50 protein-coding genes (2 of these 50 running past the window's edge) are annotated in these 57,671 nt (G+C 43.4%); 9 read left to right on the forward strand and 41 right to left on the reverse strand.

Annotated features, from left to right (window positions below):
* From OH463_RS18785 to OH463_RS18885, 21 genes are all read right to left on the reverse strand, one after another.
* On the reverse strand, positions 1-83 hold the 5' portion of the coding sequence (locus OH463_RS18785) for a GAF domain-containing protein (RefSeq protein ID WP_005452302.1). 385 nt of this gene lie to the left of the window's left edge; only the first 83 of its 468 coding nucleotides appear in the window; it begins with the start codon at positions 81-83; the stop codon falls past the left edge of the window.
* A 24-nt stretch (positions 84-107) separates the two neighbouring features.
* Positions 108-1,871 (reverse strand): lysophospholipid acyltransferase family protein, encoded by a 1,764-nt coding sequence (locus OH463_RS18790; RefSeq protein WP_053050789.1) that lies wholly within the window; start codon positions 1,869-1,871, stop codon positions 108-110.
* A 1-nt stretch (position 1,872) separates the two neighbouring features.
* Positions 1,873-2,325, reverse strand: a complete 453-nt coding sequence (locus OH463_RS18795; RefSeq protein WP_005452305.1) for a hypothetical protein — start codon at positions 2,323-2,325, stop codon at positions 1,873-1,875.
* Positions 2,326-2,354: 29 nt separating this feature from the next.
* Positions 2,355-2,795 carry a YHS domain-containing (seleno)protein gene (locus OH463_RS18800; RefSeq protein WP_049537757.1) on the reverse strand — a complete coding sequence of 147 codons (441 nt, stop codon included), beginning with the start codon at positions 2,793-2,795 and terminating at the stop codon, positions 2,355-2,357.
* Between the two features lie 263 nt (positions 2,796-3,058).
* Positions 3,059-4,189 carry a D-alanine--D-alanine ligase gene (locus OH463_RS18805; RefSeq protein WP_269992063.1) on the reverse strand — a complete coding sequence of 377 codons (1,131 nt, stop codon included), beginning with the start codon at positions 4,187-4,189 and terminating at the stop codon, positions 3,059-3,061.
* Positions 4,167-4,772 (reverse strand): DedA family protein, encoded by a 606-nt coding sequence (locus tag OH463_RS18810; RefSeq protein ID WP_009697125.1) that lies wholly within the window; start codon positions 4,770-4,772, stop codon positions 4,167-4,169. The genes OH463_RS18805 and OH463_RS18810 overlap by 23 nt, the downstream gene beginning before the upstream one ends.
* Positions 4,773-5,045: 273 nt before the next feature.
* Positions 5,046-6,440, reverse strand: coding sequence for a hypothetical protein (locus OH463_RS18815; protein ID WP_269992118.1), 1,395 nt, complete (start codon positions 6,438-6,440; stop codon positions 5,046-5,048).
* A 118-nt stretch (positions 6,441-6,558) separates the two neighbouring features.
* On the reverse strand, positions 6,559-7,239 hold the full coding sequence (locus OH463_RS18820) for an OmpA family protein (RefSeq protein WP_005452313.1): 681 nt from the start codon (positions 7,237-7,239) through the stop codon (positions 6,559-6,561).
* Between the two features lie 8 nt (positions 7,240-7,247).
* Positions 7,248-8,795 (reverse strand): TadE/TadG family type IV pilus assembly protein, encoded by a 1,548-nt coding sequence (locus OH463_RS18825; RefSeq protein ID WP_020480879.1) that lies wholly within the window; start codon positions 8,793-8,795, stop codon positions 7,248-7,250.
* Positions 8,796-8,799: 4 nt separating this feature from the next.
* Positions 8,800-9,360: a tight adherence pilus pseudopilin TadF gene (gene tadF / locus OH463_RS18830; protein ID WP_269992070.1), complete on the reverse strand. Its 561-nt coding sequence runs from the start codon at positions 9,358-9,360 to the stop codon at positions 8,800-8,802.
* Entirely contained in the window at positions 9,347-9,829 is a 483-nt protein-coding gene (locus tag OH463_RS18835; protein WP_009697305.1) for a TadE/TadG family type IV pilus assembly protein, read from the reverse strand. Before OH463_RS18835 ends, tadF begins: the two co-directional genes overlap by 14 nt.
* Before the next feature lie 2 nt (positions 9,830-9,831).
* Positions 9,832-10,554, reverse strand: coding sequence for a tetratricopeptide repeat protein (locus tag OH463_RS18840; protein ID WP_050907104.1), 723 nt, complete (start codon positions 10,552-10,554; stop codon positions 9,832-9,834).
* Positions 10,555-10,565: 11 nt separating this feature from the next.
* Positions 10,566-11,408, reverse strand: a complete 843-nt coding sequence (locus tag OH463_RS18845; protein ID WP_005452324.1) for a type II secretion system F family protein — start codon at positions 11,406-11,408, stop codon at positions 10,566-10,568.
* On the reverse strand, positions 11,405-12,307 hold the full coding sequence (locus OH463_RS18850; RefSeq protein ID WP_005452326.1) for a type II secretion system F family protein: 903 nt from the start codon (positions 12,305-12,307) through the stop codon (positions 11,405-11,407). The genes OH463_RS18845 and OH463_RS18850 overlap by 4 nt, the downstream gene beginning before the upstream one ends.
* A gap of 1 nt (position 12,308) precedes the next feature.
* A complete protein-coding gene (locus tag OH463_RS18855) occupies positions 12,309-13,580 on the reverse strand; it encodes a CpaF family protein (RefSeq protein ID WP_005452328.1) in 1,272 nt (423 codons plus the stop codon).
* Positions 13,577-14,818, reverse strand: a complete 1,242-nt coding sequence (locus OH463_RS18860) for an AAA family ATPase (RefSeq protein WP_009697303.1) — start codon at positions 14,816-14,818, stop codon at positions 13,577-13,579. The genes OH463_RS18855 and OH463_RS18860 overlap by 4 nt, the downstream gene beginning before the upstream one ends.
* A 2-nt stretch (positions 14,819-14,820) precedes the next feature.
* Positions 14,821-15,297 (reverse strand): hypothetical protein, encoded by a 477-nt coding sequence (locus tag OH463_RS18865; protein ID WP_017190738.1) that lies wholly within the window; start codon positions 15,295-15,297, stop codon positions 14,821-14,823.
* Positions 15,294-16,664: a type II and III secretion system protein family protein gene (locus OH463_RS18870; protein ID WP_005452333.1), complete on the reverse strand. Its 1,371-nt coding sequence runs from the start codon at positions 16,662-16,664 to the stop codon at positions 15,294-15,296. Before OH463_RS18870 ends, OH463_RS18865 begins: the two co-directional genes overlap by 4 nt.
* Positions 16,664-17,488 (reverse strand): Flp pilus assembly protein CpaB, encoded by an 825-nt coding sequence (gene cpaB / locus OH463_RS18875; RefSeq protein ID WP_009697301.1) that lies wholly within the window; start codon positions 17,486-17,488, stop codon positions 16,664-16,666. Before cpaB ends, OH463_RS18870 begins: the two co-directional genes overlap by 1 nt.
* A 21-nt stretch (positions 17,489-17,509) precedes the next feature.
* A complete protein-coding gene (locus OH463_RS18880) occupies positions 17,510-17,947 on the reverse strand; it encodes an A24 family peptidase (protein ID WP_005452337.1) in 438 nt (145 codons plus the stop codon).
* Between the two features lie 151 nt (positions 17,948-18,098).
* Positions 18,099-18,305, reverse strand: a complete 207-nt coding sequence (locus OH463_RS18885; protein ID WP_005452340.1) for a Flp family type IVb pilin — start codon at positions 18,303-18,305, stop codon at positions 18,099-18,101.
* 478 nt (positions 18,306-18,783) lie between these two features.
* Between OH463_RS18885 and OH463_RS18890 the strand changes: the two genes are divergently transcribed.
* Positions 18,784-19,674, forward strand: a complete 891-nt coding sequence (locus OH463_RS18890; protein WP_269992079.1) for a LysR family transcriptional regulator — start codon at positions 18,784-18,786, stop codon at positions 19,672-19,674.
* Positions 19,675-19,864: 190 nt separating this feature from the next.
* Here OH463_RS18890 and OH463_RS18895 read toward each other — a convergent pair whose 3' ends face one another.
* From OH463_RS18895 to OH463_RS18950, 12 genes are all read right to left on the reverse strand, one after another.
* Positions 19,865-20,914, reverse strand: coding sequence for an alpha/beta hydrolase (locus tag OH463_RS18895; protein ID WP_005452346.1), 1,050 nt, complete (start codon positions 20,912-20,914; stop codon positions 19,865-19,867).
* A gap of 334 nt (positions 20,915-21,248) precedes the next feature.
* On the reverse strand, positions 21,249-21,827 hold the full coding sequence (locus OH463_RS18900; RefSeq protein ID WP_306305196.1) for a hypothetical protein: 579 nt from the start codon (positions 21,825-21,827) through the stop codon (positions 21,249-21,251).
* 643 nt (positions 21,828-22,470) lie between these two features.
* A complete protein-coding gene (locus OH463_RS18905) occupies positions 22,471-23,010 on the reverse strand; it encodes a HEPN domain-containing protein (protein WP_269992082.1) in 540 nt (179 codons plus the stop codon).
* A 157-nt stretch (positions 23,011-23,167) separates the two neighbouring features.
* On the reverse strand, positions 23,168-24,715 hold the full coding sequence (locus OH463_RS18910; protein ID WP_269992084.1) for a VWA domain-containing protein: 1,548 nt from the start codon (positions 24,713-24,715) through the stop codon (positions 23,168-23,170).
* The gene (locus OH463_RS18915; protein WP_269992086.1) at positions 24,708-26,219 is read right to left on the reverse strand and encodes an AAA family ATPase; all 1,512 of its coding nucleotides are present in this window, start codon (positions 26,217-26,219) and stop codon (positions 24,708-24,710) included. Before OH463_RS18915 ends, OH463_RS18910 begins: the two co-directional genes overlap by 8 nt.
* A 47-nt stretch (positions 26,220-26,266) precedes the next feature.
* A complete protein-coding gene (locus OH463_RS18920; RefSeq protein ID WP_269992088.1) occupies positions 26,267-29,545 on the reverse strand; it encodes a DEAD/DEAH box helicase in 3,279 nt (1,092 codons plus the stop codon).
* A 200-nt stretch (positions 29,546-29,745) separates the two neighbouring features.
* A complete protein-coding gene (locus OH463_RS18925) occupies positions 29,746-30,636 on the reverse strand; it encodes a hypothetical protein (RefSeq protein WP_269992090.1) in 891 nt (296 codons plus the stop codon).
* Complete coding sequence (locus OH463_RS18930) at positions 30,636-32,102, reverse strand: AAA family ATPase (RefSeq protein WP_269992092.1); 1,467 nt, start codon at positions 32,100-32,102, stop codon at positions 30,636-30,638. The genes OH463_RS18925 and OH463_RS18930 overlap by 1 nt, the downstream gene beginning before the upstream one ends.
* A 51-nt stretch (positions 32,103-32,153) precedes the next feature.
* Positions 32,154-33,248 (reverse strand): restriction endonuclease subunit S, encoded by a 1,095-nt coding sequence (locus OH463_RS18935; RefSeq protein WP_269992094.1) that lies wholly within the window; start codon positions 33,246-33,248, stop codon positions 32,154-32,156.
* On the reverse strand, positions 33,245-34,822 hold the full coding sequence (locus OH463_RS18940) for a type I restriction-modification system subunit M (protein WP_269992095.1): 1,578 nt from the start codon (positions 34,820-34,822) through the stop codon (positions 33,245-33,247). Before OH463_RS18940 ends, OH463_RS18935 begins: the two co-directional genes overlap by 4 nt.
* A gap of 132 nt (positions 34,823-34,954) precedes the next feature.
* Complete coding sequence (locus OH463_RS18945; RefSeq protein ID WP_269992097.1) at positions 34,955-38,404, reverse strand: DEAD/DEAH box helicase family protein; 3,450 nt, start codon at positions 38,402-38,404, stop codon at positions 34,955-34,957.
* 62 nt (positions 38,405-38,466) lie between these two features.
* The gene (locus OH463_RS18950) at positions 38,467-39,951 is read right to left on the reverse strand and encodes a sigma-54 interaction domain-containing protein (protein ID WP_269992099.1); all 1,485 of its coding nucleotides are present in this window, start codon (positions 39,949-39,951) and stop codon (positions 38,467-38,469) included.
* 189 nt (positions 39,952-40,140) lie between these two features.
* Between OH463_RS18950 and OH463_RS18955 the strand changes: the two genes are divergently transcribed.
* Positions 40,141-40,326 (forward strand): TniQ family protein, encoded by a 186-nt coding sequence (locus tag OH463_RS18955; RefSeq protein WP_241670043.1) that lies wholly within the window; start codon positions 40,141-40,143, stop codon positions 40,324-40,326.
* Positions 40,327-40,365: 39 nt separating this feature from the next.
* Complete coding sequence (locus tag OH463_RS18960) at positions 40,366-41,028, forward strand: TniQ family protein (protein WP_269992121.1); 663 nt, start codon at positions 40,366-40,368, stop codon at positions 41,026-41,028.
* A 118-nt stretch (positions 41,029-41,146) separates the two neighbouring features.
* Here the strand turns inward: OH463_RS18960 and OH463_RS18965 are convergent, their stop codons facing one another.
* The 5 genes from OH463_RS18965 to OH463_RS18985 all read right to left on the reverse strand — a co-directional run bounded on the left by OH463_RS18965 (position 41,147) and on the right by OH463_RS18985 (position 46,994).
* The gene (locus tag OH463_RS18965) at positions 41,147-42,190 is read right to left on the reverse strand and encodes a GMP reductase (RefSeq protein ID WP_005452348.1); all 1,044 of its coding nucleotides are present in this window, start codon (positions 42,188-42,190) and stop codon (positions 41,147-41,149) included.
* Between the two features lie 463 nt (positions 42,191-42,653).
* Positions 42,654-44,189, reverse strand: a complete 1,536-nt coding sequence (locus OH463_RS18970; RefSeq protein ID WP_269992102.1) for an NAD(P)H-hydrate dehydratase — start codon at positions 44,187-44,189, stop codon at positions 42,654-42,656.
* 90 nt (positions 44,190-44,279) lie between these two features.
* On the reverse strand, positions 44,280-44,720 hold the full coding sequence (locus OH463_RS18975) for a PAS domain-containing protein (protein WP_005452351.1): 441 nt from the start codon (positions 44,718-44,720) through the stop codon (positions 44,280-44,282).
* Positions 44,720-45,724: a response regulator gene (locus tag OH463_RS18980; RefSeq protein ID WP_009697299.1), complete on the reverse strand. Its 1,005-nt coding sequence runs from the start codon at positions 45,722-45,724 to the stop codon at positions 44,720-44,722. The genes OH463_RS18975 and OH463_RS18980 overlap by 1 nt, the downstream gene beginning before the upstream one ends.
* Positions 45,725-46,085: 361 nt before the next feature.
* The gene (locus tag OH463_RS18985; protein WP_269992103.1) at positions 46,086-46,994 is read right to left on the reverse strand and encodes an aldo/keto reductase; all 909 of its coding nucleotides are present in this window, start codon (positions 46,992-46,994) and stop codon (positions 46,086-46,088) included.
* Between the two features lie 96 nt (positions 46,995-47,090).
* On the opposite strand from OH463_RS18985, the gene OH463_RS18990 reads away from it, so the two are divergent.
* Positions 47,091-47,510: a helix-turn-helix domain-containing protein gene (locus OH463_RS18990; RefSeq protein ID WP_269992104.1), complete on the forward strand. Its 420-nt coding sequence runs from the start codon at positions 47,091-47,093 to the stop codon at positions 47,508-47,510.
* A gap of 11 nt (positions 47,511-47,521) precedes the next feature.
* Here OH463_RS18990 and OH463_RS18995 read toward each other — a convergent pair whose 3' ends face one another.
* Complete coding sequence (locus tag OH463_RS18995) at positions 47,522-48,082, reverse strand: hypothetical protein (RefSeq protein WP_005452356.1); 561 nt, start codon at positions 48,080-48,082, stop codon at positions 47,522-47,524.
* Positions 48,083-48,739: 657 nt separating this feature from the next.
* Between OH463_RS18995 and clcA the strand changes: the two genes are divergently transcribed.
* Both clcA and OH463_RS19005 read left to right on the forward strand, forming a co-directional pair.
* Positions 48,740-50,146, forward strand: coding sequence for a H(+)/Cl(-) exchange transporter ClcA (gene clcA / locus OH463_RS19000; protein WP_009697296.1), 1,407 nt, complete (start codon positions 48,740-48,742; stop codon positions 50,144-50,146).
* Positions 50,147-50,396: 250 nt separating this feature from the next.
* A complete protein-coding gene (locus OH463_RS19005) occupies positions 50,397-51,344 on the forward strand; it encodes a TDT family transporter (RefSeq protein WP_009697295.1) in 948 nt (315 codons plus the stop codon).
* 49 nt (positions 51,345-51,393) lie between these two features.
* On the opposite strand, the gene OH463_RS19010 is transcribed toward OH463_RS19005, so the two are convergent.
* The gene (locus OH463_RS19010) at positions 51,394-52,635 is read right to left on the reverse strand and encodes an NRAMP family divalent metal transporter (RefSeq protein ID WP_269992106.1); all 1,242 of its coding nucleotides are present in this window, start codon (positions 52,633-52,635) and stop codon (positions 51,394-51,396) included.
* A 274-nt stretch (positions 52,636-52,909) separates the two neighbouring features.
* Positions 52,910-53,563, reverse strand: a complete 654-nt coding sequence (folE, locus tag OH463_RS19015) for a GTP cyclohydrolase I FolE (protein WP_005452362.1) — start codon at positions 53,561-53,563, stop codon at positions 52,910-52,912.
* A gap of 566 nt (positions 53,564-54,129) precedes the next feature.
* Here folE and moeA point away from each other — a divergent pair.
* The 3 genes from moeA to OH463_RS19030 all read left to right on the forward strand — a co-directional run.
* Entirely contained in the window at positions 54,130-55,365 is a 1,236-nt protein-coding gene (moeA, locus tag OH463_RS19020; RefSeq protein ID WP_005452364.1) for a molybdopterin molybdotransferase MoeA, read from the forward strand.
* A gap of 9 nt (positions 55,366-55,374) precedes the next feature.
* On the forward strand, positions 55,375-56,124 hold the full coding sequence (gene moeB / locus OH463_RS19025) for a molybdopterin-synthase adenylyltransferase MoeB (protein WP_188014627.1): 750 nt from the start codon (positions 55,375-55,377) through the stop codon (positions 56,122-56,124).
* Positions 56,125-56,297: 173 nt separating this feature from the next.
* On the forward strand, positions 56,298-57,671 hold the 5' portion of the coding sequence (locus tag OH463_RS19030) for an LruC domain-containing protein (protein ID WP_047513783.1). The gene runs 732 nt beyond the window's last position; only the first 1,374 of its 2,106 coding nucleotides appear in the window; the start codon lies at positions 56,298-56,300; its stop codon lies off the right edge, out of view.

Genomic DNA, 57,671 nt, shown 5'->3' on the forward strand with positions numbered 1-57,671 from the left:
GAATGCAGTTGAAACTGATGGGCGATATTTTCGAGTTGAGCTGTCAGCTCATCACGATAATTGGCTAATTTGATAAAAGGCATCGTATTTCTTACTCCTATAGATAGCTATTCACTTAAATCCGTTTTCTTATGGGCTAACTGATACTTCACGGCATTGTCGTAACCCATGTATTTACCAAGCTTTTTCTCCGGCACCGAAGTCAGATCCACGACAATCAAACCATCTAGCGTAAAGTTAAACGCAGGGTCGACATTAAAGCAGACTAACTTGCCATTCATGCTCAGGTACTGTTTGAGAAGCACCGGAATTCCCATACCACGTTCAAGACGACTGAGCACTTTGGATAACAAAGGCAACTGAGAGAGTGAGCTCAACATATCCGGTCGCCAAAATTCTTGATCGTTTCTCTCTAAAGGCGTTGTTGGCGAAACCAATTTGGCTTTGTCATTATCGTAATAATGAACCGACATAACGGAGGCGATGAGCTGCCTTGCCACTGGGCTATAATCGTTGCTGATGCTTACGGGACCAAAGAGATGGGTGTACTTTGGGTTGCGCTGAACAAAAGACGCAATGCCCTTCCACAATAAAAGTAATGAATGCATGTTGCGTTGGTATTGCTTCGCAACCACCGAGCGCCCCAGCTCAATCGAGCAACCTAGAGTTTTGATAAACGCCTCATCATATTTGAACAAACTGGTTGAATAGAGGGCATGAATTCCGCCTTGTTCAATCAGCTCATCAACCAGACCTAAACGATAAGCACCCACAAGTTCTCGGTTGGTTTTATGCCAAACAAAGAGCTGATGGTAGTTGGGATCAAAGAGGTCGACATCACAGCTCAAGCCGCTGCCTTCTCCAACATCTCTAAAGCTTTCTTCTCGTACACGCCCAATCTCACGCATCATTTGCGGCATTTTTGGTGTAGGCGCACAGTACACTTCAAAATCAGCCTGCTCTAATAATTTAAACTCAGACAGATCCAGAAGTTCATTTTCTAAAGTCTCTGTAAGAATAGGCGCAATTATTGGTTCTGCATGAAGAGTTTGTTGAGTGAGCTCCTTGCGACTGTCCATACTTCCCATTAAATAGGTGTTCAAACGGAAGTACTGGGTAATATCTTCATCATTTTCAAACCCTTGTATCTCGCGATAAGGGATTGGATTGCCGATTGAAACAGAAATGATCTCACCCGACTTATTGAGAAGTTCTCGTCCCAGCAGTGCCGTTCTAAGAAGCGGATGAATTCTCCCAGCTTGATAAAATAATTTGCTGTTCATACCACTTATAAACAAAGGCACAGTCGTCGCTTGAGCATGCTTAACAAATTTTGCTACTGAGTGACTCCATGTTTTATCAGTGATTTTATTTTCACTGGCTTGCCAAGAAGAGACTTCTCCAGCAGGGAAGATAATCAACACCCCACCTTCTTTAAGATGTTGGTTCGCCGCTTTAATTGCTCGTCGATTGGTTTGCTTTGCCTTTTCACCACCAAACACATCAACACCAATAAACAATTCATCCAGCTCAGGAATTCGCTTTAACAGTTCGTTAGCAAGCACTTTGACATCCTTGCGCACTTGGGAAATCAAGGAAGCTAAAATGATCCCTTCAATTCCACCAAACGGATGGTTAGCAACAACCAAAACCGAGCCATCACTGGGAATATTCTCTAAGCTGCCATGTTGAACTCGATATTGAGTACCAATTCGAGCAAGCGCTTCATGCATAAATGAATGACTATCTTCAGGCAACGGTTCTTGCTTGTACAAGGAATCTAACTTGGAAAGCCCAGTAGCCCACTCGACAACAGACTCACCTATTCCAAATGGCGTTTTTCTTGATAACCGGAAAGGACTTTCAACCATATTAGGCTCCTTTCATTAGCAAGGTGTTTGTAAAAGAGCCCTGAGCTCTAATATCGCGAATGGTTAAGAAAATAGCGGATAGCCAAACAAGGCAAGCCATACCAAATAGCAATCCACCATCATTACCTATCACTTCGCCCGTAGCGCTAAATTCAGGCATGACAACACCTAGCGGCGTAAACAAGTGGAATAAAATGGCTCCTGTCATAATCCCAACGGCCATTGTTGAACCAACACCATGGAAACGAGTAAACAGTAAAATGGCTGCAATTAACTCAGCAATCCCAATTAAATACCCGCCATAAACACCAAACCAATGAATCCCTGACCATTCTCCTAACGTGCCAAAAATATGATCGGTTTCATATGAACCAGTAAACTTAAAAAATAATGATTGAATAAAAACGAAAGCAATAAAAATCGAAGGTATATGTTTCTTTGGAATAAATGTCATGAGATGAACCTTATTATTTCTGAGTCTTATTACTGCTGAATCAATGTTGGCCAGTTTTTATCGGCTGCAGCAATATGTCCTGCGCGGTCATCATCCCACCACTGCTTCACTTCTGCGTCGTAATTTAGATACAGCTTGCCATCAACAATTGCCCATTGTTTAGGATCCGCAGGGGCAAAATCATTTTTAGCGGATACCGCCCATGCACAATAGCCACCATACTGTGGCGCATAAGCTTCTGGATTTTCTATAAATTTATTTAAATTATCTTGAGAAGAAAAATACCAGTCTGCCCCTTTGTATTCAGTTTTCCAGTTACTGTTTCCTTTCACAGGCTGACCTTCTTTAAAATAGGAGACCGTGTCATAACCGCTTAATGCCTTATTACTAAAAAATCCGGTATAAATTTCATCTTCCGCAAAAGAAGAGAAGCTGATTAATACCATCAGTAATGCGAATAATTTTCTCATCATTAAATTCCTTATTCGGAAATACATTCTATCGAGGTATTGCCCTCACTAAGAAGGCATATTCACTGCGTGATTTATTTGGTGCTAATAAAAAGACAGGACAAATGAGATAAAAATTACAAAGAATTGAAAATTAAATAAGAAAAGTACTGAATAACTGTTTTACGGCGTGAAGTTGAATAACAGATGTCCCCATTCATCACCCGTTGTTGGGGTATCCATACCCAAATAACCTCAAGATACTTGGGTATAGATCAATGCTTTTAGTCTGTCATCGGGTACAGCTGCGTCAGGACTTTCTCTTCTCGCCATGCTTGAATGAGAGCACCCAGTGTCGGCGTTTGATGCCCTCGCAGCCTCTGCTTTGATCCGATTTGATAAAGTAATCGGTACTGCTTTAGCAATGTGGCGAAGATATGAGTTAGTGGTGTATCGCTATCCCAGATATGTGCCGCTTCACTGCTCGCACCATTAATCTCTAAGATATCAAAATGTTCACCATTCATTAGAGCATGAATATCTTTAAACTTGATATCCAATCGCCCGTAGTGGAATCCATTAAAATCCCCTAGCACTTGATCGAGCTTCTTTTCCAGCTCTTGCGTAATGAATCGGTTACCATCGCGAAAAATGGCACCACGTGAATGGCTTCCTGCAAAGGCTAGTTGAAATTCTTCACCTTTCGCGACGATCACTTCTAATTGCTCACTGTGCCTTGGTAAATAAAGGTGCTGTAACTTACCAGCCCTTGGACACTTCTCGATAAGCTGCTTAAGTGTAGACTGCCCATCACCAATCACTCGAGGGGAATATTTTAATGTCAGTGAGATGATTTTCCCTCGGGTTTCGCCTGGCTGCCTGACGTAAAATACCCCAGCTTCAGCGCTGTAGTCTGATTTCTTCTGTAACAGGAAACGTCCATCAACGGGAAACGTTTTAATGTAGCTTCTTAGCTGTTCATCTGAACGCAATAACTTCACGCCAGCACCACGGCAACCAAGATCAGGTTTCGCCACCAATGGATACTCTAAACTCGATCGTTTTAGCTGCTGTATTGCGTCTTCTAAAGCAGTTTCAAGCTGTTCATGCGTCTTAGTTAATGTGATAAAAGGCAATATCCACTGCTTAGTTTTGTCTCCCGAAGAAGCGAAAATGTCATGCTTGGACTCCCCCACCATACCGCTTAACTTGATTGAAGGGTTTGCGATCAAAGGTAATGCCCAATCTCGGTGGATAGCGCTGAGGACCGCGCTTTGAATCACCACGGGTGTATAAAAAAACCAAGCTGGTAAAAACTCAAACGGAGAGACTACTCGCTTTGGTTCTTGAAGAATGGGCATACCTGCATTAACCATTCCGTTTGGGATCATTTCAACGTGGGCGAGTTGCACCATATGTGTTCCTTAACAATGTTTTTGAAATCAGTTTGTTGAGCAGCAACATCACGACCAATCCAATCGGAATCAACAAACTGTTTATTTGATGTTGTTGAAGCCATTGCATGCTGCCTAGTTGGAAGAAAGAGCCAAAAATCAACGCAGTCCATAAACTCGTCGCGCTTAACACGGCGATGAGAAACTTCATTTTGGGCACATCCAAAAATCCGCTAAGCGTAAATCCTACGGTTCTTAATCCGGGAATAAACCGAACGATGAATAACGTAATGAAAGCTTTACGATGAAGTGTGCGTCGCACGCGCCTAGCACGTTGATATCGAAGCAAGCGATAGCGGAAAAAACGTACCTTTTGTGCCAATTTCCCCAGCCAATAAAGCCCTATGTCCCCTGTGGCGATACCTGTAAAAATCGCCAATAACGCAAGAGGTGTTGGCATCACTTGCTCTACCGCTAAAGTAGCGGCAGTAACGATAGCCAAATCTTCAAGTAAGTATGACAACAATACGACTCCGAGAAATAGCATCGACAGAGGCACATTGCCTTGGTATAGCCAAGCTTCTAACGTTGCCACTTCACTCATATTCTCTGTCCCATTGCTATTCACTCGTCATTCAAGGCCTCTACGAGATGATTTTTCGATCCATATTGATGAACAGAAATAACTAGAGGCTATGGTTAAAGACAGGATCATCAGTAACAAAATTTCACTGCAATACAGAGAAAGTCGATAACGCCCAACGTTGTTGCGTCAGTCGAATTCAGGAAGTTTCCAGTAATAGGAACAAAAAGAGCCGCGAAATGCGGCTCTTAAATGTGCTTGTTTACTAATAAGATTTAAAGGGGGAACGATGTCTTAGTTCATGTTCACCATACAAATGAACTTATTTGTATCAAATGCTTGATCCAATTCTTCATGCTTCTCCGATGAATACACTTTGCCATCTTTCGTCCAGTAATCTCCCGGAGATAGATAGGTATAGAGGCGCAAGTATTCATAAGCGGCTTTGTTTGGCAAACGAGACGATAGACGCTCACAATATTTCTGTGCGTCAGCCTGACTTAAGAAGATGTCATGAGACTTTTTGTTACCTCTGAATCTTGGCAATAGATAAGTAAAGGCTTCATCTTTGTACAGTACCTTATTGGTGTAACGCTGAAGATCGGGCTCTTCTGCAGACTCCAGCTCAGCGACGACTTTAGGTGGTAACAAACTCTCAGAGAATCTTACTGTATCTTTAGGTTGAGCCTTTTCACTGTTCGCATCAGTCTTGTCTTCTACCGCTAAACGTGTAGGAACCGCCTTCGGAGCACTGGCTTTGCTCGCAAACGGGAAGAAGTAGTCGCCACCATTTTTAAGATTTAGCTTAAGCGACTGAGTTTTATGATTGTTCACGGCTCGCACACTATAGATACCCACATAGTTGCCCGTTACATCCACTCGCTCGCCAGAGCCGACTTCCTGGTCATTGATGTAAAAAACCGTTTGTGGTGAGTTTGAACGGAACACAAAGCGCACGTTATCAAGATCAAGTGCTTGTCTCAGTTCAACCTCTGTATTCGCACTGTAATTGTGCTTGTAACTTGCGTCCGCAGTGAAAGAAAGGTCGCCGTTTAATTTTTGGTTTGCATCCACGACTTTAAAGCTCGTGAGTTTGATTCGAGATAAACCACCTTTGCTTAATACAAAAGCGTTCTTGATAGAAGGGAGATTTCGGTTTACGCACGTTGATAAACTTTCCGCAACGTTACACTGCAATTGACCAGAATAAGTATCGTTTATCACACGTTTTGATTCATTCAAATGACGCTCTTTTATCTTTTCGTACAGAGCAAGGAGTGCGTCGTTCTTCACTCGCTCGATTTGACTTGCCTCTTGTTGGTCTTGTGACAATTGCTGCTTAGTTTCGACCAACAACTTCCCCGCGGTTTCAATTTCCTTTTTCATTGAATTCACTTTGGCAGACATATTGCGCAAAGTCAGAATTAAGGATTCGTCATATACACCATCAACCAACTTGTCTTTCAAGCGATTAGAGTCAGATTTGATCATCTCGACATTAGTCGCCAATTTGATCTTGGTGGACTCTATTTCAGCATTCAATTTATTGTAGTGCGAGATGTTTTCATCAATTCTCAGCGCACTGTACTGCTGGTCGTAAGCAGTATTAATGCTGTTTAATGTATCTTGCTCGTTAAAGTTAATGAGCTCTGAGGCAGCGGTCATACCACTCCACGCTACCCCCACCATAATGGCTATTATTGTTTTAGATTTACCCACTGCCACTCCAAATTGACCCACCACGACACCATTGTTGTTAATGCTTCACCTTGCGTTTTAGGCAAGGTGAACGCTCTACGATTAAAACCTATTCCGTTGGCTTTACTTCGTCTGGTTTTATTTGATCTGGTTTTGCCTGATCATTCTTAGAAGCCCATATTTCTGAGCGTCTGTTTTGTGCTCGCCCCTCAGCGGTTGAATTCGACGCAATCGGCTGAGTTTCACCAAATGAACGAACGACAATACGGCTTTTATCCACGCCTTGCGCAATCAAACCGTTAGACGTTGTCAACGCACGTTGCAAGCCTAACGATTGGTTGTAGCCTTCAGAACCCTTGCTGTCGGTATGACCATCTACCGCAATAGCACTATCGCTATTTTTAAGCGAACCTGCGAGTTGATTCAGAGCTTTGCTGCCCATTGGTGTTAAGTTGGATTTATCAAAACCAAAATGCAGACGCGCAACCAAGCCATCACCTTGATGATTGTTATTTTGATTGCTAATCCATGTCGTACAGCCTGTTTGATCCAACCCTAACTTTGATTTACCTGCCAATGCTTGTTTGAGCTCACCATTGTTAGACTTCTGCTCTATTTGTAAAAAGCCCTGTCGATGTTGAGCAATTCCGACAACGTCATCCACTTTGATACTATGTTGGTACTCGCTGAAGGTATTGTCGCAATAAACGCTAATCCCCTCTTCTGCCTTAACTATCAGGCTAAACGGCAACGTCGAGATAGCGAATGCACCAATGACTAACTTTTTCATATTTTCCTCTAGTACAACTTAGTTATTCCGCTTGTTTTTGAGCCTTTGCGGATGAGTTCTTCTATCTTTTCAATCAATTCATCTAAGTTAGATACATCAATGATGTCTTCACTTGGATTAACAACACAGTCTTGAAAACCACTTTGTTGAGATGCACGGAAATCGATACCAATAACACCGATGTATAAGCCCGGAATCTCTGCTCTGGCTTTATCACACATACCGTTGTCTACTAGCCCCTTCAGAATGCCGTTGTTAGGGCTTTCTTGCCCGTCACTCAAAATCAGCAACATCTTGATTTTCTTGTTGTAAGCTTGCTGCTCTTCTTCATCGGTACTGTTTGGGTCTCCATCATGAAGAACCTGAGACCCTCTTAATATGCCTTGAAACGCTGCGGTACCACCGTCTGCCCACATCGACTTAATCGAGTCCAAATCTGAAAGTTTGTTCGATAATTGAATGTTATAAAACTGCGATGAATTTGAAGAACCATGAGCATTAAACAGTCGGGTGCCGCTCACACCATAGAAATTAGGCTTTAATCCTGATTTATCAGTAAACATGGTCGATACCGAAGTCGGTAAATCAACATAGTTGTAGACATCAGCTACGGCGTAGCGATCTGCTTCGAGAACATCACGAATACGTTTGGCATAATTCTGATTCTCTGACCGAGGACTTTGGCAGTACGACTGCCGATAAGCACAATTGTACACTTCGCTTGCCGAATACGTGCGCCAGTAGTCCCAATCGATATCGTTGTAACTATAAGGTGACAAATAAGCCTTGTACCCGTTCTTGTAACTTAGTTGGCTTGTCGCATTGGCTCTATTGCCTGCCACAATTTCTCTGGTGCGAACGTTAAACGGCACAAAACCAACTCGGTTAAGCAGTTTGTCCCCGGTGGTGTCTTCTCCAGGCTCATCACAAACGTCTTTCCACTCTCCGTCGACGAAGTCTTGACGGATTTTTTTACAAAGAATCTTGTTTGATATCTGATCGATCGCGGTTTTCAAATCGTCAATTTTTTTGCTCCGACTTGAGCCCCACTTATCATTCATCGAGCCAGAAAAGTCCGAGACGAAAACGATATCAATGTTGTTATCCCCAAGATAAGCAGGGTACTTTCTTGCCAGCGATCGGCCAGCTAATTCCTGCTGCTTATCAAACGATGGGATAAAGCTGCTTGCAAACCAAGAGTCATGCGTTGTTCTGGCGTTCACTGTGTATTGGATATACTCAAGAGCACCAGTATCCTTGTCTTCCGCTTGATAAAAACGTTGAGCAGAAAGGTTGGTTGACTTGATGTCTCTCACATAGTTTTCGACATACTTCGTTGCCAGCGCACGGGCTGCACCCGGTTGGTCTTCAATCGTAACGGCCATTGCCGCAGCTTCCGCTGAATCCCTTAGTCGGCTCGACTCCTGCACATAACGGGTGCCCTCAACAGCCCAAAAAGTGACGCCCATAATAGGCACAAGCAACAAGCCCATCCATACAGCGGCGACGCCCTTTTGTTGTTGGAGACTTCGATGCTGATATTGCTGCATTCTCATTTCACTATCTCCCTGGCATTATTGAAGAAGAGCCAACTTTCACGATTGTGCCGGTACCGCCATTAAAGAACGGCTTGAACCAAGAGCTTTGCTCCTCACAAAGGCTGACGCGGTACAATGGATACACCACGCCCTTTTCCACCGGAGCCAAATCTGCGTGTGCGAGTATTGAATCCGTTTTGCAATTTAGTCTGTTGTATTTACTGCTGGTAAATACCGCCACATTCACTTTATTGGTCAATGACTCGATTTTGATTGCCACATCGTTTGGGGGCGTGCCGAGCATTCGACTCGCGACTTTGGATAAGTCTTCTAAATCGGCATTGGTTACCGCTAGATTTTTTCCACCTAACACGTCGCCCTCAAAGTAACGCGAACGCTCTTTGATTACGTTCACCAACGCAAAGCTAGAACGATCAAGCTTGGCTCGCAAAAGCAACTGATAGCTCAAATCCGCGGCAAAAAGGTAAACACCCCATAACGCAGTAAGAATGAACACAAGCTCAACCATAAATGAGCCTTTTTGGCGTTTTGGAGAACATACACCTTGTTTACGGAGCGTCATCTTTCCACCCCTCATGCTCTAAGTTCAGTACCATTGTGCTTGAGATATCTCGATCTGCTGCACCGGCAAGTTTTATGATCGGAGAGTAACGATAAGTGACCGTTATCTCCGCTAAGTTGTAGTTGAAGTTCAAGCCCTCATCCGAATATCCTCTATTCGCAATGAAGTCATCATAGGTTTTGTAGTAACGACCTTTGATAGAAAATCGCGAGCTATCGATTAAGAAATGCCACAAGTTACCATCAGCTTCGATCAGAGATTTAAACTTGTCCTCGTACTGCTGATTTATGCCTTTGCCCTCGTAAATCTTGGTGTTTCGTATAGTTTCTCGAAGAGAATATTCCGTCATGTTCACAACATAGATTTGGTAACTCGACTCAAAGATGGCAAAAGTGGCAAAGAACAAAACGAGCGCGCCCATTACGAACTCGATCGCCGTTACCCCTTTTTGTTTAGAAAGCAATTTCATCATTAACTCCTATATTGAGTTAATTCGACGGCGATACTGTGGAGCTCTTGATCCGAAAAATCACCTTTGAGTAGTTTCTTCGCCGCATCCATCTGCTGCGCTTTCATAAGGGCAATCGCTAGGTTCGCCTTCACTACTTTATTTTCCGGGTTATCTTTTAGTACTGGCATCAGTGTTTCGATGGCTTGCTCGTATTCACCATTTGCCATATGAATCATCGCGATGTTGTTCTTGATCGCGACATCATCATAACCACGCAAACGTGCATTGTTCAGCTCTTGGTAAGCATCTTCGTATTTACCTAACTTGGCGTACGACACACCCAGTAATACATGGATTTGTCCTGATTCATTACCCGTTTTAATGGAAGATAAATACGCCTCTACCGCGCTATCAGTGTCATTTTTTGCATCAAACACTTGCCCTTCTAACTGGTACAAGTCAGGGCTCTCTATCCCCTCTTTTTGCAAATGCTGAACATAAAAGTTTGCCGACTCGATATCCCCTTTATGGAAATACGCCCATGCCAGCTTTTCTTTCACTTCTGGATCTTGCGAACCTTGCTCTAACTGAGATTTGTAGTGAGAGATTAAACCATCATAGTTCTTCACTTTTTCCATGCTCGCGACGTCATCTTGTAGCTGACTCTGCTGCGAAGGTGTCGATTGACAACCTGCCAACACGCCCAGCGCTAACAAAGCGAGAGAAATGCGTTTTCCAATCACTGGTTACTCTCCTAAATATTTAATGTCATTTGCATGATTCCCGGTGCGAGAATCAGAATAACGATCGGGAACATGATGAAGAGGATCAGCGGGACACTCATCTTAGCGGAGAGTTTGCCTACCTTTTCCTCAACGGTCAGGATTTGCACTTTTCGCATGTCTTCAGCGAGATCGCTCAACACCTGAGCCACTGATGTACCGTATTGCAAGTTTTGAATGATAGTCAGCACGAAGCTTCGTATTGGCGGCGTTGGAATACGATCACTGAGGTCATTTAGCGCTTTTTCTAGCCCGTGGATTTTTGCCGAATCTGAGGTGCGTTTAATTTGATAACAAAGGTCAGAGTCAAACTCAGCCAACTCTTTGCCCAGATAAACCAATGCCGCCTCAATCGTCATACCGGTTTGCACGCAAACTGACATCATGTCCAGCAAGTACGGTAACTGAGATGATGTCTTAAAGATCAACATTTTGCGTCGCATTTGAAGCAAAGTATCCGGCAAAACAATCACAGCAATAAGCGTAAAAATAATGATGATTAGCTGATTATTTGCTGTCATATCCGACAACAACACCAATCCTGTAACAACCACGAGCACCGCTAATTTGGCAGGGAAGTAGAACTTCGCCCACTCTGTGTTGTAATAGCCGGCCTCGATGAGTTTTTGTTCCAGCTCATGTCGATGCTCTTTACCGAAACGAACAAAAAAGCGGTTAACACGGGAAGGCGCACGTACAGCATCACCGCCAATATAAAGGGCGACTTTTTTGCGTCGTTGTTCTGTACGAAGCGAATCGAAAATCAAGAAAAGCAACGAAACAAACAGTACTATAAGGGCAATCAATAGCATCATGCGCGTACTCCTCTGACTAACAACCAAACAATGAACAAGCCAAATAACTCACTGCCAAGTACATAAAACAACACGATACGACCAGAAGGGTCATACAAGACGAAATTGACGTTGTCAGGGTTTACATAGTTAAGAATGATCATGAAAATCAACGGAATTGCCGCAACAATCTTGGCAGAAATTCGCGCTTCAGACGTCATGGCCATCTTCTTTTTCTCTAGGGTTCTTGCGTCCACCAAAACTCGAATAAGTCTTGCTAGTACGCCTTTCAGCTGACCGCCTCGCGCAATATTTGCTCTAAGGGTTACAGTGAAAAACAGAAACTCTGGGTAAGGGTAGTTTTTACACGAACGTTGAAGTACCACTTCCGGAGACTCACCCAACTTAAGTCGGTCCCCCATCAGTTTAAACTCGCGCCCAATCGAGTTATCCATCACCTCGCCAACATAACTGATGGCTTGCATTAAGCTGTCACCCGCGGTTACCGCACTCATCAGAATGTTTAGCGCATCAGGGAAAGTGTTTTCAAAATCACGTCGCCTTCTTGTCACTAGGTAGCGGTAACCCATGATGGTAAACACCAAAGACAAGCCTACGATCAACCCGGTGTTCGTCATCAACAACAGCTTAACCACGACGTACCAAGAGGCGATGAGACTCGCCGTGATATACAAAGCGATATACAGCGATGAACGTGGTCCAAGTACTTTTAGTGTTGGAGAAATAGACTCTTTGAACTTTTGCCAACTTTGTTTTCGTACCAGTGATTTTACGTTGATAGCATTGAAGTTTTCCGCTTCAGCTTCTTCGATGTTGAAAAACTGATCGACCTTTTTGACCTTTGAGTCTCTGACCAAAAGCAGTACGAACGCAAAGAGGATAAGTGAGAGCCAAAGCATGTTATATCCCCTTAAACGATGCCATCAGCTCGTCATACAGCCCGAAGAATTGGGCTTTCTTTACAAGCTCAGATCGTTGCATGATGCCGCTGGTTACGAAGTCACCTTTAACGGTTTCTCCAAAATGTGCATCGTCATAACGGAAACGGTAGATCTCTTCCATCACCACACTATCGCCTTCCAAGCCGACGATTTCAGAGATACTGGTGATCTTACGAGACCCATCGCGCAGTCGGTTAACCTGGACAATCATTTGCACAGCGCTGACGATGGTTCTTCGAATCGCATCAAGCGGCTGGTTTAAGTTCGCCATCATGACCATCGATTCCACACGCGCAATCGCATCTCTCGGTGTGTTGGCGTGCAGTGTAGACATAGAACCATCGTGTCCCGTGTTCATGGCCTGCAACATTTCAAACGCTTCAGAGCCACGACACTCACCAAGAATGATTCGGTCTGGACGCATACGAAGTGCGTTAATCACCAAATCACGCTGCGTCACCGCCCCAGTCTGCTCAACGCTCGAAGTTCGCGTTTCCAATCGAACCAAGTTAGGTTGTTGCAAGCGTAATTCCGCCGCATCCTCTATGGTGACAATACGCTCATCTTCAGCGATGTATTGAGACAATGCGTTAAGCAGCGTCGTCTTACCTGAGCCCGTACCGCCAGAAATCAGCACATTCATTCGACAACGAGACGCAATCATCAGCACTCTCGCCATGTCAGGAGACATAGAACCAAAACCAATCAAATCTTCAAAGCCGATGTTCTGCTCTCTGAATTTACGTATTGAAATCGAGGTCCCATCCAACGCAATGGGTGGGATAACGATATTCACACGGCTGCCATCTTCAAGTCTGGCATCAACCGTTGGAGACAGTTCATCAACACGTCGTCCAACACGCGAAGCAATGCGTTTAGCAATTGCTAACAACTGCTCTTCGTTGACAAAAGACACCTCTGACTTTTGGACTTTACCGTGTCTTTCAAAAAAGATGTTGTTAGGTCCATTTACCATGATGTCGGAGATAGACTGATCTTCAACCAAAGGCTGCAATGGACCTAAGCCAAACAGTTCATCAATTAAGCTTTTCACCAAGCCTGACTTCATCATCGAAGTGATCGGACGTTGGTAGCTGTTTGCAAGAAGATCAACAGCGGCTTGGATTTGAGCCTCTAAGTCTCGGCGGCTCATTTTCTGAACCGCTTCAGCATCTAGTGCTTCAAATATTTGCCCGCGAAACGCGAGGTATAAGTCTTTATTCGAACTCATTTAGCACGCACCCTCTTCAACCAAGATCCCATGCCTTTTTGATCAACAGGTTGACCATTAATCAGCTTGACCAGTAGTTCCATAGAACGGTTAATATGACGATCGTGCTTATGACCTCGTTTGCCATCAATAATGATGTGCGACAACGACTTGCAGTACCCCACTTCGAGATCAACATCCGCACCTAAGTATTTGGTAAGATCAGGACGTTGTAATACATACGCGTTTTCCGGACGGTGATAATTCACCAATGTAATCACACGAGTTCGGGACGATAATGTGAGCTGTAAATTGGAAATTTTCTCAAACAGTCGTTTGGCACTTCTTACAGAAGATACCGACGCATCCAAAACCAGCACAACTACATCAAAGTTTTCTACCAAGAGTTGAGGTTCAACTTTGAAGTCCACACCGCCCGAGAAGTCTTCAATAATGAAGTTCGTGTTTCGAGCTAAAAGATCACAGAGCGTCTGGTTATAGTTGAGAATATCGCTTTGACTCATGTCGCCATCGATAGCCAACAGACGCAGATTTTTTCGTGCGTTAAACAGGTAGCTAAGTGCTCCCTCTTCATCCATTTCATGCAAGGGAGCAGTAAACTCATCGATACCGCGCGGTTTAAAATCTTTCAGTCCCAATAAAACATCGATGTTGGTATCTGCGTATTGGTGATCAACCAAAATGGTATCGGAACCTTGAGTGGATAGTAACGAACTCAATTCAGTAGTAATGAATGATGCACCAACACCACCTTTTGAACCCACCACTGCTACACGCTTCGCCTTACGCTTCTGGCTAACACCAGAGAACGTCTTCAAGTTCTTACTAACATGGTTTAAGAAGTCTGCGAACTCTTGTTTGTTCACCGGCCAAAAGACGTAGTAAAAGCCCATGTCTTTGAGGGAACGAAGCGTCGAAATTGCATCTTCTTTACCAATGACCACGACACCTTTGTGTGTTGGTAGTTTGCTAGCGAAAGACTTAGCATCTTCAACGACGTTGTTCGATTCGTTCAGTTCAAGGATAACAATATGACTGCTATGTTGTTCCGTCAGCTTGGTTAAGCCTGCGTTAGCTCTTACACATTCTGGGTCATTCCAACCTTCGAATCGAAACACTTCCTGAACGAGGTTTAAACACTCTTGTGATTGATAAAACAACGTACATCCAGCAACACCTGTCGTCGAAGACTGTGCCGGTTTTGCTTTCGTTGTTAATGCTTTAGTTAAATCAAACATTATTATTCTCCTACTAATCTAGACTTGTAGGACACTTGTTTAAGACGCATCGATTCAACAAAACAGTCTGGTTCACCTAACTGAACTTGAATCTGTGCAGGCGAGCATTGCTGGGTTTGCAAACGCGTTAACGTCACTTGGATATTCAGATCACTTGGTAAAGCTGGCGTATAACGATATTCCACTCTTTGCGGGGCAATAATGTGTGACGGATACTGCTCAAATGTCTTCTTTAACATCGTTTTACTGCGCGCGGATTTGTAATCGATCACGTAAGTGGCTTCTTTATCCATCGATTCGATTTTTTGAATCAGTTGCTTAATCTGCTTTTCTGTTTCTGCACGATTCTTTACTGCAAACTCAAAGCTATGATGCTCTTTATACACCACGGCTTCAGCGCCATTTCCGCCAAAATATCGCTCTGTTGCGCAACCAAAGAGTGACGATGTCAATAAAGCAATAAGTACTAGCTTCTTCATTGAATAAACCCTCCTTCAGATAGCAGACGAATCGTCGCATCCGATGACGTGTTAGAATTACCGTCAGAATCAATATTCAACCAACGCGCTAACGTTGAGGTTTTCTTGATGTGTGGCAGCTGAATATCTTTCGGTTTGATTGGTTCCACGAGGTTTACTGTTGCCACGATGATCAACTCAGTTCGCTTTCTTTCTGTCGTTGCTTTACGAAATGCAGCACCAAGTACAGGAATGTCTCCAATGAAAGGAATCTTTTGCATTTTCTCTAAATCAGCACTGCTCATTAACCCGCCAAGGATGAAGCTGTCTCCGTCTGCCAGTTCAACGGTTGTCATTGCACGTCGTGATGACAACTGTGGCACTTTAATGCCTGCAGCTTCGACGTAGCTTTCTACTTCGCTCACTTCCGGAGCTAGCTGCATTCGGATTTTGTCTTGACTAAGTACTTTCGCTGTAAGGTCGAGCTTAATACCAAACTCTTTAAACGAAATATTCACGTTGTTGTTGTTCGACACAATAACGGGCACTTCGCCACCGACAAGGAAGCTCGCCGATTCACCGGAAAGTACCGTCAGGTTTGGCTCCGCCAAGACTTCTGCAACCTGATCGTCACCCAATGCAGTGATCAAGGTACTTAGGTTTGCCGCATCAAATTGGTCAAATACGAACTCACCCGCTTTAGAACCAATAGAACTCCAATCGACCCCAACTGTTTTACTAAAAGATTCATTAACTTGAGCGACTGAGATTTTGACGTTTACCTGTTGTGTCGTTGCAACCTTAATGCGTTCAATGATTCCTTTCCAAGTCATATTGCGAGCGAAAACCATGCTCTCTGGCTCTTCATAATCTGAATAGTCAGATTTGAACTCCAGCTTTTCGACTTTCTCCCACTTCTCGGTTTTTTCTCGTCCGAGTAAGGTTGCCACCATGCGATAAATGTCATCACGAGTTTCTTCAGAATCAACAACACCACTCACTGCGACTTGCTCGCCCACCGATTGAACCTTGACTTTGGCATCAGGAAAATGGAACTTGAGTTGACGTCTAACCTCGCTTAGATCCAAATCAACGATGATGCGGTCAGAAAGCAACACATCATCGTCTGTTCCATAGACAATCAAGCGAGACTGACCAATGCCATTGGCAAAAACCACTAGCGTATTGTCATTAATGATTTTGTAGTCGGCGATATCAGGGTTACTGATAAACACCTTTCCAATCGGCATCTTTAATTGAATGTGCTGACCGTCATTAAGTGTGATAGATCGGTCAGCAGCAAAAGTGTTTGTTATAGAAAGCAAGCCAATCAAAAGAGAGGTAAAGGAGACGCACAGTACTTGCTTAATTCGATGGTGTATCATCATTACAAAGCCTCTCTAGGATCATTAACGTTACCGCGTAACTCTTCGATTCCGGTATAATTGTCGATAACATTGCGTACTTCCGCGTATTCCGGCTGCGTATAGGTTTGGCTTCGATAAATTTCGATATGCATAGTTCGTTGAGCCAACGCTAGCTTTGCCAACTCATCTGGCTTCACTTCGATAACCACCGTCGTCATACCGTCTTCTTTATTTGGTGTTCGAGCGGTAATGTTGCTGTTTTCACCCTCGCCATCACCAATATTGAGTACTTTGACATGTTTTAGGAACATGGACGCTTTTACACCTCGAAAGCGCTTCGGCTTATCCATATTTTCAGCAAGATTAGCGTTTGGAGAACTCACGGTAAGAATGTCGATATATGAGCCAGGACGAATGTAATCTTTGATTAAGTTCTGATCACTCACTTTCAGTGGATACAAGGTCATGCCTTCCGTTACCAGTAGATCGATATACCCTGGTTGACCGGGAGAAACTTGGTACTCTGGTAACACAACATCGCCTGGATTTAGGCTTCGGTTTAATAAAACGGATGGTGAAAAACTGATTTGTGCGTCTTCTCTGACGCCAAGCGTTAGTGCTTCACTAAGTGGGAGCTGTTGTTTGATAACTCCTTGTGCACTAATCGCATGTCCTTTTTCATAAGCTTCGGTGGTCATCCATACAGCAACATGCTGTTCATCTTTGTTATCGACCACTTCAGCGACAGCTTCGGGTTGAGGTTGACTCTTGAACAAGTCGACAACGCCAAGCGCGCCTACGATCAAGGCAACAATAGCAACAAGTAAAACCAGTCGAGATCTCATAATGTGCCCATTCTTGGAGGTTTAAATATGTGGCGTATTTTGAGTTAAAATTATTAAATAAAATCCAACACTAATTGCTATCCCATACGGAATGCCTTCTTGGCTACTCGACGTGTTGCTTATTAATTTTCTAGTAATTAAATAAATAATCGCTAAAAAACCACCAGCAAACGCCGTCATAATATAGGCCCATGGTAGGTCATTGAGAGGGATTGTCAGTGACAACACTGCGGCATATTTAATATCACCAGCTCCAATCCAAATCAGAGCATAAAGTATTAAGCCTATCCCTAGCACCAGCAAAAAGGTTGTAATCTGAAGATCTAATGGTGAAAGAAAACTCTGCAACAAGAGGAGTAAAAGCAAAGCGTTATTTTGTATTTTACGATGAAGAAAATCGGTAATAGATACATACAAACACGCGATTGCCAATACTAATAAATACAATTCATGACTCAAAATTAAGACTCTTGCCTGAATTTATCGAGATTAGCTTCAAATAACATTTATTAGATATTCTAAATTAACTGAGCCAGACCAATGAAAACAGAGGTCTGGCACAAATATCTAGCGATATTATCTACATAAACCAGTAAGGTAATTACTTGGCTTATTTGCTCGCAGTATCGATAGCAGTCGCAACTTGAGCGAATGCACCTTCTAGCTTGCCGATGAAACCGTCTGAGCCTACTGCTGTAGTTACTAATACAGCCATTGCAACAGCAATTAGACCGTATTCGATTGCAGTTACACCGCGCTCGTCGTTTTTAAATTGTGACAAAAACAGGCTTGTTTTTACGTACAGTTTAGTAATCATGTTTAGTTCCTATGAAGTTGATTTACAAAAGCTTTGCCATTCTATTGAATACCAAAAGGTATGGAAAAATAGCCCCTATCGATAGAATCGATAGATTTGGCAAAGACCGGCACATCAAGTTATGCTGAAAAAATCATAAAGAACCAACAAGCACTTAAATTACAATAGCTTACAGACATATATCGAGTATTCTTTACAATACTCGCTATAAGGTAATTAATTCACACGGTGAGACATAGATCATCAATAGAGTCATTACTTTATTATTTTCAAAAATTATTTTTATCAAAAAGATAGATAAATGTGATGATTGTTTATGCAATGTAGGAATATACTTACGTTGAATTTAGCACCAATAATTAATTTTGCTTTATAAAACGAGTTGAAATACGAGTTTCATCACGCTATTGTGTTGCAAATATACAAATTACAAATCAAAAACCTATAATTTGCTTGCTTTTAAAAGGTTGGTCGAATCATGAAACTACAATTCGAAAATATTGTTTCGTTCGTAGCTGTAGTTGAGGAAGGTTCATTTAGCTCCGCTGCTCGTAAGCTTGGAAAATCCCAATCTACTGTTAGCACTGCTGTTCAGAATCTTGAGTCAGACTTAGGCTTCAATTTATTTAATAGGCAAAATTCAAAAGTCTGGTTGACTGAGAAAGGGAAGCGTCTATTTCATTTATCCGCACCCGTTGTATCAAGGTACCGAGAATTGATTACAACAGCGATACAAATGAATATTTCAGAACAAATTGTTTACCGTGTCGGGATCGATCCATTGGTATTCAATAAAGATGTAAAAAAAACACTGTTGGATTTCTCGGAAGCCTTTCCAAATGTCGATTTGGTAGTAGTCACCAAGCCAAGTTTTATTTTGGGAAATTACATCAACGAGGGAAAAATAGATCTTGCCTTGGGGAACCCATACCACAAAACAAACAACGACTTTAACATTGACGAATTGTTTCACGTTAACTGTTGGTGGGTTGCACATGAAGATTTAGCCTCAGTGACCAGTAACCCTTCTCAGCGTGTTCTTCTTATGGATGGATGCGAAGAGTTGCTCAACTTATCGAACATTGCCTCATATAACTTGTGGAGATTGGACGATTTAGGCACGATTCTCGATTTGTGCAAAGCTCAAAGAGGCATGGCATTTTTGCCAGAATTTCTTGTTGAGAAGAACATGAAAGAGAATAAGCTAAAGATCATTACCGACCACCCCGACTTTTTTGGCAAGAGAGTTGTCGCTTCCCTTTTCTGGCCGGTGCATTCTGACTTTGGTTTGTTTAACCAATGGATCAAAGGTGAACTGCAGACTTGCGTAAGCAAAAAACAGACTTTTATTGCTGACTTAGCGCAGTAGTAAAAGCGACCGTATTGTACAAACTGCTGTTCTAAAAACAGGATAAAAAAGAGCCGCTCATCGCGGCTCTTAGTCTTTTTAATCTCTTAAAAACAAAGAGTTAATTTTTACTAAAGACTGTCTTCTCTTATTCGTTGATGATCATCTACAAAAGTGATGTCCACTCGCCTCTATAAAAGCATCAAGTAAGTTATAGCAACGTTGTTGAGAAGAACTTATCAAGCTTAATGACAGCTTGATCAACATACTTGGTTTGATCATATAAGTCGAAATGTTGCGCACCTTCAATCTTAAACAATTCAGCGTCAATACCAGCATCTTTGCCACGTTTTACTGCAACTTCGCTGAAGTATGCTGATAGCGCCTCTGTACCAACAATGGCTAAGAAAGGTGTATCTCCCAGTAATGCCATATTTTCTGATGGATTATAGGCATAGCGCGTATCTAGTGACATTGCAGCGCGCATAGGTGAGTAGTTTTCCGCACCACCGCCACGTGCAGGGTTACGATAGTAATCTGCAGCACGCACCCAAAACTCATTCATCGATTTGGCTTTTTCTGCCGATGGGATTCCATCAACAAGCACAACCTCGCCGGTTTCGTAATACTTCTGGCGCGCATCACTAGCCATTTGAATTTGTTGGCGATATTGTTCAACAGGATCACCGGTAAGTTGGTCCATATATTGTGTTGCACCACCCATGCCGTAGTCAGTAAAGTCAACAAAACCGCTAACTGTCGCGACTGAATCTAAGCGGGTATCCTGCATCGCAACTTGCAAGCTGTAACCTGCACCTGAACAGATCCCCAGTTCACCGATACGCTGAGAGTCAACACCTGGGAAATGACTCAAAAATGTAATGGCATTTTTGATATCTTCAACTTTCATTGGCGCATTTTCCATACCACGTGGATAGCCGCCACTTTCACCATAAGTACGATGGTCAAAAGCTAAGGTAATGTAACCTTTCTTTGCCATTTTTTCGGCATAAATACCTGCCGTTTGCTCTTTCACACCGCTAGCTGGCGTAATGACCACTAATGCTGGATAGTTTTTGCTCTTATCATAATTTGGCGGTAGAAACACATTGCCAGCAATACGAACATTTTCGCTAAGGAAAGCAACTTTATTCTTACCATCATGATAGTCAGCCCCTAAGAAGGTTTCTGCTGCTACAGATGTTGTACCTAAAACAGCACTAGCAACTAATGAAAGGGCAATTAACTTTGTAGTTTTCATATCTTACTCCATTGATTTCTGAGGTTTACAACGTTCCCCGTTGCAACAGAGGTATGTTATGAAAAAGCACTGGTGTTGATATATAGCAATTAAATCAAATCACTGTTGCTATTCAACAACAATATAAGGATATATACAGAAGTAGTCACCATAAGACCCTAAGTAAGGTGTGACTTGATAAGTTAGAGAGATAACTTAAAGCATGGCGAGAAAGTTTGGTTAGGTGCTAACCGCCGCCCTCACCCCTCATCTTAATGAAGTCAATAAATGCGTCGAGGTGCAACAGCGAGCAAACTATAAGTTTCACCACTAACCAAATTTTGATGAAAAGAACTCAATTAAAATAGTCAGTTAACTCGGAAGAGAATACGATGCCATCGAGCTGGTTTTGTTCGCATAAAGACTTGAGATGATCGGTACAGTATAAATTTGCCACACCTTCCAATCTCGACTTAAATACGGCTTTGTCTTTGACATCATCATCAATAAAAACAAGAGTATCTAACCCTTCAATGCTTCCATAAGAGATCTTTTCGACACACTTTTGTCTGTCTTCTTGTCCAAATGTCATCGACGTATATAAATGCCATTGTTCGCCTTGGTAGTAAGTGGGTAAAAACTCTCCGCTTTTGGATAGGTAACTATGTAAAATTCCAAATGCTTTGGGGGATAAAACAAGATATGTTCGCAACCATAAGCTAATATCAGGCAACACAGAATTGTTGGCAAAAACATCCTCAAACTCTAGCTCTACTGGCTTCCAGATATCTTTCAGAGACTGATTTTCAGTAGCCTGCGATAAGATCCTCACAAAGTAGTCGAAATCACCTAACTGGATAGCGATTTCATCGGGAGTCGTACATATCGTCTGAAAATCATTTAAATTATCTGTAATCCTATAAACCGTCATCATCTTTTCCAAATTTCATTCTTAGCTTCCAATGCATCTTGAAATATGCGCTGCTCTTTAACTCGATTTTTACCCGAAGTAGGTTAACCTAGAAATCCTGTTTAGTTGGAATGCCCTTCGAACATTTCGAGTGAATCCAAGTTTCACTGCTAATACATGGACTAGAATCTCCATTGCCATGCACCTAGCGCTCACCTCCCCCATATAATGAAAACTAGTATGCACGTTAGTCGGACCAATCTCGTGAGGTTACCAACTTTGACCACTTCCCCCCGAAAACGTGTCGTTATGCTCTTCTCTAGTCTCTTTATCAACATCAACTTGGACAGCATGATCTTCAAACCACCAGTTCTGTTACTTCTTTGTTTAACAACACAATTTACGCAAAAAAAGAGCCGCTATTAGCTAGCGGCTCTTAACTATTAGAAATTTCTGTTGAAACAACCATTAAATGAAAATAATGAATCATTTAAAATCATACACTTAAATAAAAACAACCATATCTTGATATCGCGTAAAACAACCATAAATTGATATTTTTGTGAAACGAGTATTTCAGCGAAACTACAACAGTAAGAAAGTTACTTCCAGCTAGCTAGTAAGACTCATCAAAAGAACCACCTTAAGATTAGAAAAGATCTAATCATTACAGTTCCGATAACCTTGCATCAGTCACGGACACTAACTCTCTAAAGAACCGGATACACTTGTTCAATTCTTCACGCTTAACTATGTGCGCTTCAGTTATATCAGTTTGAGCACGGTGAACTGCCTCTCCTCGTTTTTTTAACCATTTATTGAGTTGTACTCTAGCTTCGTCAGCGGTTTGAAAATTGTTCCAAACCCAAGCTTCAGTAACATCAATACCGAAAAATTCTTCAAATAATACTTTCGTTTTTCTAGAGCCAGGATTATGAAAAGACTTAAGTTGCTCCTCTAAACGATTCTCTATAATTTGCCCTAGTTGAGAGCCCATAACTACCCCATATTTGGCATCAACAAGTTCTTTTGCTATGTCTTCTACATAGGTTTCCCATGCCGTGAGAGTCATTATCAGAGTTGCTCTCTTAAGTACCTCTGGAGGTTGGGACTTGGAGTTACATCCGTTTAACTGATCGTAACACTCTAATAATTGCTCTGCGTCTGAGATCGCGTACTCAAAATTGGCTTTCGCTTCTGACATCATTTTTCCTAGTTATCATGATGATATGAATAAGGTTGAATTTACCATATTTAGACTTAAATCATGATAACTAGGCTCAATAAAGTTGAGTTACTTCAATAAGCTAATGACTCTTGATTACTAATCGCACTGAGTGCATGTTCACACCTCCAACAAGCGGCTAACGTTTTAAATCAATCCACTCTGAGGTGTAGTGCATTGGGTCACAAATTTTGCTCATTGATGTGTAGTGAGAATTACCGATTTGTATACCGTGTACCTGTAGGCCCTGCTTCTCTCTTCGGTTGCTAATTTTCCGACTTAACCCCGAAGTCACTGGGAACTCACCATCACTCACTAACAAAACATCGGCTTTATGCCAATCTTCTGAATCACACTTTTCCAGCGCTTTGTTGAGAGGTCCCTCAGCATCAGTGCCGCCACCAAAAGACATCGTAAGGAAGTTAAGCAAGTCATTAAACCCTGAAGCATCTAACGTTAGATCAAGTTCACTGACTTCTTTCTGACTTCCAAACAGATAAACGTAGCAACGCCGTTTTTCTTTATAGGCTACTTTCAAACATTCCAAAACGGTTGCTTTGGCAATGTTTTCTGGTAATCCCTTCATTGAGCCTGATGTATCCAAGCAAATCACCATCGGACCTCGTTTTTTATTGCGTCTATTGCCCTGTTTTTCTCTAATGGACTCTTGCTCAATTACCTCTTCTGTTTCCAAAACCTCAGTTCCTTCTACTGAGTAAGAAAGTAAAGCATGCTCCGCTCGCTTGGCGTGCCATAGTTTTTTAAGCACAGGGTTAGTTAACAGTGAGGCTTCTTGGGGCAACATTCTAGAGATCGAATCTGAGCGAGCAATGCCTTTAGTTTCCATAGGAACAAGAGGTGTCGTTACATACTTCTCATGCCTAGAAGCGACACTCATTTTGATTACGATGTCTTCGAGTACTGAGCCTTCTACTTGCTCATCGCGTCCTAAGTCTCGAATCAAATTTTGTAACTTTGGGAGCTTTTTAACTAACTTATTTAATCGCGTCATATCTAGCCAACCATGGCTTTGAAAAACGCCTTTTGATAAGTCAAAGCCTAAACCAGTAATCAACCCAAGTTCAGTAAATACCTCTTCTAATTGAGCCCATACAGTTAGCCTCTCTTGCCATATAACAGGCAAGATGCCACCAACATCCCGTTCAGAGATCAGTTGCTGCCAGATCTCCTCCGAGGCTGTTTCGGCAATTCTTGTTTGCTGCGCATTAGTGAGAGAAATAGGTTTAGTTTGTTTGCGCTTGTTCTTTCTCTTCTCTAAAGCTTGCTTGATTTGATTTAACGCTTCATCTTCTAGCTGCTTAATCAGGTCACTTATCATAGGCAATGCCTTAGATTGAAGCTGGTCTATTGCCGTGAGAATGTCAGATAGCAAGGCATCAGTGACCTCTTCATTCTGTGTGCAATATTGGCTTAATCCAGACTCTTCTACCTCTTTGCAAATCGCATTGGTGAGTGGCTGTGGTGTTAAGGGAAATAGACTTGCTGGACTTTCTCCTTGTAGAAGTTCATTTCTGGAGTTAACTAATGATTCGCACCGCGCTACTAACTCACCATTAGTATTTGTAATAACAGCCGGAAGAAATTTCTCCGGCACATTATCGAGGCACGTTAATGGGCTATCCAAGTTCAATAACGGAGAGGTAATTTGATACTTTTCTCTAATCACACAGCTCTCCTTCCACTGGATCATCAGAAGGCACTAGCTCTGCAATCTCTATGGTTGGGTCTTTCTCCAACGGCAGACGACTAAACCCATCAATAAGTTTATTCGCTCTATTTGATAGCTTTTCAGCTTGTTTTAGTGACTCATTGAGTGAGTCGACGATTTCTGGTAACAAATTGCAATCTAACCAAAGGTGGTTATTGAAGTATTGTTCAACAATATGCAATTCTTGCTTCACAGTACCAATATATTGATCGATGTTACTTACTATTTCTCGAACGCTTGATATTCGGCTCTCGATATGAGCCTTGGAAAACCTCACACTACCAATTAATGGATCGTTCTCTACTTTTTCCATCCATGGTTCACTCCTGTAATTTCTATTCGTCGTCTTATCTCCGTTATAGTCCTTATAAAGTAAATTGCCATTTCTATCCTTCGCTTGACGTTCACTAGACTTCTTAATTGTTTCATTACCATCACAATCGATATAGAGTAGTTTTCCTTGAGCGTCTTTTTTATGCGGGCTGTTTTCTTCTGCTAACCGACTCTCCCATACACTCATAAGTTGTAATAGGCGTGATGGTGGTGTTTTCCCATCAACAGTCACCAATCGTTTATAAAGCTCTTGCAGGCCTTCAAATTGCTCTGGTTGTTCCCATAAACAATGTGGAAGAATCCAAGTGTCGTAAATACTGGTTTCATTAAAGCCTGAAGTGAAAGCTGACACTTTCATTAATTTCACCAGCTTACGCCAACGGCGATCAGATACGTAAATCTCTTGTGACATTAAGTAATTACGAAATTCTTTACACGCTTCTATCGTTGCTAAAGTCAACTCAACTTTCTCAGCTAGGCGCTGTACCTCATTTAGATCTTCTACCTTCAAACGTACATTGAGTTCTGGGTCGAACCCCTCTAATGCCCCACAAAGTAATGCGTCAAACGACTCCGTAGACACAGGCGACACATAAGAACGCAGAATGAATCTATCGTATAAAGCGCTGAGCTCTTCGCCTTCCGGTAACTCGTTACTTGCTGCTACAACAGAGATTAAAGGAACATTGACTCTTCGATTGCCGTTATCAAACTGGCGTTCGTTCAGCAAAGTTAGAAGACTGTTTAAGATTGCACTGTTTGCTTTAAAGATTTCATCGATAAACGCCACAGATGCTTCAGGCAGGTACCCACTAGTAAGCCGGTTATAACGATCCTCTTCCAACGCTTTGATCGAAAGCGGCCCAAACAGCTCTTCTGGAACAGAAAAACGTGTCACTAATCGTTCAAAGTAATTAGCCTCAACAAAGACACTTTTCAGTCGCTTTGCCAATTCACTTTTAGCCGTTCCTGGAGGTCCAACGAGTAAGACATGCTCACCGGAAAGTGCGGCTAGCATCATTAGTCGAACTTGATGCTCCCTTTCTAATAATCCATCACTCATCTGAGCCATTAGCGTTTGTAGTTTGTCTTTTCTGTTCATCGTTGTTGTACATACTGTCGTTGTCACAATAAATTCCTTCTATTTAAATCTTTCGCGTAGACTTGGGAGCGGATTTACTCCGAGCACCACACGCGTAAGTCAGCTAATGTTGTTTTCTTTATGAAAAGTTCTGTTGTTCCAAGTAATTTGAGCATTTCTTCTGTAATTTGCTCTTTACTCACACCCGGTTGCACCACTGCGACCTGAAACTCGATAGGAGTGGTACGCGAGCGATTCTTTATGCTCTCCAACTGAGCCATATTGCCTTTCAAAAAACGGCTTTGACCTCGCCCTTTCCAAGCTCCCTCACGCTTTTGAATATGTTTGTATAAATAAGGAAGACCAACATGCTTCCAACGCACAGAACGTTGAGCTTGCCCGCAGACTTCATAAAGATCACTTAGTCGTCTTCCTGGTTCACTACCATGAGAGTATTTGCAGTGGTATAGGCTTAGAATTATCTTGTCTGGTAGAGATTTAATCGCCACTAAATCAGCAGCTTCTCCATGGTCATCATCATTGATGATGATGTCGTACTCTGAGTCGATAAGCTGCCAAGTTTGGTGCTGTACTGTATCAATATTTAAGTTCGTACCCATTGACTCTTTCGTTATGTCTACAGTCCATTCGACGGAATGCAAAGAGTCAGGAGAATAACTACCTATATTGTCCTTCACCTCAACCCAGTAACAGTTATAAGAAAATGAACCATCAGCGTAATAGACGAATATCGGATCGTGGTACATCTCCTCTATGAGCGTTCTAGGTTCAGAGTTTCCTACTTGAATGGAGATCGGCTCACCTTCTAACAATTGATAGTCATAGCCTTTAGTCAGTTCTTGGTCGATCAGCAATTTGTATTTTGATGTAGTTTGAAAGGACTCAAAAACCAGAATGGGCTCTTTGGTTTGTTCATCCCTTGTCACTTTTAAATCGACTTCATACAAGTAGAATGAAGATGGACCAAAGTAGATTTTGACGCCTTCTTCATTACGGACTTGAAGTTGCTCACCCCATTGAATTGATATCGGCATATAAGGATGAGGGTTGTCTATTTTCTGAGGTCTCAAGAAGTCACGTGTAATGTTTGTATCATCATTACCACCCTCTACTACTTTATTCCACGCTGCTTTTGCCCAGAGTAACCAATCGGCGATTGAACCCGCTTTGGGAGACCAAACTTTACCTTTACGCTCAGAACAGCCCCACAATACTTTGTTGCCATCCTCGTACCCCATGGCCGCAATATTGCTAAGAGTTGACGCAGATTTTTCAACTGCGCTTAGCCCCTCGGTAACGTTTGGTCCAAAAAATTGCGTAAAGCTGATCGCTCCATTTTGAGCAGAACCAAGATTATTCACCAGTGGATATTCGATGTTATTGAGAACATTAAAAATCTGTTTTCCTGACATAACATAAGTCGACTCACCACATAATTTTTCAGCCAAGATTTCTACTTTAAACCCCTTATAATCATTTGAATAAATGAGTAAAGCGTTACGTTCATTATCCCAATGAGCTATCAGTATTTTGTAGTTGATGTCTTTAACATCTTTAAAGTGACCCCATTTCACAGACGTGCTGGCTACAGCCAACAACACCAAAATATTTTCCTCGGCTGAAATTGAATGCCACATTTCATCATGACTGAATTTTATATCCGTGAACTTCTCAGGGGTCCATTTATCACAATCTGTGTTGAATAACATAGCTGAACAAGATGGTCGCAAGTTCCAGAGCGAAAGTTGTTCGTGTAAGTCCCCATGCCCTTTGAGAGAGTCAACAACCTCTTGCAATCGCACTTCCCGTTCAATTTGGTTCTCAGACAAGCGTCTTAATACTTCATCCCAATCGGCACCAAGTGCGTATAACTTCTGCAATGCACCTTCAACACCAGGGTCAGCTATATTCACAACAACGCTTGCAGAACCGAGTGTTTCTTTGTGAGATACACGAGTAAACCGCCCGATGAACTGTAACGTTATCGCCAAACTTTTATGATGGTCATGAATAGCGGCAATTTTTAAGTTTGGTAAATCGTATCCTTCACCTAGCATATCGACGCATACTACCACTTTGGCTTCTCGTGCTCGCAGATAGGCAAGGCGCTTATTTTGTTCCGTTTTAGAAAGGTCAGAATGAACCAATACTGGTTTAAGCTCTGGCGCTAATTTCTGATATAGATTAAAGACCTCTTTCGCTCTTTCTTTAGTTTTCACCCTAGCCATCATTAAGTGATCAAGCCCTGAATCCATATCATTCTGTAGCAACTTGATTGCTTTATCTGCGATAGCGAGATCCATGGAGTCTTGAAAGTATTCTTCTACTGGTTCGAGCTGTACGTTAGTAAAATAGCCTGCATTTTGAGCTTCACCCATGGTGTAGTTGTAGATGATTTTGGCACCCAAACTTTGAGTATCATTACGGAAAGGCGTAGCGGTAAACTGAACAACTCTTTTTCCAACAAATTGCTCTTTTATTCCATTCCACGTATTAGCTGAAATATGATGAGCTTCGTCGACAAACAGATGGCTACAAGCGTTGCAGATTGTTTCGAGTACACCTGAATTGGAAAAACGTGATTTCAGTATCTGAGGTGTTGCAACGAGCACATTAGCACTGTCGAGCAGCTTCTGCGCCTCTTCTACAGTCTTAATGCCCTTTTTGATCTTCACTACAGCAGGGTGAAGAATTTGTTCGGGGACAACACCAAGCTCAGCTAAGCAACCAAGAGTTTTAAACTTGTCGCCGACTTGATCGCGTAACGAATTTGAAGGGACCAACACCAGAACTTTGTCGCAGCGGTGGTAGATCGTTGTCGCCAACATAGTCTCTGTTTTGCCGGTTCCAGTCGGCAGGACAACTGTACTAGGCTCAATATTCGCTGACCTTGAAAATTCAGCAGAGATTGCGTGAAGAGCGCCGATCTGTGGTGTTCGCAATCCTAAGGCCCCCGACTCTGCGTCCTCAGCCTTAAGCATGAACTGATTCTGCCAAGATTTAGCAATTTGCGAAGGTTTCAAATCGTTCAATGTCGTCAACGGATTCTTTAGCCACCGAAGTTCAGATTCAACGACCAGCGCCTTAAAACTCGAAGGTTTTAGTGTGTATAAAACGGGGTAACCTTCAAGGTGTGAAGTACAAACGCGCTTACTTTTTACAATATAAAACTGAGAAAAATCACCTCTAATTTGCGACGTACAGACAACGATATCAGCGTTATCTGTAGTAGCTATTGATGCAGAGAGTCTAAACGAGTGACGTCCGAACCTCTCGACTCTATTTCCAGATACTTGGATATCCGGAAAAGAAAATGATGGAATTGTTAAAGTAGTAGAATTAGCGTCTGTCATATTCGATGGCACCTCGATTCGTAAATGTTGATACAACAATGCAATCAACAAGCATGCCAAACGCTAACATCATGATTTAATTGAACCTTTGCAAACTATCACAATTTTATATGGTAATAATATTTACCATATGTAAACAAATTAACAGCCAAATAATCCTGCCACGTGTATCGTATCAAGTTGCAAACTCCAATTGCTAATCAAGGATGAGAAGACCACACACCTCTAACAAGTTCAAAATCTTCATATTGAAGAGAGGCGTTATAAGAGCTAGCTTTTGCTTGTAGCAAATCAATTGGCATCGGTGTAATCTCAGTCAACTCTTGAGTCTGATCTACATCGCCCGGCTCTGAGAATCCTCTGTCGTAAATCAGCCCCCCTTTCGCTGTAAATAAACCTCGAGAGTGCAAAAATCCCGAATCTTTATCATCGGCGCAATACCAATACAGCTTAATGTTTTCAGGCATAGCTTCCTTAAACTCAACGAGAGCTTGTTCTGTTAGCTCCCAAGCAGGTTTTCTATCTTCTTCCGAAAAGACGTGAAACTCTACATCATCTTTCTCACATAGCTTCATCAATTCCAATAGTGTCTTGCGGCTACCAGCTTTAGTTGCGCAAATATATGGATCGTAGATTGTTACCTTTTCTGCACCAAAGAGAAGACCGGCGGCTGCACTTGCTAAAGACTTGGCTTCACGCGTGTAAAGAGATATATACGCAAAGTCTGCTTCCTCCAAATCTAAAAGTGATGGAACAAATACAGGCCGATCATTGAAGGAGTCTTCAACCAACCGATGGAATAACTTAGCATCGTGGCTATTTCTAGCAGCTTCAACCCAACCTTCTCCGTCAAACGACCTTCCAAATGAAACTAGCTTGCTTGATTGTAAAGCTCTGAGCTTTTCAGTTGCTCTGTCTAGTCTGGTTCCATCAAGTTCAGCATTAAGCTGCTGAGAGACCTCTCTAAACCAGGCTTTGGGAAAACGCGATAACACCGCTCCTTTCTCGTAGCCCATTCTTGCTTCCAGTATCACAAGATCCATTAAAGAATTAATTTGACTAGGCGCTACCGCAAACTCCAAATGCAACATCAGAACAGCTCCTCCCTTCTTTCTTCAAAGAAGCCATTTGGCCACGGTGCATCAAACTCACCCTCGTCAGTTGTTTTGATTGGAATTAAACGAGTTTTACCCTCGGATTGCTCGCAGAAAACTATCTGTACATCACTTTTCTTACAACCAAACGGTTCGTATTCGATCTCTTCATCTGCGGTTTGGCGGCGACGCTTTAACAACCTCAATAGCAAATGTTCGCTGTGAGTTTCAACCAAGAACATACGGTCAGAATTTTTCTTAGTTGCCTCTAGCATCATGTCTCCTAAAGCTAACTGCCATTTCGGGTGAATATGCAGTTCGGGTTGCTCGCACGATACGATAAGATCTTGTTCAAGTGAGGTAGCAACTACGAATGGGAAGACTTGCGATACGCCAACACCAACGCTTGACGGCACTAAAGGGATGTCAGTATGAGAGTCTTTAAGGATGACTGACTTTTCACTCAAACTAGCTTCACCGTAAGCTGGAGACTCAAAGCAGTAATTAGTGCCAAAGAACTGGCTACTAATAAACTTTTCATTAGTTTTGTTTTTTACCCTTTCACTCGAAAAGGCGAAAGTCTCCCAGCCAGCTGTGCCGTCATACCAACGCTGAGTATTCGTATTCTTGTTCAAGACGGTTGCTCGCGCTGGCACAATACGTAGCGGCCCAATGTGAAGCAAGTCTTCAAGTTTTTTCACTAATAGTTTTAGTGGTGCAAACGCTGCTTGAGAGAGTGAAGCTTCAGCAAACAACTGGGCAGCTAACGGATGACTTTCGAAAACATCAGACCACTCGAACGGAGGTTCTGATAGGTCAAGCCTCTTGTAGATGTTAGGCAACGCATCTTGGCTATTGATGGAAACATCTTCCCACTGACCAGAATCGAAGAGATTTTCGACTTCAAATGATTCATCTACTTCCCAATGTGGCAATGGTTGATAGTGATTAATTTGGCAATCTGGTCGACCTGATTGAGCTGTTGTTTTGAAATACTCAATGCCGTGGCTTTTACATAAATACCGGCTAATGAACGCACGGTTTTTTGTATGATCCCATCTAATATCTAACTCGAAAGATAAAACGTCAGTATCTGATTCTGGCGTAAAGAATAATGTACTCTCTAGTAACCAACGCTCGGACTCCGATAAATAATCATCCCAAATATCCGCAGCACCATCTCTAAAGTCTAGTGTTGCACCTAGGGTGATAACGCCATTTAAATCCTTACCATGTACGATATTGTGAAAACCGCCAAAGTAGAGTGACTCCCCAGCGATTGAACTGTATTGCGCATCGAAATTACGTTTGGTCACTACTTCATACAGATACAACAATGCATGTAATACTGTGCTTTTGCCTGTGCTGTTCGCGCCAAAGAACAACGTGATGGGCGCTAATGGAATCGTGGCTTTGTTTTTAATGCCTTTGAACCCACCAACTGTAAGTGATGTTATTTTCATTTTACCTAACCTTTGATTAAAAAAAGAGGCATCCGAAGATACCTCTGAAATTTATAGTTGGCCTGAGAAGGCTTTTTGGGAAAGTGACATAAACTGATCGTAGAAATATTCATTACTCATCGTTGCTTGAGTAGTGGATAAAAAATTGCAGATATTCACGAACTTGTTTTGTAACTCTATCGGTGGGACAAGAGTAAACTCCTCCAAAAATAGATTTCTGTTCAATGTTGGAACCCCTGCACCTTGTGAGTATCTATCCAATCTAAAAAACCTTAGAAACCATTCTATATACTTCGGACTATTATCGAAAAAATCGGTCACATACAAAGCTGTATTTAAAGGCCAAAAGTCATCTTCTGTATACACTACTTTACCTATAGTACCGCTGCGACCAGTTATAACCCCTGGCCCTTTTACTTTTGATACATTATGGAAACCATTAACACCGTTTGCTGCGTAAATGGGTATATTACCGCTATTACGGCTGTTGGTTGGTAGGTCATATCCTCTTTTTAAAGGACTGACCATCTTAATTTGCTTTCGTTGCCAACCTCTAGTATCTGTTTCGACATTCCAATGTGTGGGATCACCAAACATATCCAAAAACACGCTGCGTAAAAACTCGTCAGCAAGTTCAATGGCTTGCTTGCGTTTCTGGCGAATTGTATCGGCCTTATCCAAAATGGCAGCAATGCGTTTTTGTTCGTCTAGTGGTGGAAGTGGGATTTCTAAAGCCTCAAAGTTTGACTTGTTCACAATCGCAACAGTTGTCGCAGGAGCCATTGACTCCAATATAGGTTTCAATCGCTGTAAAGCATAATAGCCGTATTTGAAGTGCACTTTGGATGAATCAAAACTTACACTGTTTATCTGCTGATTCGTTGCTAATTCCTGAGTAGCTATCGCCAACTTTCCTAGAGACCCAATACAGCAAACCAAAACTGAATTTTCTGGTACCAATTTAGTTTTGGTTGCTCCCTCTTCAGTTAACGTTTGGTTTGCTGTTTTAACAAATTGATTTTCACCAAGTTCAGCAGGCGTAATAAACGGAATATCACCGCCAAAGTAAGACTCAACCTTTTTCGAAGGAGTTTTTCCTGTTGTTACTTTAGCAACACTTTTTATTGCCACCATCGGCCAACTCATAGCATCGACTCCAACTCATTTAAGTCAGCCAAAATCTCATTCTCTAACGCTTTGAGTTTGCCTAGAATCACTTTTGGTTCTTCATAGCTTTCTTTCTCATACACCACTTCTTTATAGCGGTTGATTGATAGATCATATTTGTTCGACTTGATGTCATCTTTCGCTACCAAGAAGGCTTTTTGTGTTTTGTCTGACCACTGCGCAGTTGACTGACCTTCAGCTACCGCCGCTTGATAGGCTTTGTACTGCTTAACCAAATCTGGCAGATCGTTGTCTTTGATTGGCGTACGCTTATCATCGAGCGATTTACCATCAGCTTGCACATCATAGAACCAAACGTTATTTGTACTGCCACCTTTGGTGAAAATCAAGATAGCTGTTGAAACGCCCGCGTATGGCTTAAATACACCACTTGGTAGTGAGATCACCGCTTCCAACTGGTTATCTTCCACTAGGTGTTTACGTAGAGTTTGGTGCGCTTTAGAGCTACCAAATAACACCCCATCAGGGACGATGGTGGCAGTGCGGCCACCGACTTTCAGCATACGTTGGATCAGTGCCACAAACAGCAGTTCAGTCTTTTTGGTTTTAACCACTTTTAGAATCGCTGGGTCGACATCTTCTTCATCTAAGCTGCCTTTAAACGGCGGGTTCGCTAGAATGATATCAAAACCGTTTTTCGCCTCATCAGGATAACGCTCTATGAAGCTTTGGCTTAGGGTGTCTTGGTAATGAATGTCGGGCTGTTTAACACCATGCATCACCAAGTTCATTGCTGCTACGCGAAGCATGGTAGAGTCAAAATCAAAGCCGTGGAACATGTCGTAATCAATATGAGCACGGTTTTCTAGCAAATCTCCTGCGTATAAGTGATTAAACACAGGGTTGCCATACACATCTAAAACTGGCTTACCTTCAGTGTTAAAGGCTTGCTCTTTCTCTACACCTTCAGGTGACGAATACTTCTCTAGCAGGTATTCGTAGGTCGAAGACAAGAAGCCACCGGTACCACAGGCTGGGTCACAAACTCGGTGCGTCTCTTCTACATCAAGCATTTCTATCATCGCGCGAATAATATGACGCGGCGTGCGGAATTGGCCGTTGATCCCTGCGGTGGTCAGTTTAGACAGCAAGTATTCGTACAAGTCACCTTTTACATCTTTGTTTTCTAGTGGCAGTTCACTCACCAATTCGACCGCTTTCACCAATAGCGATTGTTTTTGGATCATTAGCTGCGCATCTTTCATAAAGTCTGCAAACAGCGTGTCATCAGACGTGAGTTCTTTGAAATACGGAAAGAGTTCGTCTTTAACGAGTGGGTATAACTTTTCTGCGCCAAGATGACGGAAGTTTTCCCAACGTATATGCTGTTTATCGTCTGCAAAACGGCGATTAAATGGCCTGCCCGTTCGTGCGCTGCGTTTTTCGTCGTTACGCTCGTTCATGTCTAGCATGCGGGCGTACATTAAATAGGTAATTTGCTCAACTACGGTTAGCGGGTTGGTGATCCCACCCGTCCAAAACTCTTCCCATAGTTTGTCAATTTGGCTCTTTAATGCGCCTGATGTAATCATTATCTGTTCTCTATATTTTTTTATGGTAATTGTCGCTGCAGCTTTATTGATTAGCCCCTCATCTAGTGATGAATGAACAGCGTCAATCGTAATTAGTTGTAGTGTACTTAGCCAGTTGCCATCGCTAAAGGGTTAATTCGCCACTTTCTCGACACTTGCTTGTTTCTCACCCAAATGTACACTAAAGCGGCGAACAAACTGTTCCACCACATCCGCTTGAGCAGGGATTGGGAATACGCCATCTAGGCCAGCATCATCAATTTGATTGAATGGTGCATCGTACAACTGCTCAATATCAACGCTACCGTAGCGGCAAAGGTGATTTTTGAGCATGCCGATAAAGCGTTGCTGTCTAGAATTAAGGTGTGTATGTACTTGCTGCACAAAGGCCGTAAACTCTCCTTCAATTGCTTTCGCATCCATCCCAACAATGGTACGCAGAATCTGGTCGAGCCCTGCGGTTGATTCCGGAAAGAACTCTTTCAAAATCGAAAGATCGACACTTGGGTTTTGTGTATGCACAAGCGCATTGAGCGTCTCTAAATCCGCTTCTGTTACTGATTGTCCAGCACGTATTTTCTGCAACACTTCATTTGATTCAAACAATGGTGACAGTGTTCTTTCGACCTCTTGTTTATAGATCTGGTAGTCCACCGTCACAATATCGGTTTTCACCTCATCAGTGCGATATTCAGCCGCATCCTCTTTCACGTCCAATACAGGTGTTGGCTTAGGTGGAGGAGTCGCGCCTTTATCACGCAGATGAATTACCGTTCGCAGCTCGCTTCGACAAGCTTCTAATTCATGGTGATCAGCATCATTCCAGAAGTTCGGCTGCTGCACTTGCTTAATAGTACTAGCCTTACTGCGCACTTCGTTAAGGTGCATAGAAAGTGTGGTGACCTTGTCCATAATCGGCATCGCAACAATATCGACCTTGGAAGGTTGTTTGAGTTTGATAAGCTCAAGCTCTAAGAACTGGAGATCGAGGCGCAAAGCTTCGCTCTCGCCAGTAATCGGTTTCCACTGCATTAGCGGAGCCATCGTAGAGCGCAGTAGCTCCTTGGTATCCGGAGCCATTTGGTGCAAGGTTTTCTCATCACTTAGTTGCGCTTTAATTTGCCAGTTTTCACGCACTTCGATGGTTTTATCGTTAAGCGATTCGATATCGGCTTTAATCTGTGGGATCACCGAATCGAAGATATCCATTTCTGCACGTTTAATTGCCTCATCAGCCAAGTTTAGCCGCGCTTCAAATACCTTTTGCGCAAGAGACTTACCTTTTGCACCATCATCTTCTTCTGGGTTCATTTTGAAATATTCAAAGTTGTTCCAGTGATCGAAGATCAAGAAATGTTTTTTATGTTCGCCTTGGCCAAACAAGTTCTCACACAAACGGGTACCACGACCTACCATTTGCCAAAACTTCACTTTCGATTTAATCGGTTTAGCAAACACAAGGTTGATACATTCCGGCACATCAATACCGGTATCGAGCATATCGACAGACACCGCAATGGTGATCTCTTCTTTGTTGCCTTCAGCACTTTTGAAGTTGTCGATCAGTTCATCTGCGCGTTCGTATTTCGAGTGAATCACTCGGCAGAAGTTACCACCCAAATCGGGGTACATTTCCGCAAACAGATCGGCGATAAGTTCGGCGTGTTTGATGCTACGAGCAAAGATAATCGATTTACCAGGCAATTGATTGTCAGCATCTTTAAGACCACGTTCCATTAAATTACGGATGATCTGGCGGTTGGTGTCTTTGTTAAAGATCGCTTTATCGATTAGCTTTGAATCAAAATCGAGCTCATTCGGGTCGATTCCTTGATCTTCAAGCTCAGCTATCTGCTCATCAGTGAGCTCATTACCTTTAATGCCATCACGCAAGAACTTGGTGGTATGAGAAACGACTTTAAAAGGCACGAGGTTTTCTTCTTCAATCGCTTGCTCTAATGGGTAGTTGGCCGTTGGCATTTTGTAGTCACAACCAAACAGCTGGCTGGTCGAGCGGGAAATCATCTCAACTGGCGTTGCCGTCAAGCCCACTTGCAGCGCATCAAAATACTTAAACAGCTCACCATACTTGTTGTAGATAGAACGATGCGATTCGTCGGCAATAATAAGGTCGAAGTGACCAACATCGAATTCTTCGAAGGTTTGCATCATGCCTGGGTAAGTTGCGATCACGATACGCGCTTTACTCGCAAGTTCTTTTTTGCTTTTGCCCTTTACGAATAACGGCTCTTTAGTGAACTCATTAAATGCGTTTGCCGCTTGCTTACGTAGCTCTTTACGGTCACATAAGAACAACACTCGCTTTGCCCAACCTGCATCAAGTAGACGCTTCGCTAGCGCAATGGAAACACGCGTTTTTCCCGTACCTGTGGCTTGCACGATCAGCGCTTTACGGTGCTTATCGCTAAATCGTTCACAGACACGAGTGATCGACTCCATTTGATAGAGTCGACCTGCGACTTCGGTATCAATCGGAGTGCTGTTAAGATCTCTTTTCAGCGCACGCTGCTGGATAAGGTATTGCAGACTGTCTTTAGAGTAGTAACCAAAAAGTTTGCGAGGTACGTAGCCCTGAGCGTCATCCCACAACCAGATATCATAACCATTGGTATAGAAAATAACTGGACGTTGACCCGTTTGTTTTTCTAACGCATCAGCATAGATTTTGGCTTGCTCTTGTCCTGCTCGCGCATCCACTCGGGTTTTCTTCGCTTCAATAACCGCTAGCGGCTTGCCATTATCATCCCAAAGCACGTAGTCACAACGGCCTTTGCCTGATTGAGTCGGTTGACCTTTTACTTCGTACTCTTTTGATACTTGTTCTGTGCTCACCTCTGCCAGTGCAACATCCCACCCTTCACTTCTCAGCTCCGAATCGATTAGACGTTTACGAGTTTCCGCTTCGTTAAAGTCAAAGCTGTTCTTCAACTTGAGAGTGTTGCGCTTTAGCTTCTCAGCTTTGGTTTGATCAACTTCCAACTTGAGCTTACTAGCAGCCTGCTGGGCCAACAACTGGGCTTCTTTCGCCTCTTCAAGCTCTTTTAACGCCTGTGTAAGCTGCTCACTGTTCTGGGCGAGCTTTTGTTGTAGCTGTTTGTTTTTTCGCTTGAAATCTGCTTTAGACTCACCCTCTAGCGGAGCATTGTCAGGTTGAGAATATCGTGGACATTCTTCTTGGGAACCATCCCCATAGGCAATGAAAAGCCAACAACCAATCAGGTAGGATTCTTTGAGTAACCAGAGTGCGTCATGCTGATTGACATATCCGTCATGGGCAGCTTTGTTTCCGCCTTTGCGCACAGCATGAAATTTATCGAGAATATCTTTATGGATGATGGCAGTAAACGAAGCACTCGTCAGCTTGTCGTGAACAGACGCATTTGGCAATACTGGCAAGCGTAGCTCTCGGTATAGGTAGCCCACGATTTTTTCGACATAGCAACGAAGCTTAACCATCGAGCTTTGAGGATCTGTCACTGCATAAGCTTCGGCAAATGCACCCAATTCAGCCAATTCTGGCCAGTCTTTTCTTAGATGTTCAAAGTTCACTGACGTTTTCACTTTTATTGTACTCCTGACCTCAATGAGCAATGGGTATGCCAACCCTGTTTTAGCCAACTTGCTTATTCTTCGATACCTAATTTTGTCATCCAACCGCTTAACGTTTGATGGCTCTTTAGACCTAGAGCTTCAGCTGCTTTGGATTTATTATTGCGACTATACTCTAAAGCTGATTCAACCGCATCTTTCTTAATAGTATCAATGTATTGCTGTATATCCCCTGGTACGGAAAATTCACCCTGAGAAGATTGGTTTTTGCCTGCACTTAATACTGACGATTGAAGATCTTCAGTAGAAATGGTGGCCGATTCTGACCATAACACAGCGCGATTCAGTGTATTCCAAAGCTCCCTGATATTTCCGGGCCATCGATAGGATTTTGCAAAATTTATTGCATCGTCGGAAATTTTCTTACTTTCGAAGAGTGGGTGTTTTTCTGCCTGTTGATTGATATCGTTCATGAGTGTTGAGATGAGTTCTGGAATATCTTCCGATCTCGCTCTAAGCGGTGGCATTTCAATAACCCCTACTGCGAGTCGGTAGAATAAGTCTTCCCGAAAGGCTCCTTGCGATGTCATCTGAAACAGATCTTGGTGCGTAGCTGCAATAATGCGAACATCAACAACCTTAGATTTAACGTCACCGACTCTCGTAATTTCTTTTTGTTGCAACACTCTAAGTAATTTAACTTGGACATTGAGTGGCAGCTCGCCCACTTCATCTAGGAATAAGGTGCCACCATTAGCCTGTTCAAATAGCCCTGAATGGTCTTTATCTGCTCCTGTAAACGCCCCTTTTACGTGACCAAAGAGAATTGAGTCCACCAAGTTCTCTGGTAATGCACCGCAGTTAACGGCTCTAAATGGCATTTCAGCGCGAGAGCTTGCATTGTGAATGGCTGTTGCCATGACTTCTTTGCCTGATCCACTTTCACCCAGTACGAGTGCAGGTAAATCAGATAATGCAAGTCTGTGAGCTTTTTTCACTAAAAGCTGCATGATTTTCGACTTTGCAGTTATAGCTTCAAAGGCCGAGCTTAATTGAGGGAGATCGGATGTCAGTGACTGTATAGCATTAGTGGAGGTTCTGGCATACTCCGTCGCGAAATCAACGGGGATATCCACTTCAATTAACTCGCCCTTGGGCGATGTTTGAAGTAACTGGCATTTCCCAATGCTCTTGCCGAGTAAGACAGAAACTACTGTCATTGCCGGCGTTCCAGATGTGAGGTTCAAATAAATGTGTTCCGAGCCAGCAGAAATCTTACTCAGCTGTTTTTGCATCACTTTGGTTATAGCGGAATAATCTATCGGCGACGCCAATCGAACACGTTGGATAGTCACTAAGGTCTTAGAACGACCAACACAAGCAAGCTTTCTCTCCAACCATTCTTTATAGTCGTGCCATTCATCATCCCATGTACTGGCAAGGATAATAATGCTGTCTAGAGTTTTACCTTTCAAAGCAATCGTTGCAATTGAAGCTGGGTTATCTAGCTTCATTTGATCAAGATCTGTTCTACCAAGCCAACTGAGTAAGGTTGCCATTTTGACTTCCGTAACTATTTTTACTTATGGGAATAGAGTTTACCGCATTAAGCGTTGAGTTGATATTCAATTACACTCAACGCTATATCAATAGAAGCAAAATCAGAAAGTTGTGGCTGGCCTCTCAATCCCAAGTAAAACCCTGTTAACCGGACTTTTAGCTCCTAGACTAGATTCAGGAGGAGCTCTATGTTTTTGCAAAGAACCAAACCTTACGGTGATGAAAGCTTGGAAAGCTTCTTTATCCGAGTTGCAAACAAAAATGGATATAGTGATGTCCATCGCTTCCTAGAAGCCACAAAGCGCTTCCTACAAGACATTGACCATAACGGCTATCAAACCTTTCCAACCGATATCGCAAAGGTTAACCCCTGAACGGCCAAAGATAGCTCTGGTGCCCGAACTGCCTCACTCCTGAAACTCGCTCAATTAACGTTTAACGAACCTACCGAGTTACTTGGATTAGCAATTAACAGAACAAACTTAAAACATTCTCCATCCACCAGTGCTGTGATACGAAGTTCTGAAGTTTTTCCGCGTAGTTTACTTCGAACTAAATCCATCCCCTGCTGCCCATTGTGTTTACAACAAAATGGCTACGCCTCCTACCTTTGGCATTTTGAGGGTTACGACCACTGCCATATCCATGATGTACCTTTGCTCAACAGTTGTCGCTGTGGCGCTGAGTACGACTATCAAGTGTCTGGTTTAAGTGGAATGTGCGGGGACTGCAAAAAAACTATCAGTACGAAAAGTTCAGAGAATAGCCATAAAGCAATATCCACTGTTTCAAGTTGGCTCGCCGGCAATGAGTCTAAAGATCTACCTGACGTCCCCAAAAGCTATCGTTGGGGTTTGATTCATTGGTGGGTCCACATCAGCAAAAATGAATTCGATCACGTTTCGTTCAGCCAATTTTTCTCAAACTGGCCTAGCTCGTTTCATTCTATGATCGATAATGAAATCGAATTCAACCTAGAGCACGCAATTGTTGGAAAGAAGGAATTACGGGTTAAGGACCTTTTGGGGCGCATCTTTTTTAGTTCTATATATAGCCTCTTCACGATTTTGTCGTAAGCTTTCACAAGTTTAGATCATGAAGAGGCAATATCAAATTATGGCTGTACCAAAAATCAATATATGGTTGTAAATATCAATTTATGGATGTTTCAACAATTTCCGATATTCAGTCGACTTACTCTTTACCGAATACGTTGTTTTCTTGCTCTTGCACGCGGATGAACGTAGTTCGCTTGGTTAGCTCTTTAAGCTTTGCTGCACCTACGTAAGTACATGTTGAGCGAACACCGCCAAGGATGTCTTGGATAGTGCCGTGAACACTGCCACGGTATGGCAATAATACGGTTTTACCTTCAGCTGCGCGGTAGCCAGCAACACCACCAGAGTGCTTGTCCATCGCGCTCTTCGACGACATACCGTAGAACTTCATGAACTTCTCGCCGTCTTTCTCGATGACTTCGCCGCCTGACTCTTCGTGACCAGCAAGCATACCACCTAGCATGACGAAATCAGCACCGCCACCGAATGCTTTCGCTACATCACCCGCACATGAACAGCCACCATCACCGATGATCATACCGCCAAGACCGTGAGCTGCGTCGCCACATTCGATGATTGCAGAAAGTTGTGGGTAACCAACACCTGTTTTGACGCGAGTTGTACATACAGAACCAGGACCGATACCTACTTTCACGATGTCTGCACCAGCAAGAATCAACTCTTCACACATGTCACCAGTTACGACGTTACCAGCAGAGATAACCTTGTCTGGGAATTCAGCACGAACACGTTGTACGTACTCCACCAAATGCTCTGAGTAGCCGTTCGCGATGTCGATACAGATGAAGATGAACTCATCAGAAATCGCCATGATGTCTTTAGTTTTTTGGAAGTCTGCATCAGACGTGCCCGTTGACACCATCACGTTGTTTAGCGTTGTTTTGTCTGCTGTTTTCGCAAACTCTGCCCAGTCTTCAACTGTGTAGTGTTTGTGAACAGCGGTCATTACACCATGCTCTGCTAGCGCTTTAGCCATTGCAAAGCTACCAACCGAATCCATGTTAGCCGCAATTACTGGTACGCCAGACCATTGACGACCACTATGCTTGAATGTAAAATCGCGGGTTAAATTTACTTGAGAACGGCTCTTAAGGGTAGAACGTTTCGGGCGAAACAGTACATCTTTAAAACCTAACTTAAGTTCTTGTTCGATACGCATTGTGTAATTCCTTGATTCATAAGTATATGTGTCATCTCAGAGTGCGTAGTGAAATCGTTGGCAGACGAGTTCACTGTTCTTCGGACACAAAAAAACCGGAGCGTTGGCAGACGCTCCGGTTTTCAGCATTATAGGCTGTGATTTATTTCCTACAAGTCTGATATTTGATTTTTTTTTGTGATACCATCTTGGAAATTGCATATCAAAAACACCTCCCCTCTTCCCAAAATCGCAACTTAATTAACAATATCAAACAGTTAAAGCGCTCGATTATTTTATCCTTTGCGCAAACCTTTGCGTCACTTTCATCGTAGGTTACCGTTTAACTTCTCATAAACGCTCAAAATAACGCCAAACTGACCCAGTTAGTGCGATTCTTCAAAAAAATATTCCTTCAAATTTTTCATGCCCAACATCACTTTTTTGCCTCTTCTTGAAAGCGAATGAGCTAAAAAAGCTCTGTTCAGTTCTTTTGTGTGTTGATGGCACATCGAAGAGATTCGATAACGTCACTCGCCAACAAGCCAACTTCACCACTTTGTTGGACATTAATATCGGCTGCATGACTATGAAGTATCACGCCTAAACGAGCCGCCACAGCAATAGGAAGTCCTTTTGCAAGTAGCGCAGCAATCACACCAGACAAGACGTCTCCCATTCCCCCACTCGCCATCCCAGGGTTACCCGCGAGACAAACATACATTCTGACACCGTCATAGATAAGAGTGCCCGCGCCTTTGAGTACAACAACTCCACCGTAGCGTTCATGAAGCTGCCTCGCCGCTGCAAAACGGTCCTGCTCTACCTCTTTTGTTGAAACATGGAGCAAGCGTGCAGCTTCTCCGGGGTGCGGTGTCATAACGCGTTGCTCGTCTCGTAAAAACACGACATCATTTCTCTGATTGAGCATAGCAAGGATGTTTAGTCCGTCAGCGTCCACCACTTTGAGTTTGTTTTTCTGAGATAAGAATTGATATGCCTGATGTGCCCATTCATCTTGCCCAAAACCAGGACCAAAGACGAGAACATCAGCCCAACGACTACGCTTAACCAGCTCGTTATCGGTGTCTTTGAGCTCATCAAGTGTAATGCCTCGACTCATTATTTCTGGAGCTCCCACTTGTAACGGTAGTAGCGAGCTTGGATAGGTAATCGCTGCAGTTAAACCCGCCCCTGTTCTCGCTGCGGCAGAAGCACATAATCGAATCGCGCCTGCCATACCTTGATTACCTCCTACACAGAGGAGTTTCCCGTTATCGCCTTTATGGGCAGTGGCTTTCCTTTCAGGTAGCAGTCTACCGATAATCTGATGATCAATACCTAACGCGCTTTCTTCTTCAATCGACTCGAACTCGACGTTCACACCTAAGCCGGAAAAATGCAGGTCTCCAACGTAATCTCTTGCTTGCCCCGTGCACAAACCTTGCTTTACACCAATAAATGTCACGGTATGGTCTGCGCGAATAGCCTCTCCCAAAACGGCGCCAGTATCAGCACTTAGACCCGATGGCACATCAATAGCGATTACAGGACAATGGACTTGATTGATTTGCTCTATATAGCGACGAGAGTCGGCTCTGACTTCTCCCATTAACCCTGTCCCTAACATGCCATCGATAATCACATCAGCTTCTAACAATGCAGTATGCCAATCATCCCAAGCACTGTTCTCTCCATCGCTAGCTTGCCAATCTTCGAACGCTCTCAGAGCATCACCTTTCAAGGTTAAAGGGTCACCCAACTGAAACACGCGTACATTCAGCTGTGCCTGCTTTGCTAGAGTGGCAAACACATAACCATCACCACCATTATTGCCTTTACCGCACACCACCAACACATTTCGTGCTCTGGGATAAAGATGAAGAAAACGCTCATACACAGCCATTCCAGCGCGTTGCATAAGGCTATACATTGATACCCCCGCCAATTGAGCTGCCATTACTTCTCCATTTCTGACTTGTTCAGCGGTGTAGAGCTTGAGAGCGAGATTAAAGTCCATATGATTATTCTGCGCATTTGAAGACACGATTTAAGTATACAAAAAAGCCGAGGCGAACCTCGGCTTTTAATATCGTTATTTAATCAACCTTTAGTTGTGTTGCTGAGACATCAACGCTTCAGCCGTCGCATCTTGAATAGACAAGAACAAGGAATTGATTTTTCCTGTAGGTGTACGCATTGGGTTCAGCGTTACGTTCTGGTACATAAACTCTGCTTGTTGTGTCACAGGACGCACGTTACGGCAGCGGAACAAATACGGACGCTGACGCCAAGTAATAAAGCTTCGGCAGCCCAAATCATAAACCGGCTTGGTTTTTAGCTTGAACCACTCTTGTGGGATCTCTGGGAAAATATCAAAAATGGAGCGACCAATTGCCTCGTGAGATTGCAAGCCACTGTGATGGGTCATAAACCCATTCCATACTTGTACGTTGTAATCTTTATCGATCACAACCAAACCCATGTCGACATTCTGAACCATGTCGACCATCCAATGGAATTGTTCAAATTCTGCAGGTAGATTCAGCATTAGAAGTCCTCCATTAGGTATGACAATTTGTTGTCTAGCAAAGGCAGCGACTCGTCAACGAACATAAACAGAAGATCACAACGAATTGATGTACCTTCAATGTTGTAGCTCACTTCAAATGTCATGGTTCGACTAAATGCCCCCGTGGTTGATTCAATAATTGAATCGATGGAGATGTGCTGCCCGAGCAATACAGGAGAACTCTGGAAGAATCGCACCTCAGATTGCTCACCTAAACCATTCAAGAATGCGCCTACCAAGATGTTAGAGATATCCATCAGCAGTTCGAGCTCTTCTAACTCTTCGCTATCTGCAGGCACCTTCATTAGCTTTTTCAAGTCAGAGACACTTGAGTCACTTAGGATAACCAGTGCTTCGCCCGCAATGCCTTCTCCACAAAACCCCTGACAAACACCTGAGACGTTGTCATGAGATGCTAAATCTCTCAATGCCATATGAAGCTCACTGACTTCGAAGATATTTACGTTTGGAAGTGGAAGCTGAACAAAAACATCAAAGTGACGCGCCAAGGCATCTGCCGCTCGACCAATCGACACGTTAGCCACTTCCATGTAAATATCACGACGACGCAGAATAGGCAGCTCAATCGTTGTAGGAGTGATGACCTGTGGACGATCATTAGGCTCAATCAGCTCTTTTAACGTCGCTTTAAGCTCGTCTTTACCAATTGGCTTTTGAATAAACGCTTTCGCACCGAGTGCAAATACACGCTCTTTTGCTTTGGGTTGAATATCACCAGACACAACCACAACTGGCGTTTGAATGCCTAAGCGTTTCATGTTTTCCAATGTTTCAAAACCATCCATCTCTGGCATGGTCAAATCAAGAAACATCAGTTTAAATTCTTTCTGCGCTAGTTCTTCTAGCGCGTTTTTACCATGAATGGCAAATGTCACGTCTGCATTTAATGTTGCCGGCAGTGATCTTGCCATCTGTTTGCGTGCTAACGCAGAGTCATCACAGATGAGTACAGGAAAAGACATTCTACCACCTTTATATATTCAACAATCTGCGCAGGAGTCTAACAGATTGTCGCAGCACAAAGTACGAGAAAACTGACGAGGAGTTTTTATTATTTCTTGTTTACCGGACTAGCATACGCAATATGAATAGATGAGTGAACCAGTGAACCAATAAAAAACGCAATTCCCTATACATTTAGTGATGTTGCGCAAGTGTGATTAAAACTTCGACAAAGCCTGATACGCAAAGGGTTGCTCTTAGCAATTAGAATGAAAAAGATAATCTAGAAGGCAAAAAGGCACCCAATATATCCTATAACCTCGAAATGCGTGGTTACTTGGATATCAAGAGTGCCTAAGAAGATAAAACTGTTCGGTCTTTCTATGGCACACCGTGACCTTTTGAAGCGACCCAAACTCGGTACCACTGCTCACGCGTCAATTCAATATTCAGTGCATTAACCGCCGAGTGAACTCGCTCAATTTTACCCGAACCAATAATAGGCATTGGCTTCGATGGTAAACGACGAACCCAAGCGTAAATCACTTCATCAATACTGTTCGCACCGACTTCTTCACGAATCATTTCTAACTCGTTGCGAACACGAACCGCTTGCTCCGTATCACCCGTAAAGATTGAACCACCACCTAGACACGACCATGCCATCGGGCGCACTCGTAAAGTTTGCATCTGGTCTAACGTACCATCGTGTGCAACTTCAAAGTTAAGGGGATTGATTTCCACTTGGTTAGTCACAAGTGGCTTGCTTAAGCGCGATTGCAAAAGTTCAAATTGACGAGGTGTGAAGTTAGAAACACCAAAGTGCTTCACCTTACCGACTTTATGAAGCTCCGAAAACGCTTCTGCCACTTCATCTGCATCCATCAAAACGTCAGGACGATGAATCAAGAGCACGTCAATCTCATCAACATTTAAACGCTCAAGTGAGTTGTTGACGGATTGGTAGATATGCGCCGCGCTAGTATCATAATGATTGATCTTACGCTCAGGTGTTTTATCACCACACAAGTTAATGTCGCATTTGGTCACGATCTGGATTTGCTCACGAACACTTTTATCCAACGCCAATGCTTCACCAAACAGCCCTTCACATTCGTAGTTACCGTAGATGTCAGCATGGTCGACAGTCGTAATACCTAACTCAATATGTTGCTTTAGGAATGACAAACGTTCTTGCGCTGTCATGCCCCAATCTACTGCACGCCAATATCCTTGAACCAGCTCAGAAAACTCTGGACCGTTTGGTGCAGTCACTACTTTTGCAACCATGGGTTTCTCTCCTTTTCTTAATCTGCTTTCATCCTAGTCTTGTTTTACCGTTCGCTCAACGGGTAAACTTTCGCAATTCGAACTGGAGTACGAAATATGTCTTTTGCCCAACGACTCGCCACCCTTATAGGCGAAGAAAGTGTCAGCGGCTTCGCTCGACGCGTCGATGTATCTGAAGCTTTGATCAGGAAATATCTCAAAGGAAGTGAACCAAGTTTAACCAAAGCGAACCAAATAGCGATGCGAGCAAACTGCTCACTAGAATGGCTAGCGACGGGTTGTGGTTACTTATATCGCCAAGCCGAAGTAGTGGATATGGAGGCTTACAAACTCGCCTATCAACATGTCATGGATGGTGTAATTTCTGGGGAAGAAGAAGCGCAGCACCGCAAATTGGTTGCGGGTTATCAGTATCTACGCGCGCATAAAAAGTCGGATGGTTTTTTGGATGAATCTGCGATGGCGACATTTTTGGCTCTCCATCACGAAAACAAAACTGAGGCTTCAGACGTCTAAAGCATAACACTTTAGAAACGGATCACCTTTAGTTCAATCATCTCGCCATCGCTGTTTAACATGACGTTTAATCTTGGCGTTGGCGTGCCAAACTCTTGTGCTAACACCCAATCAATACTTCGTGGCGCTTGCTGTGGATAGCGATTAATAAAGACAATCAGCTCTTTATCTACCTCTTCAGGCGTGGCGTGCCTCATCGCTTCAGAAATATCATATTGTTGCCCATCAATCTCCACCTTCTGCATCACCAGCCCATCTTTCCTCAAATTTAAAATCAGTTCGCTCAAACTCTGGGGTTGGTACTCGGTAAGAAAAGACAAATAGACCTCACGATCTTCTATTGTTGACTCTCCGTAGAGATGCTGATGGTAGTAGTGAAAATCATCCAAACAAAACGCTTCGGTACTATCTTGTGTCTCACATCGATACCAAGCTCCACCTGTCGTTATCGCTTGTTGGATTTGTTCAACAGGAGCACTCGATAATATCGCCTGCCACCATAGATCTTGAGCCGATGTAGTTTGAGAAAATAACCCGGAGAAAATGAGCAAACAAAGAGAAAAGCGCGACATGGTATTACTTGACGATTGAATTTGATGTTATCGAAAACGCTATCTTTGCCCCTATACCTAAGATAAGCAAGTACTCAGCTCGAATTTCAGACACAAAAAAGCGGACCTTCTAGCCCGCATCAATCTTTGTATAAAGCCTAAACCGCGTAATCCATCACGCCGAGAACCATTACGAGAAAACAGAATGCCATACCAAGCTGGAATTATCAACACTTCGTACGGTTATTTAAAATAAGTAAAGGGGAAGATTATAGGCATTAAAAAGGCGCACCTATGCGTGCGCCTCTGCCTCGTGACTCAATCGTGAGTATGCGAATCGGGAAGTCTATTGATGCATCCCGAACAAATAACGAGGAATTTCTGTAGGGTTTGAATCCATCCAAATTGTGTGTAAAACCTCACATCCCTCCTTCTGAAGCAGTCATGTTGCTTTACACTTAAAGCATGGTTCATTTTGCTCAGAAAACAAGTTTTACCGATAAAAAAATAGTGCCATATATGGGATCAATAGCACAAAGTTTATCAATATTTAGACAATCGACACTTGAACCGCTCAATAGTGGAAAGCTAAATTGCATCTTTATTGATTAGGTCTAGACTCTCCTGAGCGTATAATTTCTTCCGTCCCTTCCAATCTGTAGTCAGGAGAATCTGTTAATGACCAAACGCGAGAGAATTGTGAAATCTGTGTTAGCGCACGTACCTAAAGATGCGATTAACCAGTTTGTCTCTCGAGGGTCAACGCCAACTTCATTTTCCGTCCTCTTTATGGCGGCCATCGTTGGTACGCTAGCAGGTCTTGTCGGCACTTACTTTGAGATTGCTGTTCACTTTGTTTCTGAAACCCGTACTGAGTGGTTAAAAAGCGAAATCGGTAGCGTGCTGCCTTTGTGGCTGGCCGCAATCTTAATCAGTGGTGCATTAGCATTCATCGGTTACTACCTTGTGCACCGTTTCGCACCAGAAGCCTCTGGCTCCGGCATTCCTGAGATAGAAGGTGCAATGGACAATATTCGCCCGGTACGTTGGTGGCGTGTCATCCCGGTGAAGTTCTTTGGCGGCATGGGCGCACTTGGCTCAGGTATGGTTTTAGGTCGTGAAGGTCCAACTGTACAAATGGGTGGCGCGGTTGGTCGCATGGTTACCGATATCTTTCGTATTAAAGACGATGATACTCGCCACTCTCTATTAGCATCCGGTGCTGCCGGTGGTTTAGCCGCGGCGTTTAATGCGCCGTTAGCAGGCATCATGTTTGTTGTTGAGGAAATGCGTCCTCAATTTCGCTACTCTTTAATTTCTATTCGAGCAGTGATCATTTCGGCGATCATGGCAAACATTGTGTTTCGCGCGATTAACGGTCAAGAAGCGGTAATCACCATGCCACAATACCAATCACCGGAATTACAATCATTATGGTTGTTCTTGCTACTCGGTTCTTTGTTTGGCGTATTTGGTGTGATTTTCAATAAGCTAATCACCATCGCGCAAGACAGCTTTGTTGCCCTACATAAAAACGACCGTAAACGTTACTTGATCACAGGTACTATTTTGGGCGGTGTGTTTGGCTTGCTACTGCTTTATGTTCCTCAGCTAACCGGTGGCGGTATTGGCTTGATTCCAGACATTACCAACGGCAACTACTCAATTTCTATTTTAGTTATGCTGTTCGTTGGTCGTGTGATCACTACCCTACTTTGTTTTGGTTCTGGTGCACCTGGTGGTATCTTCGCTCCAATGCTGGCTTTGGGCACATTGTTTGGCTATGCATTTGGAGCAAGTGCAGACATGCTGTTACCTTCATTGACTATCGAACCAGGTGTCTTCGCAATTGCTGGCATGGGGGCTCTATTTGCCGCAACAGTACGTGCGCCAATCACAGGTATCTTACTGGTTATCGAGATGACCAATAACTACTACCTGATCCTACCACTTATTATTACCAGCTTAGGCGCAGTAATAGTGGCGCAATTACTTGGTGGACAACCAATTTACAGCCAGTTGTTACATCGTACGCTTAAGAATGACAAGCTACGTCAACAAGATCTGCCTGAAAACCAAGCTTAACCTAATATACCTAAGGTACTTGGGTGTACCGGCTCCAAATTATCTTTCACCATTAAGATTCTTTTGGAGCCAGTAATTCTACTTTTTTGCAAGTCTCTACATAAATCTCCTACCAAACTCACAAAATTCCCATTCTCTGGAATTTACCTATCATAATGAAAGGTAAGAAGACGTTAAACTTGTTAGTATTTGCGCCTCAAATTAGAGCAATTAACCCATTTCTGGAGTCGTTTTGAACTGGAAAAGACTTGTGCAGTTTTATAGTGTTCCTCCGTCACAAGCGGCGTTAGCGCTAGGCATGATAGGGCTTGGACAAGCTTGGGCTTTGTACATTCCACAGATTGGAGAACCAATAAGACCATTCCTTGCTGCACTCGGAGCTCTTCTTCTTACCCCGGTTCTACTTAAATACGCCACCAGCCCTCGACTGTTTATGGCGGACATCAAGCACCCACTGAGCGGTAGTTTAATGGCGCCAATGAGCATGGCGTTACTCATGCTGTGTGACTATCTTGCCGTGGTAACGCCAATCATTGCCTACCCGCTGTGGTTTATGGCGGTGTTACTGCATTTCACGATGATGGTGCTGTTCTTTGGTTTTCAAATCATGAACTTCAAGATGTCGAACATAGTGCCAAGCTGGTTTCTTTACCCTGTGGGCTTGATCAGCTCTTCTCTTGCTGGCTCTCAGTTTGGACACAACGTGTTTTCTGAAACTTTGGCGATGATGTGTATTGGCATTTACTTCTTCATGTTGCCTTTGGTGTTGTATCGCTTGGTATTCTTTGGCTCTCTGCCGCGTCGAGCACGACCAACACTCGCGATCATGGCTGCGCCTGTGAATCTTTCTCTGGCTGCGTACCTAGTCAACTTTGCGCAACCAGATCCGATCCTGACAGGCGCACTGGCAGGCATCGCCATTACGATGACCTTGTTAATTTATCTGTGTTATTTCCGTTTGATGCGTTTGAAATTTCAACCATCTATCGCAGCGGTCACCTTTCCTTCCGTGATCAGTGCGATTGCAATGCATCGTCTCACCACATTCTTCGCGGAATCTCACCCGCATTGGCATTGGTTACACGATTTTGGATTTCTAGAACTAAGCATCGCAACCGTGCTCGTGGTTTGGGTGTCTGCTGGTTATGTCAAAATGTACTGGCCAGAGCTTGTTAGGACACCATCGAAACAAACATAAAAAACGGCCTCATTGTGAGGCCGTTTTCTTTTGTCTTCAACGAGCAACGTTACCCGATGAACTTCGACACAAAATTGCTGATGTTGGTCATACTTGATGCCGCCATTACCACCACAATCGCAATACCCGTAAAGGTTAAATAGACCGGATGCTTGTAGTCACCCACAATATCTTTTCTGCGTGTCGCTACCAACATCATGCCTAGTACAATTGGCAAAATAATGCTGTTAACCAAACCTGCAAGCATAAGAAGTAGAATCGGCATGTTCATGGTCACTGTGCCAAGTGATGTGATAATGATAAAGCCAACGCACCACATTTTCTCGTTACGAGCCACGATTGGGAATAGAGTTTTGATCAGGGAGATGGCCATGTACGAGTTCCCCACAACCGAGGTAATCGACGCGACAAATAATACCAAGCCAAAAATGAAGTAACCCACTTCACCAGCACCTTGACGGAAGGCATCAGCAGCTGGGTTTGCAGAATCCAACGTTGCGCCTGTCGCAATCACACCAAATACGGCTAAGAACAGCAGAATACGAATCACCACTGCAATAGAAATGCCCGCCCAAGCCGCGGTTTTTATCGCCGGAACCTTGTCTTTTCCTTGTAAGCCGATATCAACCAAGCGTTGTGCGCCCGTATAGTAACCACCGACGGCACCACCCACAATGGTCAGTGTTGGGAGCAGTAAGCTACCAATATCTGTCGGCATCACCGCTGCGCTCATGGTTTCACCCATTGGTGGCAAACTGGTCATTGCAACGTAAGCAATCAGAATGATCATAAACAGACCAAGATAGCGCGCCATCTGATCCATACGTTTAGATGCATTGTGGACCACAAACAGCAGGCATCCCACAACCCCGGTAAACAAAGCCCCCCAGGTAGTATCAACCCCTGTTAGCACATTGATGCCAAGTGCAGCTCCACTCACGTTGCCAAAGTTGAACGCTACCGCACCAAGAGCAAGGAGAATACCCAACACGTAGCCCATGCCCGGAGCTACTTTATTGGCAATGTCTTGAATACGCATGCCAGATACACCCACAATGCGCCATAAGTTCATCACGATACCGAAAGTAATGAACATGGATGCAAAGACTGGAAACGCCATGTCGATTTTGTAGATATTGGTGAAGACTGCTGTCTGAGTTAAAAAGCCAGGACCAACAGAGGTAGTCGCCATTAGGAATGCGACACTAAGAATAGCTTTCTTTTGCCAGCTATTTTCCGAGGCTTGTGCAGAAGTCGGAATAGAAGAGTGAACGGTAGTTTGTGTGGTCATGCCAAGTCTCAATATTGTTGCCTTTCTATTATTAGAAAAAAGAAAGACAACTGACCGAGATCAGCTGAACTTGAAGAATCAGATAAGCAAATCAAATAAGAGAGAAAACCCTCGCAACCGTTTGCTGGGCGCGGATATTAAGGGCAACTCAAATAACTGTCAACACGAAGTTCGATAAATGATTTTTGTCGTCTCAAATCCATCTTATCTATGACTTTCAGATAGATAAAAAAAAGATGGCATTTACCATCCTCTTAGAAACTTGCTTGATTACCTAGCGTAAACCGTGGAGAAACTCGGCACGTGTCGCTGGGTTGCTTTTGAAAATACCACCCAATGCTGTTGTCGTCGTTTCGCTGGTTGCATCCATAACACCACGAGATTTCACGCAGTAGTGCGTTGCATCAATAGTCACCGCCACATCATCTGAACCTAGCAACGTTTGAAGTGCTACAAGAATTTGCTGTGTCATACGCTCTTGAACTTGAGGGCGCTGTGCAAAGAAGCGGACAATACGGTTGATCTTAGACAGACCAATGATTTTGCCACGTGGGATGTAAGCAACGGCAGCTTTGCCATCGATCGTAACAAGGTGGTGCTCACAAGTACTGGTCACTGTGATGTCTTTCACGCGAACCATCTCACTTACATTCATCTTGTTTTCAATCACAGTGATTTTCGGGAAATTGGCGTAATCTAGACCGGAGAAGATTTCGTCCACGTACATCTTAGCGATACGATGCGGCGTTTCCTCTAGACTATCGTCAGTTAGGTCAAGTTGAAGCAAACTTAAGATCTCACGCATGTGGTGTTCGATCTTCTCTTTCTTCTCTTCACGGCTTACGTTGTTTGGGCACATTGGCGTTTCCAAACCACGTTGCTCTAGCGCTTCTTTTACTAACTTCGCTGACTCGCTAAGACCTGACATTCCACTTCCTCTTTTGTTACTTCAGCCGATTGTACAAATCCAACCAAAATTGCATTCATACTTTTCGCTTTGAGTTGCTCAGTTCGTGTCTTTACACCAAGTCACATCAAATGAAGGTACTGAGCTGATTTTCTTGAGCTCCGCAGGTTTTTTACCCCTTTCGGATGGCTGACAAGGATACTCGGATTTTTGAATAATTACACCCATATTTTATAGGTGGACATTCTTAGGGTCTGTTGATCTTTCGAGCTGATTTTTGCAGCGAATTGTTGGGCATTTATACTAGGCAGAGACTTTGATGTGTAGTTAGCCTACATGAGAAGTCGATGACGAAGTAGAAATGACCAACAAACGCTGCCCAAAGGGTTCGTCTAAAATCGTTATATGCTTTGTTAAGGAGTATTTACTTAGAATGACTAGGCTACACACTCCTTGCCTCGCCTAAAACGATTTTGACTAGGCGCCCCCGTCCGAACAAAATTTAACCATAAAAGATTAACAGACCCTACTCAGTCCCCTTTTTATGGTAAAGTTGCCACAAAACAAAAGAACACAGGATTTTCTCAATGGGCTGCTGCGACGCACCTGGCTTGATGCCAATTGAAGAAGCGATGGATAAAATGCTATCGCGAATCAAACCTATCCAAACCACTCTTTCTCTTCCACTTGCTGATGCTCTTGGCTTTGTACTGGCAGAAGACATCTTGTCTCCTATCCATGTACCACCATTCGATAACTCAGCAATGGACGGTTACGCAATTCGCATTCAAGATCTTGAGTCGTCTTCGGTACTGCCTTTGGCGGGCAAATCATTCGCAGGGCAACCTTTTGAAGGTGAATGGCCTCAAGGTACCTGTGTTCGCATTATGACTGGCGCAAAAATCCCTGAGGGTTGTGACGCCGTTATCATGCAAGAGAACACCGAAGTAACGGATGCAGGTGTTCAGTTCAACCAAACGGACGTGAAGCCACAAAACAACATCCGCCCAACAGGTGACGACATCAAGCAAGGCGACATTGTACTTGCGCAAGGTGCTCGTTTAACGCCGCGTGATATTCCAATGATTGCGTCTCTTGGCGTCAGCCATGTGACCGTCGTTCGTAAACCAAAAGTGGCGTTTTTCTCTACTGGTGATGAGCTAAAACCACTGGGTGAATCGCTAGAAGAAGGTCAAATCTACGACAGCAACCGTTACGGGATCAAACCGTTGATTGAAAACTTTGGTTGTGAAGCCGTCGATTTAGGCATCATCCCCGACTGCCCAGAAACACTCAAAGCGACCTTTGAAAAAGCACAAACGTTGGCTGATGTCGTTGTTACCTCTGGTGGCGTCAGCGTTGGCGAAGCGGATTACACAAAAGACATTCTTGAAGAACTTGGTGAGATCGGTTTCTGGAAGCTGGCAATCAAGCCAGGTAAGCCTTTCGCCTTTGGTAAGCTAAGTACTGCTTGGTTCTGTGGTCTGCCGGGCAACCCTGTTTCTGCGGTGCTAACCATGTACGTGCTTGTTCAACCGATGTTGGCAAAACTCGCAGGACATACAGAGTGGAAGGCTCCGGAGTCTATTCCAGCGACAACCAAAACAGCATTTAAGAAAGCACCGGGGCGTACCGATTACCAACGTGGCATCTATACCTTAGAAGATGGCAAGTTTGTGGTTGAAACAACAGGTAACCAAAGCTCTGGTGCATTCCGATCAATGAGCCTAGCGAACTGTTTTGTTGTATTGGAGCGTGAACGCGGCCGCGTCGAAGTAGGCGAAACGGTTCAGATTCAACTATTCAACTCAACCCTTTACTAGGAAGTCGTTGTGGATATTCTTTCCGATCAGGAAATGTTGCGTTACAACCGCCAAATCATTCTTCGTCAATTTGACTTTGATGGGCAAGAAGCACTTAAGCAAGCATCGGTATTGATGCTTGGTGCTGGCGGTTTAGGCTGCGCCTCAAGCCAATACTTAGCGACTGCCGGTGTAGGTAAAATCACATTGATTGATGATGATATCGTTGAGCTATCTAACCTACAGCGTCAAGTGCTGCACCACGATGCGGATATTGGTCGTAAGAAGGTCGAGTCAGCGGCTGAGGCACTAAGGGAGCTAAACCCACATATTGCCGTGGACACCATTGCAAAACGCCTTGATGATACTGAGCTCAAAGAACTCATCGAACAACACACTATCGTTGTAGATGCATCAGATAACGTAGATACACGCAACCAACTCAACCGCTTGTGTTTTGAAACAAAAACACCATTGGTTTCGGGTGCCGCTATTCGCATGGAAGGGCAAGTAAGCGTATTCACTTACGATGATCCTACTCAACCATGTTACCAGTGCTTAAGCGCCCTCTTCGGCAGTGGCGCGTTAAGCTGTGTTGAAGCCGGTGTAATGGCACCTGTCGTCGGTATTGTCGGTGCAGTCCAAGCAATGGAAGCCATCAAGGTGATTGCTAACTACGGGCAGCCAAAGAAAGGAAAAATTCTTATTTTGGATGCGCTAAGCATGTCTTGGCGAGAAATGAATCTGATGAAAATGCCAACCTGTCCGGTTTGTAGTTAGCTCTCTACTCAATCATTCCCAAAAAGCCCAACTCAATGTTGGGCTTTTTTTCATTTTGACAATCAGAATTAAAACCTGCCTATCTAATAATCATAATCATTTAAAAATCATAATCTTAAAATATGGCACATTCCTTTCATTGCATATATCACGAACCAATGAGAGGGCGAATTATGAAAAGGACATCACTGATACTTGGGACTTTAATGGCAAGTGCGTATGCTCAAGCCACGCCGTTCGACACCTGCCCAAGCAAAGCATACCTATTTCAATCAACCCCAGTTCAAATCTATGGCGTCAATTTGGTTACAGGTTCTACTACTCTTTTAGAGGACGACACGGGTTTAGCTTCGGGTATTAACGGCGTGGGCTTTGACTTCACTGACCGTTACATTTATGGCTACGACACTACGAACAAAAAGATAGTTCGATTAGGGAAAGACTTTCAAGCAGAAACACTGAACGTTTCCGGTCTACCTACCGATCACACCTTTTTTGTGGGTGACGTCTACAATCACGTTTACTATTTGTACCGTAAAGGGAAAGGTCTATTCTCCATTGACCTCTCCCCACTAGACTCGGATCCAAACGCAACATTAAACATCGTAAAGATTAGCTCGACGGCGACTGTCAACCTTACCGACTTTGCGTTCCATCCCGGTGACGGTTCTCTTTATGGTATCGACAACAACTCTGGTGTCCTATACCAGTTCAATCCATCAAATGGCAATGCAACTGCAATCGGTGACACTGGCGAAACAGGCACATTCGGCGCTGGTTATTTCGATGTAAACGGCAACTATTATGTATCGCGTAACCAAGACGGTAAGATCTATCGTATCAACTTGTCTTCAGAAAACGCCGCTAACATTGCAGCAGGGATTGTTCCGGCAGTTGAGTTTGTCTCAAACGGACCAAGCTCAAGTCAGAATGATGGTGCGCGTTGTGCAAATGCACCTGTTATTGATGAAGACGATCCTATTGATTTTGGCGATGCACCCGATAGTTACAGTACAACTCTAGCTTCTAACGGACCTCGTCACGAAGTCGACGACGTAACTTGGCTTGGTTCTGTCGCCCCAGATGGTGACGCTGACGGTCAAGCAAATGATAACTCCGTGGGCACAGCAGATGAGGATGGTGTTGGTTTTGTATCCGCGCTTGATCCTGGCTTAAGCTCCATTGTGAATGTCACCGCCTCCACTTCTGGTTATCTGTCTGCGTGGTTTGACTGGAACCGCGATGGTGACTTTGATGATGAAGGCGAACAGGTCTTTACCGATGAACTGCTTTCAGCCGGAAATAATCCACTGCCATTCGTTGTTTCTACTGCGGCAACAGAAGGTTCGAGTTGGAGTCGATTCCGCTTCAGCCAACAAACTGGGTTGAATTACGACGGTGGTTCGACATCTGGTGAGGTCGAAGATTACCCTATTGCGATCACGGGAAATGGGTATTCTGTTGAATACTTCCCAAGTGCAGAAAGCTTCGCCACCGTTGCTTATGAAGATAACTGGCCCTACACAGCAGACTACGACATGAATGAC

Source organism: Vibrio sp. NFR, assembly GCF_027587095.1.
GTDB lineage: Bacteria > Pseudomonadota > Gammaproteobacteria > Enterobacterales > Vibrionaceae > Vibrio > Vibrio harveyi.

Excerpts from the sequence above, each read along its gene's own strand:
- OH463_RS18790 (WP_053050789.1), bottom strand. The coding sequence starts at position 1,871 with ATGGTTGAAAGTCCTTTCCGGTTATCAAGAAAAACGCCATTTGGAATA.
- OH463_RS18795 (WP_005452305.1), bottom strand. The coding sequence starts at position 2,325 with ATGACATTTATTCCAAAGAAACATATACCTTCGATTTTTATTGCTTTC.
- OH463_RS18800 (WP_049537757.1), bottom strand. The coding sequence starts at position 2,795 with ATGAGAAAATTATTCGCATTACTGATGGTATTAATCAGCTTCTCTTCT.
- OH463_RS18805 (WP_269992063.1), bottom strand. The coding sequence starts at position 4,189 with ATGGTGCAACTCGCCCACGTTGAAATGATCCCAAACGGAATGGTTAAT.
- OH463_RS18810 (WP_009697125.1), bottom strand. The coding sequence starts at position 4,772 with ATGAGTGAAGTGGCAACGTTAGAAGCTTGGCTATACCAAGGCAATGTG.
- OH463_RS18815 (WP_269992118.1), bottom strand. The coding sequence starts at position 6,440 with ATGGTGGGGGTAGCGTGGAGTGGTATGACCGCTGCCTCAGAGCTCATT.
- OH463_RS18820 (WP_005452313.1), bottom strand. The coding sequence starts at position 7,239 with ATGAAAAAGTTAGTCATTGGTGCATTCGCTATCTCGACGTTGCCGTTT.
- OH463_RS18825 (WP_020480879.1), bottom strand. The coding sequence starts at position 8,795 with ATGAGAATGCAGCAATATCAGCATCGAAGTCTCCAACAACAAAAGGGC.
- tadF (WP_269992070.1), bottom strand. The coding sequence starts at position 9,360 with ATGACGCTCCGTAAACAAGGTGTATGTTCTCCAAAACGCCAAAAAGGC.
- OH463_RS18835 (WP_009697305.1), bottom strand. The coding sequence starts at position 9,829 with ATGAAATTGCTTTCTAAACAAAAAGGGGTAACGGCGATCGAGTTCGTA.
- OH463_RS18845 (WP_005452324.1), bottom strand. The coding sequence starts at position 11,408 with ATGATGCTATTGATTGCCCTTATAGTACTGTTTGTTTCGTTGCTTTTC.
- OH463_RS18850 (WP_005452326.1), bottom strand. The coding sequence starts at position 12,307 with ATGCTTTGGCTCTCACTTATCCTCTTTGCGTTCGTACTGCTTTTGGTC.
- OH463_RS18855 (WP_005452328.1), bottom strand. The coding sequence starts at position 13,580 with ATGAGTTCGAATAAAGACTTATACCTCGCGTTTCGCGGGCAAATATTT.
- OH463_RS18860 (WP_009697303.1), bottom strand. The coding sequence starts at position 14,818 with ATGTTTGATTTAACTAAAGCATTAACAACGAAAGCAAAACCGGCACAG.
- OH463_RS18865 (WP_017190738.1), bottom strand. The coding sequence starts at position 15,297 with ATGAAGAAGCTAGTACTTATTGCTTTATTGACATCGTCACTCTTTGGT.
- OH463_RS18870 (WP_005452333.1), bottom strand. The coding sequence starts at position 16,664 with ATGATGATACACCATCGAATTAAGCAAGTACTGTGCGTCTCCTTTACC.
- cpaB (WP_009697301.1), bottom strand. The coding sequence starts at position 17,488 with ATGAGATCTCGACTGGTTTTACTTGTTGCTATTGTTGCCTTGATCGTA.
- OH463_RS18885 (WP_005452340.1), bottom strand. The coding sequence starts at position 18,305 with ATGATTACTAAACTGTACGTAAAAACAAGCCTGTTTTTGTCACAATTT.
- OH463_RS18890 (WP_269992079.1), top strand. The coding sequence starts at position 18,784 with ATGAAACTACAATTCGAAAATATTGTTTCGTTCGTAGCTGTAGTTGAG.
- OH463_RS18895 (WP_005452346.1), bottom strand. The coding sequence starts at position 20,914 with ATGAAAACTACAAAGTTAATTGCCCTTTCATTAGTTGCTAGTGCTGTT.
- OH463_RS18900 (WP_306305196.1), bottom strand. The coding sequence starts at position 21,827 with ATGATGACGGTTTATAGGATTACAGATAATTTAAATGATTTTCAGACG.
- OH463_RS18905 (WP_269992082.1), bottom strand. The coding sequence starts at position 23,010 with ATGATGTCAGAAGCGAAAGCCAATTTTGAGTACGCGATCTCAGACGCA.
- OH463_RS18920 (WP_269992088.1), bottom strand. The coding sequence starts at position 29,545 with ATGACAGACGCTAATTCTACTACTTTAACAATTCCATCATTTTCTTTT.
- OH463_RS18925 (WP_269992090.1), bottom strand. The coding sequence starts at position 30,636 with ATGTTGCATTTGGAGTTTGCGGTAGCGCCTAGTCAAATTAATTCTTTA.
- OH463_RS18930 (WP_269992092.1), bottom strand. The coding sequence starts at position 32,102 with ATGAAAATAACATCACTTACAGTTGGTGGGTTCAAAGGCATTAAAAAC.
- OH463_RS18935 (WP_269992094.1), bottom strand. The coding sequence starts at position 33,248 with ATGAGTTGGCCGATGGTGGCAATAAAAAGTGTTGCTAAAGTAACAACA.
- OH463_RS18940 (WP_269992095.1), bottom strand. The coding sequence starts at position 34,822 with ATGATTACATCAGGCGCATTAAAGAGCCAAATTGACAAACTATGGGAA.
- OH463_RS18950 (WP_269992099.1), bottom strand. The coding sequence starts at position 39,951 with ATGGCAACCTTACTCAGTTGGCTTGGTAGAACAGATCTTGATCAAATG.
- OH463_RS18955 (WP_241670043.1), top strand. The coding sequence starts at position 40,141 with ATGTTTTTGCAAAGAACCAAACCTTACGGTGATGAAAGCTTGGAAAGC.
- OH463_RS18965 (WP_005452348.1), bottom strand. The coding sequence starts at position 42,190 with ATGCGTATCGAACAAGAACTTAAGTTAGGTTTTAAAGATGTACTGTTT.
- OH463_RS18970 (WP_269992102.1), bottom strand. The coding sequence starts at position 44,189 with ATGGACTTTAATCTCGCTCTCAAGCTCTACACCGCTGAACAAGTCAGA.
- OH463_RS18975 (WP_005452351.1), bottom strand. The coding sequence starts at position 44,720 with ATGCTGAATCTACCTGCAGAATTTGAACAATTCCATTGGATGGTCGAC.
- OH463_RS18980 (WP_009697299.1), bottom strand. The coding sequence starts at position 45,724 with ATGTCTTTTCCTGTACTCATCTGTGATGACTCTGCGTTAGCACGCAAA.
- OH463_RS18985 (WP_269992103.1), bottom strand. The coding sequence starts at position 46,994 with ATGGTTGCAAAAGTAGTGACTGCACCAAACGGTCCAGAGTTTTCTGAG.
- OH463_RS18990 (WP_269992104.1), top strand. The coding sequence starts at position 47,091 with ATGTCTTTTGCCCAACGACTCGCCACCCTTATAGGCGAAGAAAGTGTC.
- OH463_RS18995 (WP_005452356.1), bottom strand. The coding sequence starts at position 48,082 with ATGTCGCGCTTTTCTCTTTGTTTGCTCATTTTCTCCGGGTTATTTTCT.
- clcA (WP_009697296.1), top strand. The coding sequence starts at position 48,740 with ATGACCAAACGCGAGAGAATTGTGAAATCTGTGTTAGCGCACGTACCT.
- OH463_RS19010 (WP_269992106.1), bottom strand. The coding sequence starts at position 52,635 with ATGACCACACAAACTACCGTTCACTCTTCTATTCCGACTTCTGCACAA.
- folE (WP_005452362.1), bottom strand. The coding sequence starts at position 53,563 with ATGTCAGGTCTTAGCGAGTCAGCGAAGTTAGTAAAAGAAGCGCTAGAG.
- moeA (WP_005452364.1), top strand. The coding sequence starts at position 54,130 with ATGGGCTGCTGCGACGCACCTGGCTTGATGCCAATTGAAGAAGCGATG.